Source organism: Maricaulis sp. W15 (assembly GCF_001924955.1).
GTDB classification, from domain to species: Bacteria; Pseudomonadota; Alphaproteobacteria; order Caulobacterales; family Maricaulaceae; genus Maricaulis; species Maricaulis maris.
In genome coordinates, this window is sequence record NZ_LQXG01000012.1 from 342,964 (window position 1) to 399,816 (window position 56,853).

General features: G+C 62.5%; 52 protein-coding genes (2 of these 52 cut by a window edge). 37 read left to right on the forward strand and 15 right to left on the reverse strand.

What is annotated here, in order from left to right:
* The 9 genes in view from AWH62_RS07055 to lpxB are tightly spaced (at most 37 nt apart) and all read left to right on the forward strand, a layout consistent with a single transcriptional unit that may run on beyond the window.
* Nucleotides 1-468: the final stretch of a 1-deoxy-D-xylulose-5-phosphate reductoisomerase gene (locus AWH62_RS07055; RefSeq protein ID WP_075189772.1), read on the forward strand. It extends 723 nt beyond the left edge of the window; only the last 468 of its 1,191 coding nucleotides appear in the window; its start codon lies beyond the left edge, outside the window; its stop codon occupies nt 466-468.
* A 17-nt stretch (nt 469-485) separates the two neighbouring features.
* Nucleotides 486-1,928: an RIP metalloprotease RseP gene (gene rseP / locus AWH62_RS07060; RefSeq protein ID WP_075189773.1), complete on the forward strand. Its 1,443-nt coding sequence runs from the start codon at nt 486-488 to the stop codon at nt 1,926-1,928.
* Between the two features lie 37 nt (nt 1,929-1,965).
* A complete protein-coding gene (gene bamA, locus AWH62_RS07065) occupies nt 1,966-4,353 on the forward strand; it encodes an outer membrane protein assembly factor BamA (RefSeq protein ID WP_075189774.1) in 2,388 nt (795 codons plus the stop codon).
* 4 nt (nt 4,354-4,357) lie between these two features.
* Nucleotides 4,358-4,948, forward strand: coding sequence for an OmpH family outer membrane protein (locus tag AWH62_RS07070; RefSeq protein ID WP_075189775.1), 591 nt, complete (start codon nt 4,358-4,360; stop codon nt 4,946-4,948).
* Between the two features lie 24 nt (nt 4,949-4,972).
* Complete coding sequence (gene lpxD, locus AWH62_RS07075; protein WP_075189776.1) at nt 4,973-6,007, forward strand: UDP-3-O-(3-hydroxymyristoyl)glucosamine N-acyltransferase; 1,035 nt, start codon at nt 4,973-4,975, stop codon at nt 6,005-6,007.
* Between the two features lie 5 nt (nt 6,008-6,012).
* Nucleotides 6,013-6,459, forward strand: coding sequence for a 3-hydroxyacyl-ACP dehydratase FabZ (gene fabZ / locus AWH62_RS07080; RefSeq protein WP_075189777.1), 447 nt, complete (start codon nt 6,013-6,015; stop codon nt 6,457-6,459).
* Nucleotides 6,456-7,253 (forward strand): acyl-ACP--UDP-N-acetylglucosamine O-acyltransferase, encoded by a 798-nt coding sequence (gene lpxA / locus AWH62_RS07085; RefSeq protein WP_075189778.1) that lies wholly within the window; start codon nt 6,456-6,458, stop codon nt 7,251-7,253. Before fabZ ends, lpxA begins: the two co-directional genes overlap by 4 nt.
* The gene (locus AWH62_RS07090) at nt 7,246-8,088 is read left to right on the forward strand and encodes an LpxI family protein (RefSeq protein ID WP_075189779.1); all 843 of its coding nucleotides are present in this window, start codon (nt 7,246-7,248) and stop codon (nt 8,086-8,088) included. Before lpxA ends, AWH62_RS07090 begins: the two co-directional genes overlap by 8 nt.
* Nucleotides 8,085-9,251, forward strand: coding sequence for a lipid-A-disaccharide synthase (gene lpxB, locus AWH62_RS07095; RefSeq protein ID WP_075189780.1), 1,167 nt, complete (start codon nt 8,085-8,087; stop codon nt 9,249-9,251). The genes AWH62_RS07090 and lpxB overlap by 4 nt, the downstream gene beginning before the upstream one ends.
* A 47-nt stretch (nt 9,252-9,298) precedes the next feature.
* Here lpxB and gltA read toward each other — a convergent pair whose 3' ends face one another.
* A complete protein-coding gene (gltA, locus tag AWH62_RS07100) occupies nt 9,299-10,603 on the reverse strand; it encodes a citrate synthase (RefSeq protein ID WP_075189781.1) in 1,305 nt (434 codons plus the stop codon).
* A 24-nt stretch (nt 10,604-10,627) separates the two neighbouring features.
* Nucleotides 10,628-12,067: a glutamate--tRNA ligase gene (gene gltX, locus AWH62_RS07105; protein WP_083635062.1), complete on the reverse strand. Its 1,440-nt coding sequence runs from the start codon at nt 12,065-12,067 to the stop codon at nt 10,628-10,630.
* Nucleotides 12,068-12,137: 70 nt separating this feature from the next.
* Here gltX and AWH62_RS07110 point away from each other — a divergent pair, with 70 nt between their 5' ends.
* Nucleotides 12,138-14,237 carry a ComEC/Rec2 family competence protein gene (locus AWH62_RS07110; RefSeq protein ID WP_075189782.1) on the forward strand — a complete coding sequence of 700 codons (2,100 nt, stop codon included), beginning with the start codon at nt 12,138-12,140 and terminating at the stop codon, nt 14,235-14,237.
* A gap of 227 nt (nt 14,238-14,464) precedes the next feature.
* Here the strand turns inward: AWH62_RS07110 and lexA are convergent, their stop codons facing one another.
* The 4 genes from lexA to AWH62_RS07130 form a co-directional block, all read right to left on the reverse strand.
* Entirely contained in the window at nt 14,465-15,163 is a 699-nt protein-coding gene (gene lexA / locus AWH62_RS07115; protein WP_075189783.1) for a transcriptional repressor LexA, read from the reverse strand.
* Nucleotides 15,164-15,259: 96 nt separating this feature from the next.
* Nucleotides 15,260-16,057 (reverse strand): indole-3-glycerol phosphate synthase TrpC, encoded by a 798-nt coding sequence (gene trpC, locus AWH62_RS07120; RefSeq protein ID WP_075189931.1) that lies wholly within the window; start codon nt 16,055-16,057, stop codon nt 15,260-15,262.
* Nucleotides 16,058-16,081: 24 nt separating this feature from the next.
* Nucleotides 16,082-17,101, reverse strand: coding sequence for an anthranilate phosphoribosyltransferase (trpD, locus tag AWH62_RS07125; RefSeq protein ID WP_075189784.1), 1,020 nt, complete (start codon nt 17,099-17,101; stop codon nt 16,082-16,084).
* A 322-nt stretch (nt 17,102-17,423) separates the two neighbouring features.
* On the reverse strand, nt 17,424-18,014 hold the full coding sequence (locus AWH62_RS07130; RefSeq protein WP_075189785.1) for an aminodeoxychorismate/anthranilate synthase component II: 591 nt from the start codon (nt 18,012-18,014) through the stop codon (nt 17,424-17,426).
* A 99-nt stretch (nt 18,015-18,113) separates the two neighbouring features.
* Here AWH62_RS07130 and AWH62_RS07135 point away from each other — a divergent pair, with 99 nt between their 5' ends.
* A complete protein-coding gene (locus AWH62_RS07135; protein WP_083635063.1) occupies nt 18,114-19,166 on the forward strand; it encodes a divergent polysaccharide deacetylase family protein in 1,053 nt (350 codons plus the stop codon).
* Here the strand turns inward: AWH62_RS07135 and trpE are convergent.
* Both trpE and AWH62_RS07145 read right to left on the reverse strand, forming a co-directional pair.
* Nucleotides 19,131-20,627 carry an anthranilate synthase component I gene (gene trpE / locus AWH62_RS07140; protein ID WP_075189787.1) on the reverse strand — a complete coding sequence of 499 codons (1,497 nt, stop codon included), beginning with the start codon at nt 20,625-20,627 and terminating at the stop codon, nt 19,131-19,133. The two genes, AWH62_RS07135 and trpE, sit on opposite strands and share 36 nt — an antisense overlap.
* Nucleotides 20,624-22,555: a peptidylprolyl isomerase gene (locus tag AWH62_RS07145; protein ID WP_075189788.1), complete on the reverse strand. Its 1,932-nt coding sequence runs from the start codon at nt 22,553-22,555 to the stop codon at nt 20,624-20,626. Before AWH62_RS07145 ends, trpE begins: the two co-directional genes overlap by 4 nt.
* A 175-nt stretch (nt 22,556-22,730) precedes the next feature.
* Between AWH62_RS07145 and tpiA the strand changes: the two genes are divergently transcribed.
* The 4 genes from tpiA (at nt 22,731) to AWH62_RS07165 (ending at nt 26,720) form a co-directional block, all read left to right on the forward strand.
* Nucleotides 22,731-23,471, forward strand: a complete 741-nt coding sequence (gene tpiA, locus AWH62_RS07150; RefSeq protein WP_075189789.1) for a triose-phosphate isomerase — start codon at nt 22,731-22,733, stop codon at nt 23,469-23,471.
* A gap of 81 nt (nt 23,472-23,552) precedes the next feature.
* Entirely contained in the window at nt 23,553-24,599 is a 1,047-nt protein-coding gene (locus tag AWH62_RS07155) for a hypothetical protein (protein ID WP_075189790.1), read from the forward strand.
* An 89-nt stretch (nt 24,600-24,688) separates the two neighbouring features.
* Nucleotides 24,689-25,015, forward strand: a complete 327-nt coding sequence (gene secG / locus AWH62_RS07160) for a preprotein translocase subunit SecG (RefSeq protein ID WP_075189932.1) — start codon at nt 24,689-24,691, stop codon at nt 25,013-25,015.
* 76 nt (nt 25,016-25,091) lie between these two features.
* Nucleotides 25,092-26,720 (forward strand): CTP synthase, encoded by a 1,629-nt coding sequence (locus AWH62_RS07165; RefSeq protein ID WP_075189791.1) that lies wholly within the window; start codon nt 25,092-25,094, stop codon nt 26,718-26,720.
* Between the two features lie 541 nt (nt 26,721-27,261).
* Here the strand turns inward: AWH62_RS07165 and AWH62_RS07175 are convergent.
* On the reverse strand, nt 27,262-28,650 hold the full coding sequence (locus AWH62_RS07175) for a pyridoxal-dependent decarboxylase (protein WP_075189793.1): 1,389 nt from the start codon (nt 28,648-28,650) through the stop codon (nt 27,262-27,264).
* A 137-nt stretch (nt 28,651-28,787) separates the two neighbouring features.
* On the opposite strand from AWH62_RS07175, the gene AWH62_RS07180 reads away from it, so the two are divergent.
* The 12 genes from AWH62_RS07180 (at nt 28,788) to AWH62_RS07235 (ending at nt 39,952) form a co-directional block, all read left to right on the forward strand.
* Nucleotides 28,788-29,441 carry a head GIN domain-containing protein gene (locus tag AWH62_RS07180; RefSeq protein WP_075189794.1) on the forward strand — a complete coding sequence of 218 codons (654 nt, stop codon included), beginning with the start codon at nt 28,788-28,790 and terminating at the stop codon, nt 29,439-29,441.
* 133 nt (nt 29,442-29,574) lie between these two features.
* A complete protein-coding gene (rpmF, locus tag AWH62_RS07185) occupies nt 29,575-29,757 on the forward strand; it encodes a 50S ribosomal protein L32 (protein ID WP_075189795.1) in 183 nt (60 codons plus the stop codon).
* A 186-nt stretch (nt 29,758-29,943) separates the two neighbouring features.
* A complete protein-coding gene (locus AWH62_RS07190) occupies nt 29,944-31,614 on the forward strand; it encodes a formate--tetrahydrofolate ligase (RefSeq protein ID WP_075189796.1) in 1,671 nt (556 codons plus the stop codon).
* 136 nt (nt 31,615-31,750) lie between these two features.
* Nucleotides 31,751-33,025 carry a phosphopyruvate hydratase gene (gene eno / locus AWH62_RS07195; protein ID WP_075189933.1) on the forward strand — a complete coding sequence of 425 codons (1,275 nt, stop codon included), beginning with the start codon at nt 31,751-31,753 and terminating at the stop codon, nt 33,023-33,025.
* 160 nt (nt 33,026-33,185) lie between these two features.
* Nucleotides 33,186-33,524 carry a septum formation initiator family protein gene (locus tag AWH62_RS07200; RefSeq protein WP_075189797.1) on the forward strand — a complete coding sequence of 113 codons (339 nt, stop codon included), beginning with the start codon at nt 33,186-33,188 and terminating at the stop codon, nt 33,522-33,524.
* A 137-nt stretch (nt 33,525-33,661) separates the two neighbouring features.
* Complete coding sequence (gene pdhA, locus AWH62_RS07205; protein ID WP_075189798.1) at nt 33,662-34,705, forward strand: pyruvate dehydrogenase (acetyl-transferring) E1 component subunit alpha; 1,044 nt, start codon at nt 33,662-33,664, stop codon at nt 34,703-34,705.
* Nucleotides 34,702-35,112, forward strand: coding sequence for a hypothetical protein (locus AWH62_RS07210; RefSeq protein WP_075189799.1), 411 nt, complete (start codon nt 34,702-34,704; stop codon nt 35,110-35,112). Before pdhA ends, AWH62_RS07210 begins: the two co-directional genes overlap by 4 nt.
* 53 nt (nt 35,113-35,165) lie before the next feature.
* A complete protein-coding gene (locus AWH62_RS07215) occupies nt 35,166-36,566 on the forward strand; it encodes a pyruvate dehydrogenase complex E1 component subunit beta (RefSeq protein WP_075189800.1) in 1,401 nt (466 codons plus the stop codon).
* Between the two features lie 5 nt (nt 36,567-36,571).
* The gene (locus AWH62_RS07220; protein ID WP_143742971.1) at nt 36,572-36,979 is read left to right on the forward strand and encodes a hypothetical protein; all 408 of its coding nucleotides are present in this window, start codon (nt 36,572-36,574) and stop codon (nt 36,977-36,979) included.
* Complete coding sequence (locus AWH62_RS07225) at nt 36,976-37,398, forward strand: GFA family protein (RefSeq protein WP_075189802.1); 423 nt, start codon at nt 36,976-36,978, stop codon at nt 37,396-37,398. Before AWH62_RS07220 ends, AWH62_RS07225 begins: the two co-directional genes overlap by 4 nt.
* A 16-nt stretch (nt 37,399-37,414) precedes the next feature.
* Entirely contained in the window at nt 37,415-38,737 is a 1,323-nt protein-coding gene (locus tag AWH62_RS07230; RefSeq protein ID WP_075189803.1) for a pyruvate dehydrogenase complex dihydrolipoamide acetyltransferase, read from the forward strand.
* A 432-nt stretch (nt 38,738-39,169) separates the two neighbouring features.
* On the forward strand, nt 39,170-39,952 hold the full coding sequence (locus AWH62_RS07235) for an acyl-CoA thioesterase (protein WP_075189804.1): 783 nt from the start codon (nt 39,170-39,172) through the stop codon (nt 39,950-39,952).
* Here AWH62_RS07235 and AWH62_RS07240 read toward each other — a convergent pair.
* Together AWH62_RS07240 and AWH62_RS07245 are read right to left on the reverse strand one after the other, a co-directional pair.
* Entirely contained in the window at nt 39,949-40,623 is a 675-nt protein-coding gene (locus AWH62_RS07240; protein ID WP_143742972.1) for a 2OG-Fe(II) oxygenase, read from the reverse strand. The two genes, AWH62_RS07235 and AWH62_RS07240, sit on opposite strands and share 4 nt — an antisense overlap.
* Before the next feature lie 55 nt (nt 40,624-40,678).
* The gene (locus tag AWH62_RS07245) at nt 40,679-41,095 is read right to left on the reverse strand and encodes an ACT domain-containing protein (RefSeq protein ID WP_075189805.1); all 417 of its coding nucleotides are present in this window, start codon (nt 41,093-41,095) and stop codon (nt 40,679-40,681) included.
* A 77-nt stretch (nt 41,096-41,172) separates the two neighbouring features.
* On the opposite strand from AWH62_RS07245, the gene AWH62_RS07250 reads away from it, so the two are divergent.
* From AWH62_RS07250 to AWH62_RS07260, 3 genes are all read left to right on the forward strand, one after another.
* Nucleotides 41,173-41,544: a cupin domain-containing protein gene (locus tag AWH62_RS07250; RefSeq protein WP_075189935.1), complete on the forward strand. Its 372-nt coding sequence runs from the start codon at nt 41,173-41,175 to the stop codon at nt 41,542-41,544.
* A 122-nt stretch (nt 41,545-41,666) separates the two neighbouring features.
* On the forward strand, nt 41,667-43,067 hold the full coding sequence (lpdA, locus tag AWH62_RS07255; RefSeq protein WP_075189806.1) for a dihydrolipoyl dehydrogenase: 1,401 nt from the start codon (nt 41,667-41,669) through the stop codon (nt 43,065-43,067).
* An 85-nt stretch (nt 43,068-43,152) separates the two neighbouring features.
* On the forward strand, nt 43,153-43,818 hold the full coding sequence (locus tag AWH62_RS07260; protein WP_075189807.1) for a hypothetical protein: 666 nt from the start codon (nt 43,153-43,155) through the stop codon (nt 43,816-43,818).
* A 167-nt stretch (nt 43,819-43,985) separates the two neighbouring features.
* Here AWH62_RS07260 and AWH62_RS07265 read toward each other — a convergent pair whose 3' ends face one another.
* The gene (locus tag AWH62_RS07265; protein ID WP_083635065.1) at nt 43,986-45,650 is read right to left on the reverse strand and encodes an AMP-binding protein; all 1,665 of its coding nucleotides are present in this window, start codon (nt 45,648-45,650) and stop codon (nt 43,986-43,988) included.
* Between the two features lie 252 nt (nt 45,651-45,902).
* Between AWH62_RS07265 and AWH62_RS07270 the strand changes: the two genes are divergently transcribed.
* The 4 genes from AWH62_RS07270 to AWH62_RS07285 all read left to right on the forward strand — a co-directional run bounded on the left by AWH62_RS07270 (nt 45,903) and on the right by AWH62_RS07285 (nt 51,113).
* Nucleotides 45,903-46,676 carry a hypothetical protein gene (locus AWH62_RS07270; protein WP_075189808.1) on the forward strand — a complete coding sequence of 258 codons (774 nt, stop codon included), beginning with the start codon at nt 45,903-45,905 and terminating at the stop codon, nt 46,674-46,676.
* A gap of 64 nt (nt 46,677-46,740) precedes the next feature.
* The gene (locus AWH62_RS07275; protein WP_075189809.1) at nt 46,741-48,030 is read left to right on the forward strand and encodes a hypothetical protein; all 1,290 of its coding nucleotides are present in this window, start codon (nt 46,741-46,743) and stop codon (nt 48,028-48,030) included.
* Nucleotides 48,031-48,142: 112 nt separating this feature from the next.
* Complete coding sequence (locus AWH62_RS07280) at nt 48,143-50,578, forward strand: M1 family metallopeptidase (protein ID WP_075189810.1); 2,436 nt, start codon at nt 48,143-48,145, stop codon at nt 50,576-50,578.
* Between the two features lie 22 nt (nt 50,579-50,600).
* Complete coding sequence (locus AWH62_RS07285; RefSeq protein WP_075189811.1) at nt 50,601-51,113, forward strand: DUF6702 family protein; 513 nt, start codon at nt 50,601-50,603, stop codon at nt 51,111-51,113.
* 23 nt (nt 51,114-51,136) lie between these two features.
* Here the strand turns inward: AWH62_RS07285 and AWH62_RS07290 are convergent, their stop codons facing one another.
* Nucleotides 51,137-51,856 (reverse strand): SET domain-containing protein-lysine N-methyltransferase, encoded by a 720-nt coding sequence (locus AWH62_RS07290; protein ID WP_083635066.1) that lies wholly within the window; start codon nt 51,854-51,856, stop codon nt 51,137-51,139.
* Nucleotides 51,857-52,009: 153 nt separating this feature from the next.
* Nucleotides 52,010-52,741, reverse strand: a complete 732-nt coding sequence (locus AWH62_RS07295) for a hypothetical protein (RefSeq protein ID WP_075189813.1) — start codon at nt 52,739-52,741, stop codon at nt 52,010-52,012.
* A 1,210-nt stretch (nt 52,742-53,951) separates the two neighbouring features.
* On the opposite strand from AWH62_RS07295, the gene AWH62_RS07300 reads away from it, so the two are divergent.
* The 3 genes from AWH62_RS07300 to AWH62_RS07310 all read left to right on the forward strand — a co-directional run bounded on the left by AWH62_RS07300 (nt 53,952) and on the right by AWH62_RS07310 (nt 56,684).
* Complete coding sequence (locus AWH62_RS07300; protein ID WP_075189814.1) at nt 53,952-54,899, forward strand: hypothetical protein; 948 nt, start codon at nt 53,952-53,954, stop codon at nt 54,897-54,899.
* Between the two features lie 285 nt (nt 54,900-55,184).
* A complete protein-coding gene (gene lipA / locus AWH62_RS07305) occupies nt 55,185-56,162 on the forward strand; it encodes a lipoyl synthase (protein WP_075189815.1) in 978 nt (325 codons plus the stop codon).
* Between the two features lie 21 nt (nt 56,163-56,183).
* A complete protein-coding gene (locus AWH62_RS07310) occupies nt 56,184-56,684 on the forward strand; it encodes a type II toxin-antitoxin system RatA family toxin (protein ID WP_075189816.1) in 501 nt (166 codons plus the stop codon).
* On the opposite strand, the gene AWH62_RS07315 is transcribed toward AWH62_RS07310, so the two are convergent.
* Nucleotides 56,655-56,853, reverse strand: the 3' end of a protein-coding gene (locus tag AWH62_RS07315) for a CinA family protein (RefSeq protein ID WP_075189817.1). The gene runs 302 nt beyond the window's last position; only the last 199 of its 501 coding nucleotides appear in the window; its start codon lies off the right edge, out of view; it ends in the stop codon at nt 56,655-56,657. The two genes, AWH62_RS07310 and AWH62_RS07315, sit on opposite strands and share 30 nt — an antisense overlap.

Consider the following 56,853-nt stretch of genomic DNA (forward strand, 5'->3'; position numbering starts at 1 on the left):
CATCCACAATCCATCGTGCATGGACTGGTGGAATATGCCGACGGATCGCTGCTGGCCCAGCTCGGCTCGCCGGACATGCGCACCCCGATCGCCAGCGCCCTGGCTTGGCCAAAGCGTATGTCGGCACCGGTTGAGCGCCTGCGCCTTGCGGAGATCGGCCGGCTCGATTTCCAGCCGCCGGACCTGACCCGTTTTCCGGCCATCCGGTTGGCTCGCGAGGCAATCGAGGCAGGGGGGATCGCCCCGGCCGTGCTCAACGCAGCCAATGAGATCGCCGTCGAGGCATTCCTGGCGGATCGCATCCGTTTCCTTGACATCGCTGCTAGCGTTGAAGAGGTTCTTGATCGCAGCTTGTCCGATGCAGACATGCCGCATGCGCTAACGGCTTTTGAAGATGTGTTCGCCATTGATGGTCGCGCGCGCCGGATGGCACGGGACTTGATGGCTGAGCGCTTGGCGAACCCATAACAACGGACATTTCATTCATGAGCCTGATTGGCAGCGGCTTTCTGACCATTTTCTCCTTTGTGTTCCTGATCTCGATTGTCGTCGTGATTCACGAGCTTGGGCATTATTGGGCAGGCCGCTTCTGCGGCGTTCATGCGGAAACATTCTCGATGGGATTCGGGCCGACCCTGGTCTCATGGCGGGACAAGCGCGGGACGGTATGGCGCGTTGCGGCACTGCCGCTGGGCGGCTATGTGAAATTCCTGGGTGATGCCGGCGCTGCCAGCGAGCCGGATGCCGACAAGCTGGCGCTGCTTCGCGAGCAGATGGGGGAGGCGGCGGACCGCTGCTATCATTTCAAGCCGATCTGGCAACGCGCCTTCATCACGGCAGCGGGACCGATTGCAAATTTCATCCTGGCGATTTTCATCTTTGCGAGCCATGCGCTGATTTTCGGCGATGAACAGGTTCAGCCCGTGATCGGTTTTGTCCAACCGGGATCGCCTAGCGAGGCGGCAGGTTTCGAGATCGGTGACCGTATTGTCCGGGTTGGGAACCGTGAGATCAGCGGCTTCATGGATATCAGCCAGGCGTTGTTCGACCGGGCCAATGATACCGTGTCCATCGACGTCGAGCGGGATGGCGCGTTGATCACGCTGGTCGCGACGCCGCAGCGTGTCGCCCAGGAAGACCGGTTCGGTGGGACCCGGAATGTCGGTCAGATTGGCATTGGCCCGTTCTACGAGCCGGTTATCGGCATGGTCGTCGAAGAGTCCCGCGGTGCAGCGGCCGGCTTTCGTGCGGGGGACCGCGTTGTCAGCGTCGATGGACAGACTGTCGAGACGTTTGGCCAGTTCAATACCCTGATCGGCGAACGCGACGGCGAACTCACAATTTTGGTTGAACGTGACGGATCGCAGCTTGAAATCATTGCCGACCCCGTCCCGCTCGCCGATATCGACCGCCGCAATCACGCTGCGCTGGAACGCCTGGGTCTCGGCAACGAGCTGGTGCTCCGCCAGCATCAAAGCTTCACCCTCCTGACCGCACCGGTTGAAGGCGCCCGGATGGTCTGGACAACGGTAACCAGCACCGCGAGCTATGTCGGGCGGATCGTGTCCGGCCGATCGTCGCCGGAATATCTGAACGGACCGATCGGAATTGCGACCGCCGCAGGCCAAGTGGCGCATGTCGCCGTTGATGACGCTGACAGCGTCGTGGAAGGTGCCGGTAATCTGCTGCGCAGGTTGATATTTGTCGCCGGTTTTCTCTCGGTCGGACTGGGATTGGTCAATCTTCTACCGATACCCATCCTCGACGGCGGGCATTTGGTGTATTACGCCTATGAAGCGGTGGCACGACGTCCGCTGAGCATGAAGGCACAGGCACTCGGTTTCCGGGTGGGGCTTGTTTTCGTGCTCGGTTTGATGCTTGTAGCGACCTGGAATGACCTGAATTATTTGCTCGGCCAGATTTTCTGATGAATGTCTGACCGGGCCCAGCAAGCGGCGATCTTCCATGGCGAGTGTTCTGCGTGTGCTCTTCGCAGCCCTGATGACTGTGACTGTGTCGGCTATAGCGTCGGCACAACAATCGGGTGCGGAAGTTCCCGCAACGACCCAGCCGGAGGTGCAGCAACCCGCGCCGGCGCCGGTAATCCGGCAAATCCTTGTCGAGGGAAATCAGCGGGTCGAGGCCGATACGGTCCTGTCCTACCTGCTCTTGCAGCCGGGACAACCGTTTGACACGCGCCTGGTCAACCTCTCGATCCAGACCCTGATGGCGACCGGCCTGTTCTCGGACGTGCAGTTCGAGGACCGCGGCCAGATCGTTCTGGTTCGTGTCCAGGAAAATCCGATCATCAACCGCGTGATCCTTGAGGGGAACAGTGCGATTGATGACGAGAAGATCACCGATGAAATCCAGGCTCAGCCGCGCGCCATCTTCACGCGGTCGCGTGTCCAGTCGGACGTTCAGCGCATCATCGAGGTCTATCGCCGCTCCGGTCGCTTCGCAGCGACGGTGACGCCGAAGATTGTCGAGCAACCGCAAAATCGTGTCGATCTCATCTTTGAAATCTCGGAAGGTCCGGTGACGGGCGTGCGCCGGATCAATTTCATCGGCAATGAGAGCTATTCCGACCGTCGTCTGCGGCGTGAATTGGTGACGCGCGAATCGCGTTGGTGGCGTTTCTTCTCATCGAACGACAATTATGACCCGGACCGTCTGGAATATGATCGTGAATTGCTGCGGCAATTCTATTCCAACCAGGGTTATGCCAATTTCCGCGTCCTTTCCGCCGTCGCAGAACTGACGCCGGACCAGCGCGATTTCTACATCACCATCACGATCGACGAAGGTGAGATCTATAATTTCGGTGAAGTCACGGTCTCAACGGAAATCCCTGATCTCAATCCGGAATTCCTGCAAGCCATCCTGCCTGTCCAGCAAGGCGACCTCTTCCAGGGCCAGTTGATTGAAGACAGTATCGATGCACTGACCTTCTCGGCCGGTGCGTCGGGCTATGCCTTCGTCAACATCCGCCCGCTGTCGCAGCGCAATCGTGAGGACCGTACCGTTGACGTCGAATTCGTCATCGATGAAGGCCCGCGTGTTTACATCGAACGCATCGATATCTCCGGCAATACGCGAACCCTGGACCAGGTGATCCGCCGCGAGCTCGATATTGTTGAGGGCGACGCCTTCAACCAGGTCCTGATTGATCGTTCGCGCAATAATATCCGCCGGCTGGGCTTCTTCGAGGAAGTTGAAGTCGAGGAAACCCCCGGATCCGCTCCTGACAGGGCCCGGGTCAATGTCGCCGTAACCGAGCAACCGACCGGTGAGTTGGCCTTTGGTGCCGGTTTCTCCTCGACGGATGCCTTCCTGATCGATCTGTCGATCTCGGAACGTAATCTGCGCGGCCGCGGCCAATTCCTGCGCTTCCGGATTTCGGCCTCGTCGAACCGGGAATCATTGGATATCCGCTTTACCGAGCCACGCTTCCTTGATCGCAATCTGGCCGCCGGTTTCGACCTGTTCCGGGTCAATTCGGATTTCCTGTCAGAAGCCTCGTTCCAGACCGAGTCGACCGGTGCCAGCCTGCGGCTTGGTTTCCCGGTGACGGCGTCGACCAATCTGCAGCTTGGCTATACCTACCGGACGGACAATGTCCTGGTTTATACCTCGGCGTCGTCAGCCCTGCTCAATCAGGCGGGGAGCCGTGCAACATCGGTGTTGACCTATACGTTGAACTGGTCGCGCCTGAATGACCCGATCGAGCCGAGCAATGGCTATCGTTTGCAGTTCACGCAGGGCTTTGCGGGGATTGGCGGCGATGTGCGTTATGTCCGGTCTGAGTTCAATGGTGCCATCTATCGGCCATTCTTCCCGGGTCTACTCGGCAATGATGTGGTCGCCAGCTTCACCATGAATGGCGGTTTTGTCCTGCCTTGGGGCGGTGACTCGGTTCGAATCAATGATCGCTTCTTCAAGGGCGGCAATTCGTTCCGCGGCTTCGAAGTCGCCGGTATTGGCCCGCGTGCGGTGTCGCGCGATGCCACGACCGGCGAGCTGATCCGGGGTGATGCCCTGGGTGGCAGGCTTTATGCAGTGGGCGCACTGGAAGTCTCATTCCCGCTCGGTTTGCCCGAGCAATATGGAGTGAGGGGCAGCCTGTTCACCGAGTTCGGCACGCTTGGCATGCTGGATTCGGCCGATCAGGTAGACGAAGCGACAAATGCGGTGTTCACGGTTGATGATTTGGCGCTTCGGGCGTCGGCCGGCCTGAGCATCTTCTGGGATTCACCATTCGGACCGGTCCGGTTCGACTTTGCACAGGCTTTCATTCGTGAAGACTATGACAGAGCCGAATTCTTCCGGTTCAGCACGCGAACAGGGTTCTAAAACCATGAAACTGCTTAAGACTCTTCTCCTTCTGCCGGTCCTGGTGGTCGGTATCGCCGCGCCGGCGATGGCACAGACAAATATTGCTGTGCTCAATGAGGAACGTGTCCTGCGTGAAAGCGCGGCTGGCCAGCATATCGCCGCCCGCATGCAGGAAATCGCACAGGAAATTGACTCCGAACTGCAGGCGATGAGCCAGCCGATCCAACAGGAAACCGAACGCCTCAATGCCGACACCGCGTCTATGACGCAGGCGGCGATCCAGGAGCGTCCGGACCTGATGAGCCGGATCACCACGCTTAACCAGCAAGCCCAGCAATTCGAAGTCACGCGCCGGGCCCGCCAACAGGAAATCGTCCAGACCGAGCGCCAGGCCATGCGTCCTGTCTATGAAGCGCTGGGTCCGATCCTCGAAGAAGTTGTCGCGGCCCAGGGGATCGACATCCTGGTTGATCGTTCCAACTTGGTCTTTGCCTCGCCGGACATCGATATTTCCGCGTCGGTGATCACCCTGCTGAACGAACGCCTGCCCACGGTTCCGGTGACCCGCGTGCGCCTGCCGCAGGACGGAGCCGGTCAGCAACGCCCGCAATAAGCGGACAGCGCAAAGGGGGAGAGTGTGGCAGACCCGCGTTTCTATGACCGGCTTGGCCCTCTGACCCTGCAAGAGATCGCCGCGCTTTCGGGTGCGGCGATTTCTGATTCTGCAGCCGTCGGGATATCGGTCGAGGGCGTCGCTCCACTTGGCGAGGGCGGTCCCGGTACGCTGGCTTATGCCGAAACCGGCAAGCATTTCGCGAACGCGCCGGCCGGCGCGCTGGACGGTGTCGTGGTGATTTGCCCGCTTGATGCCGCGAATGAAGCGGCGAACCTGGGTGCGACCACACTGACCCATGATGCGCCACGTACGGCCTTCGCCCATACCCTGCCTCATCTGTTCCGCCTGCGCGGCTTTGATGTGGATACCTTCATCCATCCAACGGCCCGGATCGACGAGACCGCTTCGCTCGCAGCCGGCGTGGTGGTCGGTGCCGGTGCCGAGATCGGCGCCGACTGCGCGGTTGGTCCCCACAGCGTGATCGGACCGGGTTGCCGACTCGGAGCCGGGACCCGGCTGGCGGCCCGGGTCAGCCTCCTGTGCTGCGAAATTGGCGAAAACTGCAACATTCTTGCGGGAGCCGTGATTGGCGAGGACGGCTTCGGCGTTGCAATATCCAACGGAATTAACACCGATATTTTGCACTTGGGGAGCGTTGTTATCGGCCGTGACGTCACCATTGGGGCCAATACCGCGATTGATCGTGGCGTGTTCGGCGCGACGCGCATCGGCGATGGCACCAAGATCGATAATCTCTGCCATATTGCCCATAATGCCCGGATCGGTCGGCAGGTGGTGATGGCGGGTTATACCGGTCTCGCCGGCAGTGCCGTGATTGGAGATCGCGCCGTCCTGGCTGGGCGTGTCGGTGTCTATGATCATGTCCGCATCGGTGAGGGGGCCCAGGTCGGTGCCAATTCGGCGGCATCCAGGGATGTCCCGGCTGGCGAATTCTGGGTCGGCAATCCCGCCCAGCCCCTGCGGCAGCATTTGCGTGAACTCGCCGAACTCCGCCGCCTGGCGAAAACCGGCAAAAAGACCTCGAAGAAAGGCTGAACGGCGTGTCCGATCGCATTGAAAACGCGGAAATCCAGACCCTGCTCCCGCATCGCTACCCCTTCTTGCTCATTGACGCCGCAGAAGACTATGTCGCCGGCACTTCGATCGTCGGCATCAAGGGCGTGACCGCCAATGAACCCTTCTTTCCCGGGCATTTTCCCGGCAATCCCGTGATGCCGGGCGTGTTGATGATCGAGGCCATGGCCCAGGCTGGCGCGGTTTTGATGTACAAGACGCTCGGCGCCTCACCCGATTCCGCGACCGTTTTCTTCATGGGCGCCGACAAGGTACGGTTTCGCGCCCCCGTGCGTCCCGGCATGATGTTGCGCATGCCCGTTGCGGTGACCGCAGCGCGCCATGGCGTGTTCAAGTTCAAGGGCGAGGTCTGGGCCGACGGCAAGCGCGCCGTCCAGGCTGAATTCTCTGCCAAGGCCATTGAGAACAAATGACCCAGTCCAGTCAGATCCATCCCACCGCCATTGTCGATCCGGGCGCCCAGATTGGCGAGGGGGTTGAGATCGGCCCCTTCTGCATCGTCGGACCGAAAGTCGTGCTGAAGGATCGTGTGCGCGTCATCTCGCATGTCACGATCGCCGGCAATACGACGCTGGGCGAGGATTGCGTGCTCTATCCGGGCGCCCAGATCGGCCATCCGCCACAGGATTTCAAATACCAGGGCGAAGATACCGAGCTGATCATCGGCCAGCGCAATATTCTGCGTGAGAATGTCACCATGCACCCCGGGACGACATTTGCGCGCGGGCGGACCGTGGTCGGCAATGACGGCTACTTCATGGTTGGCGCCCATGTCGCGCATGACTGTATCGTCGGTGACCGGGTTGTATTCGCCAATTGCGCCGCGATCGGCGGCGAGACCGTAATTGCCGATCACGCGATTCTCGGTGGTTATGCCGGCATCCACCAGAAAAGCCGGATCGGTCGCCACGCCTTTGTCGGTGCGATGGCGATGGTGACGGCGGATGTCATCCCCTATGGCTCGGTGATCGGCAATCACGCTCATCTCGCCGGCCTTAATGTCGTCGGCCTCAAACGTCGTGGCATGCCGCGCGAGACACTGCGCGAGCTGCGCGCCGCCTACCGCCTGTTGTTCGCTCAGGAAGGCACATTCGACGAGCGTGTGGATGATGTCGCCCAGCTCTATTCCGGGAACGCCCCGATTGCGGAAATCATCGACTTCATCCGCGCCGATGCCAAGCGTTCCATCTGCATGCCGGATGACTGAGGCGGGCTGGACAAAGCTGGGTCTGCTCGCCGGCGGTGGAGACCTGCCGCTGGAAATCCTCAAGGCCCAGGCCGGCAAACCGGTCTTTGTCATCGCGCTGCGCGGCTTTGCCGACCGGGATTACAGCCATGCCGACACGGTGTCCAAATCGGTCGGAGAGATCGGTGGCATGATCAAGGCGCTGCGGGCGGCCGGCTGTGACGCCGTGTGTTTTGCCGGCTATGTAACGCGGCCGGATATCAAATCGCTCAAGATGGATGCGCGCGGTCTGATCATGGTGCCGCGGGCGCTCGCAGCCGGTCGCAAGGGCGATGATGCGGTAATCCGTGTCGTGGTTGATGAGTTCGAGCGGGCCGGTTTCGCCGTGGTCGGTGCTGACAGCCTGATCGGGCAGGGCGGCTTGCCGGCCGGCGTGATCGGCGATCCGGGCCTGGTTGAGGCTCACCGTGACGATGTCACCAAGGCGATGTCTGTCGCGGCGGAAATCGGGCGGCTGGATATCGGTCAGGGCGCTGTGGTCGCCGGTGGCATCGTGTTGGCGGTCGAGGCGCAAGAGGGCACGAATGGCATGCTCGAACGCGTCGCCGGCCTGCCTGACGTGCTGCGCGGCCGGCCCGGTGACCGTATGGGCGTGCTCGCCAAGCGCCCCAAACCAATTCAGGAGCGCCGCGTCGATCTGCCAACCATTGGCGTTGATACGGTGGAACGCTGTGCGCGTGCCGGCCTGGCCGGTATTGTGCTGGAAGTCGATGGCGCGCTGATCGTGGATCGTGATGGTGTCGAGGCGGCGCTGGCCGAGCACGACCTGTTCGTCTTGGTCGAGGCGGTCCGATGAGCCAGCCGCACGTCTTTCTTGTTGCGGCAGAGCGCTCCGGGGATCTGCTCGGCGCCGGCTTGGCCCGCGAGCTGCGCAGTCTGACCTCCGGCGCCGTCACCCTGTCCGGGATTGGCGGCAGTGCCATGGCCGAGCAGGGCGTCGTCTCGGCGATGTCGATCGACGGCCTCAACATTCTCGGTTGGATCGACGGGTTGCGGGCGTACAAGCGGGTCAAGGCCGCCGTCGCCGAGGCTGTCAACGCGATCATCGCGGCCAAGCCGGACACCGTTGTTCTAATCGATTCCTGGGGCTTCACCTTGCGGGTGGCGCGCGGTGTGCGGGCGATCAATCCGGCCATCCGCCTGGTCAAATATGTGGGTCCGCAGGTGTTTGCGACCCGGCCAGGACGGGCGGCCGTTCTGGCGGCGACCGTCGATGAACTGCTGACGATCCTGAATTTCGACGGTCCCTATTACGAACCGCACGGCCTGCCGGTGACCTTTGTCGGTAATCCGACGCTGGAACGCCTGCCGACCGGTGATGGCCCCGCTTTCCGTCAGCGCCATGGCGTCACCGGTGAGGAATTGGTGCTGGTGGTCTTGCTGGGAAGTCGTCCGTCGGAAATCCGGCGCATGACCAAGCCTTTCGTGAAGGCACTCGAGCGTCTGACCCGGCGTCATCCCGGGCTGCGCCTGGTCTTGCCGGTCGCGGATCCCGTTGCGACGCAGGTCGATGCCGTGATGGCCCGTCATCCGGTACTGGCCTCCGCGATCCGGGTTGGCGAGGACGAGAAGGCTGACGCTTTTGCCGCAGCCGACGTGGCGCTGGCCTGTTCGGGCACGGTGGTGACCGAGCTGGCGACGGCGGGTGTGCCCACGGTCGCCAGTTACAAGCTTGGCTGGATCACCTGGGGTTTGGTGCGGGCCTTCAACCTGCTCAAGACGCCGCACATCTCACTGGTCAATATCGCCGCTGATGAGCGCATCGTCCCGGAAGTCATCCAGCTGGCCTGTACCGGCGCCAATCTGAGCGCCGCTGTCGAACCTCTGCTGGGCAGCGCCGGAAAGCGGGCCGAGATATCCGCCAAGCTCAAGGCCGTGACCGCCGAGCTGCGCGGCAGCGGCCAAGCCAGCCGCCGCGCTGCCGAAGCTGTGCTGGCAGATCTGCCTGCCCCGCAATAAAAAAGGCCGCCCGGAGGCGGCCTTTTCTGTGATCATCATGCGAACTGTCAACGCTTGCCGAGATCGATGTAGTCGCGCGGCGTCGCGCCGGTGAAGAGCTGGCGCGGACGGCCGATCTTCTGGGACGGATCCTCGATCATTTCCGACCATTGCGCGATCCAGCCGACGGTGCGGGCCAGGGCGAAGAGCACGGTGAACATCTCGGTCGGGAAGCCCATCGCCTTGAGCGTGATGCCCGAATAGAAGTCGATATTCGGGTAGAGCTTCTTTTCGACGAAATACGGGTCTTCCAGCGCGATGCGCTCAAGCTCCATGGCGACCTGCAGGGTCGGGTCATTGCGCACGCCCAGCACGTCGAGAACTTCGTGGCAGGTGTCGCGCATGACCTTGGCGCGCGGATCATAATTTTTGTAGACGCGGTGACCGAAGCCCATCAGGCGGAACGGGTCCGACTTGTCCTTGGCCTTGCGGACATATTCCGGAATCTTGTCGACCGAGCCGATCTCGTTGAGCATGTTGAGGGCGGCTTCATTGGCGCCGCCGTGGGCCGGGCCCCACAGCGAGGCAATGCCGGCCGCGATACAGGCAAACGGGTTGGCCCCCGAAGATCCGGCCAGGCGCACGGTCGAGGTCGAGGCGTTCTGTTCGTGATCGGCGTGCAGGATGAAGATCTTGTCCATCGCCTTGGCGAGCACGGCATTGCTCTCATAGTCCTCGGCCGGAACGGCAAAGCACATGCGCAGGAAATTGGCGGCGTAGTCGAGCTCGTTGCGTGGGCTGATGAATGGCTGGCCGATGGCATATTTATAGGCCCGGGCCGCGATCGTCGGCATTTTGGCGATCATGCGGTGGCTGGCAATGGTGCGCGCCTCCGGATCATTGATGTCGGTTGAGTCGTGGTAGAAGGCGGACAGCGCGCCAACCGTGCCAACCATGATCGCCATCGGGTGGGCGTCGCGGCGGAAGCCGCGGAAGAACTGGTCGAACTGGTCGTGCAGCATGGAGTGACGACGGATCGTCCAGTCAAAGGTTTCCAGCTCACCGGAGGACGGCAGATTGCCATTCATCAACAGGTAGCAGACTTCGATGAAATTTGAATTGTCTGCCAACTGGTCGATCGGATAGCCGCGATAGAGCAGCGTGCCCTTGTCACCATCGATATAGGTGATCTGGCTCTCGCAGCTCGCGGTCGAGGTGAAGCCGGGATCATAGGTGAACATGCCGGTTTCAGCGTACAGCTTGCGGATGTCGATCACATCCGGGCCGATCTCGCCGCTGAACACGGGCAGTTCCAGCGATTTGCCATTGTAGTTGAGCGTGGCCGATCCGTTCGGCTTGGCTTTGTTTTCCATCACGTCATCCCCATGGTTACCAGGTTACGCGGGCGCAACCGGCGTCATCTGATCCTTGATACGGTCCAGCGTCTCGTCACGACCGATGAAGGTCATGACCAGGGCCAGATCGGGAGCGGGTGCTCCGCCGGTCAGCGCTGCACGCAGCGGCTGACCGATTTTGCCGAAACCGACATCTTCGGCTTCAGCGAATTCCTTGAGCGCGTCGGACAACGCAGCCTCCGTCCAGGCCTCCACATCGCCGAGATGCGTGAACAGGCGGTAAAGCCGGTCGCGGGCCTCGTCATCCTTGAGCGGTTTGGCCGCCTTGCCTTCAAGTTGGAAGGGGCGCGGTCGCAGCAGAAAATAGCTCTGAGCTGCCAGCTCTTCCAGTGTCGATGCCCGGGTCTTGAGAACCGGCATCGCCGCGGTCAGGCGTTCGCGCGTAATATCGGCATCCTCAATCCGCGCTTCAAGGGTCGCGAGGAAGGGCGTCACCAGTTCAATCAGGCGGGTATTCTCAGCCTGGCCGATATGGTGGGCGTTGATGTGGTTGAGCTTGTCGATATCCATCCGCGCCGGCGCCTTGTTGAGGCCGTCCAGAGCGAAGGCGGCGACCGCCTCGGCATCGCTAAAGAGTTCCTGGTCGCCATGTGACCAGCCAAGCCGCAGCAGATAATTGCGCAGACCTTCGGGCAGATAGCCCATGTCGCGATAGGCTTCCGCGCCCAGCGCACCATGGCGTTTGGAAAGTTTTTTGCCGTCCTGGCCGTGGATCAGCGGGACATGGGCAAAGACCGGGCGGTCCCAACCCATGGCGTCATAAATCTGGCTTTGGCGGGCGCCGTTCACAAGGTGATCATCGCCGCGCACGATATGGGTGATCTCCATGTCGTGATCATCGACCACGACGGCGAGATTATAGGTCGGATTGCCGTCGGAACGCAGCAGGATCACGTCGTCGAATTCCTTGGCCGCCCAGCGCACGGTGCCCTGGACTGCATCCTCGAGCACGACATCGCTGTCCGGCGCCCGGAAGCGAACGGTGAAGGGCTGGTCGGCAGGCCCGTCGGCCGGGTCGCGATCGCGCCAGGGCGAACGCAGGGCGCGCCCTTCGGCGAAGGCTGCATCCCGCAGGGCCTGGACTTCGTCCGGCGTGCACCAGCATTTGAAGGCATGACCGTTTTCCAGCAGCGCATAGGCGATCTCGGCATGGCGATCGGCGCGCTCGAATTGCGAGATGGCATCGCCATCCCAGTCGAGGCCAAGCCAGCCAAGCCCGTCGAGGATCGCGTCAATCGCGGCCTGGGTCGAGCGGGCGCGATCCGTGTCCTCGATGCGCAGCAGGAATTGGCCGCCATGACGACGGGCGAACAACCAATTGAACAACGCCGTCCGGGCTCCGCCAATATGGAGGAAGCCGGTGGGCGAGGGCGCAAAGCGCGTGCGGATCATCTTGTCGTTGTTTTGCAATTGCGAATTCATGCTGCACTGCGAGAAGGGAAAGCCGTGTTAGCATGAATATCAGCTTTTGCGATAGACCGTAGGCTGCTTGATGCTTCAACCTGACGCAATCCTGCCGCAACGCGCGGCAAATAGCCGGAACTCACCGGGCAATCGCGTTGATCCGCTTGCGGATTTCAGCCCGACCATTGTTGGCAGCCTGGGCGCAATGACCGGGTGTGCGAGTTATTTTTCCGCCCCGGTCGAGCCGGGATGGGGGCTGATTGCCTTGCCGGTCGCGGTCGCGGGCGTGCTCCTGGCCACGGTTCGCATTTCCCCCGCCAGCCGAATTGGGGCGGATCGGCTAGCCGGACTTCTGGCGATTTTCCTGGTCGCAACCGCGCTCTTTGGCTGGCACGCAACCCGCTACACAGCGGCCCATCATGACCGCGAACCATTTGTGACCGGGGATCGCGCGGTCGAGCTGACCGGTTGGCTGGAAGCGATCGATCGCAGCGGCGGTGGCCGACAACGCCTGTTGCTGCGTCTCGTCGCCGCCGATGATGGGGCTAGGCCGCAAAGGGTAAGAGTTCTTGGTGATCCGGCCGGTATCCGGCCCGGCGACGCGATCCGGCTTCGCGCTGTGCTGGCACCGCCGCGACCGGCCGCGGTGCCGGGCGGCTATGATTTTGCCTTTCACGCAGCCTTTCGTGACATCGTCGCGACAGGATACGGCATTGCCCCGGCCGAGGCCGGCCCTCCCGTGCACCAGGACCGGGCAGCCCGCGCGGTGGCCCGATTGCGGGCCGACATGTCCCGGCATATCCGCTCGCGCATGCAGGCCCGCCCCGGTGCGCTGGCAGCGGCCCTCCTGACCGGTGACCGGGCCCATATCGATCCGGGTGATGTCGAAGCGCTGCGAAGGGCCGGGCTTGGACATGTCCTGGCGATCTCCGGCATGCATATGGCTTTGCTGGCCGGCGGGGTCTTTTTCGCCGTCCGTCTCGGTCTGGCCACCATCTTTCCTTGGGCGCGGCGCTATGATGCCGCTGTGCCGGCGGCTTGGGTGGCATTGGTGTTCGCAGTGGGATATCTGGTCCTGTCCGGCGGTACGATCCCGACCCAGCGCGCCTTCATCATGACGGTTTCGGTGCTCGGTGCAGTCATTCTCGGACGCCGCGCCCTGTCGCTGCACACGCTGAGCCTTGCCGTCATTGCCGTCCTTGCCTTGCAGCCCCAAGCCGTGATCACGCCGGGCTTTCAGATGTCGTTTTCCGCGGCGGCAGCGCTGATCACGGTGGCGCGGCTGTGGCAGGACCGGTCCCGCCGTGGCTCGCAGGCTGGCGCCTTGTCGCAGATACGGTTGTTCTTCGGTGGTTTGGGCACGACCAGCCTGGTTGCCGGCACGGCAACGGCCGGGTTTGCCGCCTTCCATTTTCACCGCGTCGCCAGCTTCGGCCTGGCCGGCAATCTGCTGGTGATGCCGATTTTCTCCTTGCTGGTCATGCCGGCTGGCGTGCTCGGCCTGGTGCTGATACCCGTCGGTCTGGATGGTCCGGCCTTCGCCGTCATGGAGTGGGGGTTATCGATCATGCTGGCACTGGCCCACATGGTCGCCGACTGGCCGGGCGCGCAGCGTTATCTGCCGGCAACGCCGGGCTTGGTTCTGGCCTTGTTTGCGGCCGGCTTTGTCGCCAGCCTTCTGGTTCGTGGACTGTGGCGCTGGAGCGGGGCCGCCGTGATGGCAGCGGCGCTGGGTTTGTGGGCCGTGCTGCCGCAGCCGGATCTCTTCATCTCCGAGACCGGATTGATCCTCGCCCGAGATGACGCCACCGGCTGGGTGGTCAGCGACCGGCGCCGCTCACGCTTTGCAGCGCGGGTGTTCCTCGAGGCGCGCGGGGTGGCGGATCCGGCGCCGGCAGTCTGGGATGCCAATTGTGACAGCCATGGCTGCAATGCCCGGCTCCAGGGCGTGCGGGTGACCCGCTTGTCGTCGCTGCAGGATTGGCCGACCGATTGTTCCCGCGCCGACCTCATTGTGGCTGATCTTGCGGTGCCGCCGGCAATTGCCCGCCAATGCCAAGCCCGGATCATCGATGCCGATGAGTTGGCGAGAACCGGTGGCCAGTCACTGCATCTGCGTGATGGTCAACTGGTCGCGATCCAGCGTGCACGGCCATTGGTCGGTGCACGCCCCTGGCACGGGCGTTGATGGCGGTGGCGATTTGCGACGGTCCCTTGCCCGCCTGATCCCGGACCATCGTCGCGGCGCGGCAGGAGCTGAATCTGGAACAAGAGCCGGCGTCCACCGGTGCGTTCCAAACGGCACACAGGCGGCGCCTGTAGAGCGCACCTGCGACCTGCGCCTATGGCTGTGACAGCGTCCAAGGACGATTCAAACCGTGCGCATCGAAGTTGCCAAGCAAAGCAATCACGTCGTCAGTGATAACGCCGGATCAGTCCCACAAGACGTCCTTGCACCTTGACCCGATCGGGGCCGAAAATGCGGGTCTCGTATTCGGGATTGGCCGCTTCCAGGGCGATTGAGCCGCCTTTTTTGCGCAGGCGTTTGAGCGTGGCTTCCTCGTCATCAACCAAGGCGACCACGATATCACCGGACTCGGCAGACTGGCAGCGCCGGATGAGGACAGTGTCGCCATCCATGATACCGGCCTCGATCATCGAATCGCCCTTCACCTCAAGCGCGAAATGCTCGCCGCCGGTGACCATGTCCGCAGGGACGGGCAGGCGGTCGGTTTCATGCTGGATGGCCGAGATGGGCACGCCGGCGGCGATCCGGCCGAGCACGGGTATGTCGACCGTCGATTCGCGCGGGCTTTCCTCGGGCTTGGCGAAATTGCCGCGCACGACATTGGGGCCGAGATTGCCGCGTGGCAGGCTCGGCGTTTCAGCCGCCGCCGCTGATTCGGGCAATTTGAGCACTTCCAGTGCCCGGGCGCGATGGGCGAGGCGACGGATGAAGCCGCGCTCCTCCAGTGCCGTGATCAGGCGGTGAACACCGGATTTGGAGGCCAGTTGCAGCGCGCCCTTCATCTCGTCGAAGGAGGGCGAGACGCCGGTTTCCTTGATGCGTTGATGGATGAAGAGCAAGAGCTCGTTCTGTTTCCGCGTCAGCAAGGCAACCCCCTTGTTCGCATTCCCGGAATCAGGCGCAGGCCTGCGGGAACAAATCAGGAATAGGAGTGTTTGTTCTACAAGTGTTCTGAAATGTCGTCAAGCGGTCGCCGGACGGCCCAACAGGGTCGCCGTTGCTGTCCGGACATCGTCCTGACGCATCAGGCTTTCGCCGACCAACAGGGCGCGGGCACCGGCCTGTTTCAGGCGCAAGGCGTCATCACGGCCGAAAATCCCGCTCTCGGCGACCAGCAGCCGGTCATCAGCCACCATCGGCGCCAGCGCGTCGAATGTGTCGAGGGATGTCTCGAAGGTCCGCAGATTGCGGTTGTTGACACCGAGCAGGGGCGCGTCGAGCGCCAGCGCCCGTTCCATCTCGGCGGCGTCATGGACTTCCACCAGCACGTCGAGCGACCAGGCATTGGCTTCCTCGATCAGCTGGCGGGCGGTGTCATCATCAACCGCCGCCATGATCACCAGGATCGCATCGGCCCCGAGTAGGCGGGCCTCGGCAACCTGGTAACGATCATACATGAAATCCTTGCGCAGGGCCGGCAGGGCGACGGCATTGCGGGCCTCGGTGAGGAAGGTATCGGCGCCCTGAAAACTGGGCGTATCGGTCAGCACGGACAGGCAGCTCGCCCCGCCGGCCTCATAGGCGCGGGCGAGGGCGGGCGGATCGAAATCGGCGCGGATCAGGCCTTTCGACGGGCTGGCCTTCTTGATCTCGGCGATCAGGCCGAGGCCGTCCGGTGCGACAGCGAGGGCCTTGGCAAAGCCGCGTACCGGCGCCACATCGCGCGCCGCGGCGGCGATCTCGGCATAAGGGCGCGCCTGTTTGCAGGCCGCGATATGCTCGCGCTTGTAGGCGCCGATGCGGGCCAGCGTGTCAGGCATGGTCTCGGGGCGGGTGCTCATGGCTCACGCCTCCCCGTGTGAAATGGCGACCATACGGGCGAGGGCGGTCTTGGCACGCCCGTCATCAACGGCCGCTTCTGCCAGGCGGGTGCCATCGGCAATGCTGTCGGCCAGTCCGGCCAGGAGCAGGGCGGCGCCGGCATTGAGCACGGCAATGTCGCGGAAGGCGCCGGTCTCACCGTCGAGCAAGGCGCGGATGGCGTCGGCATTCATCTGCGGCGAGCCGCCCTGCAGTGCCTCGGCGCTGGCCAGAGGCAGGCTGGCCTCTTCGGGATGGAAGCTGTATTCCCGGATCACCCCGTCGCGCAGTTCGGCAATGTTCGAGCGACCGGTCGTGGTCAACTCGTCCATCCCGTCCTCGCCGCACATCAAGAGTGCATGCTCACAGCCCAGATTGCGCAGCGCTTCGGCCATCGGCACCAGCCAGCGCTTGTCATAGACGCCGAGCAGCTGACGCTTGACGCCGGCCGGGTTGGACAGCGGACCAAGCAGGTTGAACACGGTACGCACGCCGAGATTTTGACGGGCCGGACCGACATGACGCACGGCAGCATGGTGTGCCGGGGCGTAGAGGAAGCCGACGCGGGCTTCGAGCAAGGCCCGTTCGACCACTTGTGGCGGACAGTCGAGCTTGACGCCGAGCTGGGCCAGGACGTCGGAGGAGCCGGACTTGGAGGAGGCGGCCCGGTTGCCATGCTTGGCGACAATGGCGCCGGCGCCAGCCGCGATGATCGCGGCGGCGGTCGATATATTCCAGGCGCCCTTGCCGTCACCTCCCGTGCCGCACGTGTCGATGGCGCCTTCGGGAGCGGTGATACGGGTCATCCGGCTGCGCATGGCGCGGGCGCCGGCGGCAATGTCGACAGGGCGCTCGCCGATTGCGGCGAGACCGATCAGGAAGCCGCCGATGGCGGCATCCGCAACATCGCCGGACATGAGTTCGTCAAAGGCGCCGGCAATGGCGGCGTCCTCGGGATAGGTGCCGCGTGAAAAGGCATTCAGGCACAGGGAAATATTTTGCATTGTCAGTCGTTTCGCCAGCTATTTTCAAATCCGGCTTGAGGCCGGACGCCATCACCCCGCAGGGTCGTCAGGAGGCGGTCTTGCGCCATCGATGGGGGCTGCGCCATCGCGTGGCCGGCTGAGCGTATCGAACGCGCGTCGACGCCGCCATGCCGACCGGACCGGCCAAGGCGGCCGGGTGGGCGAGACATGAAAGGGCGCAAAACGGCATACCTGTCACCGGGTTGAACAAAGCGAACCGGAAGGACCTAGCGCGGGGCCGCTGGCATTTCAACGCCCGCTGGCCGTTGCCATGTGCGTGCGGCCTGGTCGTGCCGCCCGATCACGCCGCCTGGGCGCGGGGCAGGCCGGTCAGGTCGAGGAAGTTGCGCAGCAGGGCGTGGCCGTGTTCCGAGGCGATGGATTCGGGATGGAATTGCACGCCATGCACCGGACGCGTGCGGTGGGCCAGCCCCATGATCTCGCCGTCGGCAGTGTGGGCGGTCGCGACCAGCATGTCCGGCAGGCTCTCCGGCCGTACCGCGAGGGAATGATAGCGGGTCGCGGTGAACGGGCTTGGCAGTCCGGTAAAGATACCACTGCCATCATGCACCACCGGGCTGGTCTTGCCGTGCATGATGGTCTTGGCCGAGATCACCTCGCCGCCGAAAACCTGACCGATTGACTGATGACCGAGGCAGACGCCCAGGATCGGCATCGTATTAGGCGCAGCAGCAATCAGATCGAGACAGATCCCGGCCTGGTCCGGTGCACACGGGCCCGGTGACAGCACGATCCCGCTCGGCTGCAAGGCCAATGCCTCGTCGACGGTCAGCGCATCATTGCGCACGACCTTGGTCTGCGCCCCCAGCTCCTGGAAATAATGCACCAGGTTGAAGGTGAAGCTGTCGTAATTGTCGATGATCAGCAGCATGCGGCTCTCCTTGGCATGAAAGCTAGTCGCCGGGCCGGGCTTCGCCAATCCTGCAAGTGCATTAACGCCTGATTAACCAGGCTGGCGCGTGCTGGGGTCATGACCCGCTCTGCTCCGACATTGATCAAGGCCCGCCATTCAGCCATCCCGGCTTTCGCCGGGGCCTTGGCAGCTGCGGCCTATCTGCTTGGTGCAATTGTGTTTTCTGTCGCCAGCAACGGCGGTTTCCCGATGCCGGCCATGGCCTCGGCGGAGGAGACGTCCCAACATCAGGGGATACGCGTCAGCCGCGTCCGCAATTTTGATTCGCTGGATTCGGTCGCAATCGCCTCACAAACCGATGACTTGGACGCGCCGATCGACATAGCTGCATCAAATATGATCCCGGTCATCACCGACCTCACAGTGGCCACGCCGGTCACAGCGCGGCGACCGCAAATCGTGCTGGTGATCGATGATGCCGGACTGGACGTCGCCGCTGCCGAGCGCGTCATTGCGCTGCCCGTGCCATTGACCCTCGCAATCCTGCCCTACGCCGAGGCGTCCGCGAGCCTGGCCGCGCTGGCGCAAGCCAATGGGCATGATGTGTTGCTGCACATGCCGATGGAGCCGGTCGGACTGGCCGATCCGGGACCGAACGCGCTGCGGCTCGGCCTCAGCGATGCCGATCTACAGGCGCGGGTGCGTTGGGCGATGGCCCGGGTGCCGGGCGCGATCGGTCTCAACAATCATATGGGCAGCCGCTTTACCGCTGATCCGCGCGCTCTCCGTGTCGCGCTGGCCGCTATCAGCCATGAAAGCCCGCTATTTCTCGACAGCCTGACGACCGCGCAGAGCCGTGGCCGCGCCGTCGCGTCGGGACTCGGCCTGCGGTCGCTGGAGCGTGACATCTTCCTCGATCATGACCTCGATGCCGGCTCGATCCGGGCCCGCCTGGACGAGGCCGCGGCCTTGGCGCGCGCCGACGGGCATGCCGTCGTGATCGGCCATCCGCACGCGCTGACGCTGGAAACGCTTGAAGCCTGGCTGGACAGTCCGGAGGCGGCTGAGGTCGAGTTCGTGACCGTCAGCGACCTCGCCGACCAACTCTTCGTCGCCGAGCCCGGCCTGCAGGCCTCAATTGTCGAGGGAATCAATCGCGGCGCGGAATAGGGCTTCCGCCTTGTTGACGGTTTCGACCCGTTCCGACTCGGGATCGCTGTCGAGCACAACGCCGGCGCCGGCCTGGACATACATCCGGCCATCCTTGAACACCGCCGTGCGCAGGGCGATGGCCGTGTCCATGCCGCCATCGGCGCTGAAATAGCCGACGGCACCCGCATAGACGCCGCGACGATGCGGCTCCAGCTCGTCAATGATTTCCATCGCCCGAACTTTCGGTGCGCCCGACACGGTTCCGGCCGGGAAGCCGGCGAACAGGGCCGAGACAACATCCTCCCCGGCGGCCAGGTCACCTTCGACGTTTGAGACGATGTGCATGACGTGGCTGTAGCGCTCGACGATCTCTCGGGCCGTGATCCGCACCGAGCCGGGCTTGGCGATCCGACCGACATCATTGCGCCCGAGATCGAGCAGCATGAGATGTTCCGAGCGCTCCTTCGGGTCGGCCAGCAGGTCCGCCTCGTGGGCGTCATCCTCGGCCGGGGTTCTGCCGCGTGGACGGGTGCCGGCGATCGGCCGGATAGTCACCACATCATCACGCAAGCGGACCAGGATTTCCGGACTGGAGCCGACTACTTCAAACCCGTCAAAGCGGAAGAAAAAGAGGAAGGGCGACGGATTGAGGCGGCGCAGCGAGCGGTAGAGCCAGAACGGGTCAGCCGGATAGTCAGCGGAAAAACGCTGGCTGGGCACGACCTGGAACGCGTCGCCGGCGCGGATATAGGCCCGGGCTGCATCGACGGCCTGGCGGTAGCTGTCCTCACTCTGATTGGACTGACGCGCGCCGAGCTGGCCGGCCGGGCGAGCCGGTTCCGGCGTGCCGCCAGCCAATTTCTGCAAGGTGGTTTGCAGGCGTTCGACCGCGGCGTCATAGGCTTCCCGGGCCGAAAATTCGCCGGGGCGGACCGGACAATAGACCTGGATTTCCTGTTTCAAGGCATCGAAGACGACCATGGTCTGTGGTCGCAGCAGGATCGATTCGGGCAGGCCGAGCGGGTCCGGCGCGGCTCCGGTGGGCAGGCGTTCCAGATAGCGGACCATGTCATAGCCGACATAGCCGAACAGACCGGACGCCAAGGGCGGTGCGTCGTCGGGCAGGGGGCAGTGGGCGGCTTCAATGACGTCGCGAAGGGCGGCCATCGGTTCGGTGTCAATCGGGGTGAAGCGCCGCGCCGCGACATCCATGCCGCGGGCTTCGCTGGCGACGCCATCGCGGCACTGCCACAGAAGGTCCGGATCGAGCCCGATCGCCGAATAGCGACCGCGCCAGGCGCCGCCCTCAACCGATTCCAGAAGGAACGTGTTGGCTTGATCCGCCGCCAGCCGCAGATAGGCCGCAACCGGGGTCAGCAGGTCATCGACACGCCGGGCCTGGATGACGCAGGTCTCGCCGCGTTCGAGACGTTCGGCGACGGTGGTGAAATCCGGCGTGATCGGCGCGTGCGGCGTCATTGCGGTGTGCTGGGATCGGTCTCGCCGATGGCCAGGGAGTAGAGGCGGTTGTCGATAGATGCGTCGGTGATCTCGTATTCACGCAGCAGGAAGTCGCGGGTTGCGAAGACCACGTCATTGCCGAACTCGCTGACGAGATCGCCTTCGATACCGGCCAGATCCGCTGCCGGTGCGGCGGCAATGTCGGCAGGAATGACTTCATCGACCGTCAGGACGAGATAACGGCCTTCGGCGACCTGTTGCATCCGGTATTCGCCGGGCGTCATGGAAAAGGCCGTTGAGACCGCGCCGCGGGTGAATCCGCCAGCAGTCTGGTCGCGTCGCAGCGTCGAGCTTTCGGTGCGGCCGCCTGCGGTCAGTGAGACGAGCTCGAGATCGTCTCCGGCCTCGAGTTGGGCGAGTGCGTCCTCGGCCCGGGCCTGCAACTGGGTGTCGACTTGAATCGAGCGCCAGCGGCTTTCCGCCTGCTCGCGGACTTCTTCCAACTCAAACGGACGGCTGGGGACAATCGAATCGACCCGCAGGGTGAAGAAATCCGTGTCGTTGTAGGTCTGCAGGTCGATTGCGAAACCCTCTACCTGTGCGAAGGCGACCGGCAGGATTTCTGCAGCCAGCGCTTGATAGCGCTCCGGATCGAAGTCGAGATTTTCGTCGAAGGAGTTTTGGGCCAGCGGCTGGTAAATCTCCAGTGGTGTGCCGCTCGATTCAGCGGCGACCTCAAGCGAGGCACCGTCTTCGCGTGCGGCTTCGAAGGCCGAGATGGCACCATACATGTCGTCAGTCGCCTGGGCGCGAGCGGCGTCGGCCTGGAGGCGTTCGCGCTCATCCTCAAAGCTGGGCAGATTGGCCTCTTCGGCCAGCGTCACCTGGACGGCGCTCCAGCCGAAACGGCCTTCCACTGCCCGGGCTTCGTCCTGTGACATGGCGAAAACGGCGTCGGCCAACTGGGTGTCAGGCACTTCGTAGCGCTGGGCATTGTCCAGGGTGAGCGGCGCATCAAGGCCGAGCTCGCTCGCGATCAGGGCGGCGCTTTCGCCATTGGCGAGACGCTCGGCGGCGGCTTCGGCCGTGGCTTGGTCGGGCGCCGTCAGCTGCGTGAAGCTGCGCAGCGCCGGGGTGCCGATCTGGTTGGTTTCCACGAGATAGTCATAGGTCTCACGCAATACCGTCTCGTCGACAGCAACATCGCGGATGAAATCGTCGAGCTGGAAACGGACCAGCGTGATGGCCCGGAATTCCGGACGGGTGAATAGAGGCTGGCCGTTCTGGCCGGGGGTCTCGGTGATAAAAGCCTGCAATTGTTCGTCGGTCGGATCGGCGATCTCGTCAGCGGTCGAGGCGTCAAGCACGAGCGCGGACATGCGGCGCTGTTCTTCAGCCACGAGATAACGCGTCGCGGCGATCTGGTCCGGCAGGTCGGCAAGGCGGGTCAATGCGCCCATCAGCTGCGAGCGCAGCATGTCGCCTTCGACATCATTGGCGAATTGATCTTCGGTCATCCCGACGCGCTGCAGCGCCGAGCGCATCGTGTCCGGATCAAAGCGTTCGGTGACCGGATTGCGGAAAGCCGGGATCGCGGCGGCCTCGCGCACGACGGCGGCATCAGAGATGGCGAGGCCAAGCTCATGGGCGCGGGCAGCCAGGGTGGCGAAGGTGATCTGCTGTTGCAGGACCTGGTTGGCGATGCCTTCCTCGCGCGCCATTTCGCGGGTGATTTCGGGGTTTTGCTGTTGCAGGCGCTGCACTTCGCGGTCGAAGGCATAGGCCAGTTCGCGTTGGCTGACTTGCTCATTGCCAACCACGACGACAGCGGTGCCGCTGCCGGTGAAAATCCCGCCGGCGCCGGTCATGGCGAAGGCGAGAACCAGGAGGACAATGATGATCAGCGCCAGAGGCGACTGGGCGAAGGACCGGAAATTGGACAGCATGGTACCGAAATGCCTTTTGGAAACGTCGCGCGGAAGGTAGCGGCGAGGTATGGGCCTCGCAAGCGCGAGGGGCGGTTGTCCTGCGATTGTCGGCTTGCACCGTTGCCGACGCCGGAATTGATGATTACTCCTGCCGCCGGATCAGGGGTATGGATCGGCCGGTCGGGGAGGCAAGATGACGCGTCAGACACTCATCGCGGGAAATTGGAAAATGCATGGGCTGACAGAAGCGCTCGGCTTCTTCGGCGCGATTGCACCCATCGCCGCCAAAAGTCCGGCGACGGTGCTGGTTTGTCCGCCCGCGACCTTGCTGCAACAGGCCGCCCGGGCTTGTGACGGTACGGTGGTCCGGGTTGGCGGCCAGGATTGTCATGCCGCACCGAGCGGCGCTCATACCGGGGATATCTCCGCAGCGATGCTGCGTGATGCCGGCGCCACACATGTCATTCTGGGCCATTCCGAGCGCCGCGCCGATCATGGCGAGCGCGATGCCGATATCCGCGCCAAGGTCGAGGCGGCCCTGGCTGCTGGCCTGGTCCCGGTGATCTGTGTCGGCGAGACACTGTCCGAGCGAGAAGCGGGCCGCGAAGTCGAGATTGTCGCGGGTCAGCTCGCCGGTTCGCTGCCTGAAAATGCCGCCAGCGTGGATTTGGTCATAGCATATGAGCCGGTCTGGGCGATCGGGACCGGGTTGACCGCGTCCGTCGCCGATGTCGCGAGCATGCATGCCGCCATTCGCGAGCGTCTGCCAAACCCCGCAACCTCTTGTATTCTCTATGGAGGTTCAGTGAAGCCTGACAATGCTGCCGAATTGTTGGGCCTGGCCGATGTCGACGGTGCGCTGGTCGGGGGCGCGAGCCTGAATGCGTCTGATTTTACGGCAATAATCGAAGCGGCAAGTCGCAAGCGCGAATAAGTACGGTAAGTGGATTGAAACTTATTTGCCGGACAGTCCAAGGCTGAGTTTTCATTCGCCGCCTTTGGAGCTGAGCCGAGTATGGCCGAAATCGACTACGCCCGGGCCTCCGTGCTGCTTTTCGATCCTGTGCACGTGAACCAGCGAACAACGCGTTATGCCTTGTTCGAAATCGGGTTCCGCCAGATCGAATGCGTCTCATCCTTGTCGGACTTCAAGTCGGCCATCGCCGACAGCGCACCGACGTTGATCGTTGCCGAGTCCAGCGCCACCGATGCCGACATCTTCAATCTCGTCCGTTCGGTGCGCCGCGGTGAATTGGGCGGCAACCCGTTTGTGGTCATGCTGCTGACGACCTGGAGCCGCGATACAGGCCATATCCGCAAGGCGATCGAATGCGGGGCCGATGATGTCATCGTTCGGCCCTTTTCGACCATGTTTGCCGAGGAGCGCGTCAAGACCCTGATCAAGGGGCGCAAGGATTTCATCGTCACCTCCGACTATATCGGTCCGGACCGCCGCAAAGATACGGAGCGCTCGACCGATGCGCCGCCGATTGCGGTCCCGAATTTTCTCAAGGCGACGGTCGAAAATGATGAGCAGGCGCTCAACAATGGCAAGCAATGGGTCAGAGAGGCGCGTGACGCCGTAACCAGCGAGCGGGTCCGCCGTGTCGCCATGCGGATTGTCATTTCCGTCGAGCTGGAGGCCTCCAAGACGGATGAGGGCAAGGTGCCGGTGGCGCTCGATGTCAACGACCTGCAACGCGGTGCCCGCGAGCTGCGGGCCCATGTGCTGCGGGCGGGCCGACGCGAGGCAGCCGAGGTTGCTGAAGCCCTGATTGAGCAGATTGGCGCGCTGGGCGATGGCCGCAACGCCCCTCCGGCAGGGCTGAAACTGGTCAAGGAATTGGCGATGGGCAGCTATGCCGCTTTCGCCAATGGTGACACGATCGAGCGTTCGAAGAATGAGATCGGACGCACCGTGTCCAATCTGCGCAAGCGTCTGCAGGCACGGGCTGAAGCCAATCAGCGCAAGGCAGAGCTCGCGGCCCAGGCGGCCGCAGCCCAAACCGCAGACGATGCTGGCCAAGACGGTTCGCCTGATATAAAACGCGCCGCCATGTGACCGGGCGGTGCTGGCATCGCACCGGGAACTCCTTATATCACTGGACGGGCTGCCAACTGGGCGGCGCGTTCTGGCTTATGGCGGTATTCATGACCACAGTCCTTTTGATCATCCAGCTCCTGGTCGCCCTTGGTCTCATTGGCGTCATCCTGCTGCAGCGATCGGAAGGTGGGGCACTGGGTATCGGTGGTGGCGGTGGCGGCGGCGGCATGATGTCGGGCCGCGGCGCAGCCAATATCCTGACGCGCACGACCATGATCCTCGGCGCCGTTTTCATCGGTAATTCGATCCTGCTCGCCATCGTGACCGGCGTCACGGCCGAGGGCACGAGCGTGTTTGATACCGAGATCGACAATCCGGCCACCGGCGTTGTCGAGCAAGAGGAAACGGGCGCTCCGGTGCCCACCGACGGCTAGTCGGTCCCGCTTTAATCATCACATATTTCAACTCGCGTCTTCCGACGCGTCCGAATCTGGGATAATCAGACGGCCCATGCCGCGATATATCTTTATTACGGGCGGCGTGGTCTCCTCTTTGGGAAAAGGCCTCGCTTCAGCCGCTATCGGAGCCCTGCTTCAAGCGCGTGGATATAAAGTCCGCCTGCGCAAGCTGGACCCCTATCTCAACGTTGATCCGGGCACGATGTCGCCCTATCAGCATGGCGAGTGCTATGTGACCGATGACGGCGCCGAAGCCGATCTCGATCTGGGTCATTACGAGCGCTTCACGGGTGTTGCTGCCAGCCAGGCCGACAATATCACCACGGGACGCATTTATTCGCGCATCATCGAGCGCGAGCGCCGCGGCGATTATCTCGGCGCGACGGTGCAGGTGATTCCCCACGTCACCGACCAGATCAAGCAATTCGTTCTCTCCGATGCCGGCGATGTCGATTTTGTGCTGTGCGAGATTGGCGGCACGGTCGGTGATATCGAAGGCCTGCCCTTCTTCGAGGCGATCCGCCAGCTTGGCCAGGAGCTGGGCGATGGCAATGCCGTCTTCCTGCACGTCACACTGCTGCCCTTCATCAAGGTCGCTGGCGAGATGAAGACCAAGCCGACCCAGCACTCGGTCAAGGAGCTGCGCTCGATCGGTATCCAGCCGGATATACTTCTGTGCCGCTGCGAGATCCCGATCCCGCCCGGCGACAAGCGCAAGATCGGCCTGTTCTGCAACGTCAAGGAAAGCGCCGTCATCGAGGGCCGCGACGCCGCCTCGCTGTATGACGTGCCGCTGGAATATCACCGCCAGGGCCTCGACACGGAAATCCTGCGCTGTTTCGGCATTGCCGACGCGCCGGACCCTGACCTGTCGCGCTGGGAAGGCATTTCCGAGACCATCGCCAATCCGGATGGTGAAGTGACGATCGGCGTGGTCGGCAAATATGTCGGCCTGCTCGACGCCTATAAATCCCTCATCGAAGCGCTCGCCCATGGCGGTATCGCCAACGGGGTGAAGGTCAAGCTGAAATGGCTCGACAGCGAGCAGTTCGAGAAGGATGACGCCTTCGAGCCGCTGGAGGACGTGCACGGCGTGCTCGTGCCGGGAGGCTTCGGCGAGCGCGGTGTTGAAGGCAAGATCGCGGCAGCGCGCTTTGCCCGCGAGCGCAAGGTGCCTTTCTTCGGGATCTGCTACGGCATGCAAATGGCGGTGCTGGAAGCGGCCCGCAATCTGGCCGGCGTGCCGACCGCCGTCTCCTCGGAATTTTCCGAGCGCGGTGAGCCGGTGATCGGTCTTCTGACCGAGTGGACCCGCGGCAATGAAGTCGAGACCCGCAAGGTCGGCGACGATATGGGCGGCACGATGCGCCTGGGCGCCTATCCGGCCGTGCTCAAGGACGGCTCCAAGGTCCGCGAGATCTACGGCCAGGCCCATATCGAAGAGCGTCACCGCCACCGTTATGAGGTCAATGTCGGCTACAAGGACCAGCTGGAAGCGAGCGGCCTGACCTTCTCTGGCCTGTCACCGGATGGCGTGCTGCCGGAAATCGTCGAGATCGAGGACCATCCCTGGTTCATCGGCGTGCAATTCCACCCGGAACTCAAATCAAGGCCGTTCGAGCCGCACCCGCTGTTTGCGAGCTTTATCGCGGCGGCGCTGGAACAGAGCCGGATGGTTTAGGGGAGTGTCGGGCTTAGGTCCGTGTTTTTAACCATTTAGAACACCCGAAACCACCGTCATCCCCCGGCTTGTCCGGGGGACCTCGACTCACGCGTGTGGAAGATGGCTGAGGTCCCCCGGATCGTCGCTTCGCGTCGACCGGGGGATGACGACCAGAATTGGAGTCTCACTTTTGCTCCAAGGCAATGGTGAGCGGAACGCTTGCGGGATCTCCAATATTTCCCGAGTCCACGTGAGCATGTACCCAATCGTTTTTGGATTCGGCTACCCGAAGGCACTCTTTAGCCAAGTACAGCAAACCGTCTCTTGAACCGGTCAATCTTACTTCTAACGGGCCGTCATTTCTGGCGCATTCAACCTTGATAAACGGATCGTAGGCCGTCCCGGCCATTCTCGATTCAAGCGCCTTTCTCGCAAGGTCCGCCAATGTGTCCGCCATAATCGGTCTGTTCCTTTTTTAAATCAGCGACAACTTCTTCATTTCGCCGAAGCAAGTTTCGCGCGCTATGCGCTCCTCGAGCGCAACGGTATTGCTGCCGCTTCAAACACCCCCCAGCTCGCCGATCACACGCACAGCCTCCATCACATCCTCCCGCGTGCAATCAAATTGCCCGACCTGGAAGCGGATTACATAGCGGCCCTCATGGCGGGTCTGGGTGAGATAGGTGCGGCCATCGGTGTTGATGCGTTCCAGCAGGTCCGCGGTGGCCTCATCGCCGGCCTTGCAGGCGAAGCTGAACAGGCTGAAGCGCGGCTCTGTCACGATTTCGAGGCTGGGCAGGGCGCGGATCGCCTCGCATGCTTCGTTTGACCAGGCGATATGGTTGCGGATGCGGGTGCGCAGGCCGTCCAGCCCGTCGGCGCGGATCAGGAACCAGAGTTTGAGCGCCCGGAAGCGGCGGCCGAGCGGGATGGTCCATTCGGAGTAATTGGTGGCGTCGTCCATGCCCGGTGTTTCGAGGTAATCCGGCCGCAGGGTCAGGGATTTGAGCTGGTCGGTCGGGTCCTTCAGGAACTGCACCGAGCAATCGAACTGGGCACCAAGCCATTTATGCGGGTTGAAGACGATACTGTCGGCGCCCTCGACGCCGTTCCAATTCGTGCGCAGCTCGGGGCAGATCATCGCCGAGCCGGCCCAGGCGGCATCGACATGGGTGTAGAGATTTTCTTCGCGGGCGACCTCAATGATCTTCGCGACCGGATCGATGGCGCCGATACCGGTACCGCCGACGCAGATCACAATGCCGGCCGGCAAATGACCGGCGGCGCGGTCAGCGGTGATCGCAGCGCGCAGGGCGTCCGGATCCATGCCGTAATCGTCGGTGGTGGCGATCTTGACCAGATTGTCCTGACCGATCCCCGCCACCCAGCACGCCTTGTCGACGGAAGAATGGGTCTGGGCTGACGCGTAGACGCGCGGCGCCGCTTCACCGCTGAGTCCGGAGCGGATGCCGCGCCAGTCGAGTGCTCGTTCACGCATGGTCATGACAGCGGAGAGGGTGGCCGAGGAGGCGCTGTCCTGGATCACGCCGCGCCAGCCTGTCGGCAGGCCGAGCGCCTGACGCAGCCAGTCGACCATGCGGGTTTCCATTTCAGTGGCGGCTGGCGAGGTCTGCCACAGCATGCATTGCGCTGACATCGTGTTGACGAGCTGTTCGGCGAGCATGGAGGCGGGCGCCGCGTTGGCCGGGAAATAGGCGAAAAAGCGCGGATGCTGCCAATGGGTCATGGCGTCGGGGACGAGGCGTTCGAAATCGGCGAAAATCTCGTCCATGCCGGTCGCGCCGTCGGGCGGCGAAACGGGCAGGGCGTTGAGGACATTCCCGGGCCGCGTCGCCGGACGGACCGGGCGGTCGCGCAGGGTTTCCAGATAGGTTTTCGACCAGTCGGCAATGCGCCGCGACCAGGTGCCAAATTCCTCGAGCTTCATCCTCATCCCCTCTACCGGTCGCCCACGAGCGACCGGCGGCTGAATTTTTTTTCAGGTCTTGCGCATCTAAACCCATTGTCGCGGGCATCCAACGGGCAAAGCCGTTATTATGCGGCCACGGGATCAAGGAGACTGCCATGCATCATTATCGTTTCACCGCCCTCGCTGGCGCCGCTCTGGCGGCTGCTGCACTCACCGCGCCGGGCTTCGCCCAGGACAGCGAGCGCCGCGATCTCACCGGGTTCGATTCCATCGATGCCAATGGCGGGTTCGAGCTGGTTGTCGTGCAGGGCGAGGGGTTTTCGGTTGAGCTGATTGGCGATGCCGATGATTTCGACCGGATCGACACCGAGGTCGATGGCCACCGTCTTGAGATCGATCAGCACAGCGGCTTGTTCTCGCGGCGCCACAGCCTCGATGTGGTGGTACAGGTCACCCTGCCTGCGATCAGCGAACTGGCCTTCGGCCGCGGCATCAGTGCCGAGGTGACCGGGATCGACAGTGCGGACCTTGAAGTCGATGTCGCCACCGGCTCGTCCGTCCGCCTGTCAGGTAGGTGCGGATCGCTCGAGATCGATGCCTCGACCGGCACCTCCCTGCGCGCCAGCGATCTGGTTTGCGCCCGGGTGGAGGTTGATGCCTCGACAGGAGCCTCGGTCTCTGCGCATGCCACCGAGGCCGCTGACGCCTCGGCCAGCATGGGCGCTTCGGTGCGTATTCACGGCAATCCGCCGGCGCGTCATTCCAGGAGCACGATGGGCGGATCGGTCAGCCTGTCCAGTGGCGGTTAGGCAAAGCAGCAGCGCGGCCTGCAACAGGCCGCGCGCCATGCTTGCACCGGGTCGATTAAGCCTGTATACGGCGCGGCTCGAACGGATGGTGAAAGCTGTCCCGACCACTGATTCATAGCGCTGGAGAGGCTCAATGGCCGTCCCTAAAAGAAAAACGACGCCGAGCAAACGCGGCATGCGCCGGGCCCACGACAAGCTGGCTGCCCCGGTCTACATCGAAGACAAGGACAGCGGCGAGCTGCGCCGTCCGCACCATGTCGACCTGAAGTCGGGCATGTATCGCGGTCGCCAGATCCTCGAGCCGAAGGACGACTGAGTCGTTTCCGGCTGACCGGCAGCGCTGGTCGATCACGCTGACAAGAAAGCGCGCCAGGTCATCACCTGGCGCGCTTTTCTTTGTCTTGGTGGACGTTTCGGCGCCTGGATGAGGCGAAATCTTCGACAGCTTGCAAGCTTCTGCAACTTGCCCACACTGGCGCAAAACCACACCACAGGGAATGACATGACCAGTGACATCGAAATCGCCCGTGCGGCGACGCTCAAGCCCATGGTCGAAATCGCAGCTGGTCTCGACGTCCCGGCAGACGCGATCATTCCCTTTGGCCGCTCCAAGGCCAAGCTTTCCGGCGAATATATTGCGACCCTGAAGGACCGCCCGCGCGGCAAGCTGATCCTGGTGACGGCGATTTCCCCGACGCCGGCGGGTGAGGGCAAGACCACGACCACGGTCGGGTTGGGCGATGGTCTCGCCCGGATCGGCAAGAAGGTCGCCATCTGCCTGCGCGAGCCCTCCCTGGGTCCGTGTTTTGGCATGAAGGGCGGGGCGGCCGGTGGTGGCATGGCACAGGTGGTGCCGATGGAGGATATCAATCTCCATTTCACCGGCGATTTCCACGCCATCACCTCGGCCCATAACCTGCTCGCCGCGCTGGTCGACAATCATGTCCATTGGGGCAATGAGCAACAGCTCGACACCCGCCGCATCGCCTTTCGCCGGGTGATGGACATGAATGACCGCTCCCTGCGCAATCTGGTCACCGGGCTGGGCGGCGCGGCCCATGGCACGCCGCGCGAGGCCGGGTTCGACATCACGGTGGCCTCTGAAGTCATGGCAATCCTGTGCCTGGCCCGCGATCTGGCGGATCTTGAGGACCGGCTCGGCAAGATCGTGGTCGGTGAGCGGGCTGACCGCTCGCGCGTCACGGCCGCTGATATCGGGGCGGCCGGCGCGATGACGGTGCTCTTGAAGGACGCTTTCCAACCCAATCTCGTGCAGACGCTGGAACACACGCCGACCTTCATCCATGGCGGCCCCTTCGCCAATATCGCCCATGGCTGCAATACGCTGGTCGCCACTGACACGGCGCTCCGCCTGGCCGATTATGTCGTCACCGAGGCCGGCTTCGGGGCCGATCTGGGGGCCGAGAAATTCTTCGACATCAAATGCCGCAAGGGTGGCCTCGAGCCGTCTGCCGCCGTCCTGGTCGCCACGATCCGGGCGCTGAAGATGAATGGCGGGACTCCGAAGGATCAACTGGGCGGAGAGAATGTCGCCGCCGTCGAGGCCGGCTGCGCCAATCTCGGCCGTCATATCGAAAACATGGCCAAGTTCGGCGTACCGGTCGTCGTCGCCATCAATCATTTCATCGCCGACAGCGAAGCCGAAATCGCCGCGGTCCAGTCCTATTGCGAAGCGCGGGGCGTCAAGGCCGTACTGGCGACTCACTGGGCCGAGGGCGGGCAGGGCGCGGAAAAACTGGCCGAGGCCGTCAGCGCCCTTGTGGAGGGCGGCACGAGCCGTTTTGCGCCACTTTATGGTGATGACCTCAGCCTGGCCGACAAGATCGAGATAATCGCCACCTCGATCTACTGCGCCGGCTCGGTGGTCTATGAACGCTCGGCACGCCAGCAATTGCAGCGCTGGCAGGAGGCGGGCTACGGGCGATTGCCGGTCTGCATGGCCAAGACGCAATACTCGTTTTCCGCTGATCCGAGCCTGATCGGCGCGCCGGAGGGCCATGAACTCCATGTCCGCGAAGTCCGCCTGTCGGCCGGGGCCGGTTTCGTGGTCGCTGTCTGCGGCGCGATCATGACCATGCCCGGCCTGCCGCGGAAACCGGCGGCGCTGGATATCCATCTCAATGGGGCAGGTGAGGTGGAGGGGCTGTTCTAGCCAACAAACCCGCCATTCACCGCACTTATTTCATCTGTTCGCGGTAACACGGCGCATTGCCGGCATGCTCGGGCTTGCGTCCCGGCCAGCCTTGGTTATGAAGCGCCCAACGCGCCTTTATCCCGAAGAGAGTCTCATGACCGCCATCACCGACATTATTGCCCGCGAAATCCTCGACAGCCGGGGCAATCCGACCGTGGAGGTCGACGTGCTGTTGGAAGACGGCTCCTTCGGCCGCGCCGCGGTGCCGTCGGGGGCCTCGACCGGCGCCCACGAAGCGGTCGAGATGCGTGATGGCGGTGAACGCTATGGCGGCAAGGGTGTCCTGAAAGCCTGCGACCTGGTCGAGGGCGAGATTTTCGAGGCCATTGCCGGCATGGATGCCGAAGACCAGCGCCGTATCGATGAGGCGATGATCGAACTTGATGGCACCGCCAACAAGGCCCGTCTCGGCGCCAATGCGATGCTGGGCGTGTCGCTGGCGACCGCGCACGCCGCTGCCGACGTCCAAGGCTTGCCGCTATACCGCTATATCGGCGGCATGAATGCCCGGGTCCTGCCGACCCCGATGATGAATATCATCAATGGTGGCGCCCATGCCGACAATCCGATCGACTTCCAGGAATTCATGATCATGCCGGTCGGCCTGCCCAGCTTCTCCGAAGCCTTGCGTTGCGGTGCTGAAGTCTTCCATGCCCTCAAATCACGCCTGAAGGCCGATGGTCTCAACACCAATGTCGGCGATGAGGGCGGTTTCGCGCCGCACCTGACCTCCGCCGAACAGGCGCTCGACGTGATCATGGATGCCATCGAGGCGGCCGGCTACAAGCCGGGCGAGGATGTCGCCCTGGCCCTCGATGTCGCCTCAACTGAATTCTACAAGAATGGCCAATACGTGCTGGAAGGCGCCGACGAGAGCCATGACGCCGCCGGCTTTGCGAAATATCTGGAGAAACTGGTCAATAAATACCCGATCGTCTCGATCGAGGATGGCATGGCCGAGGATGACTGGGACGGCTGGCGTGCTCTGACCGAGCGTCTCGATGGCAAGTGCCAGCTGGTCGGCGATGATCTCTTCGTCACCAATCCGGAACGCCTGGCCCAGGGCATCGAGACCGGGGCCGCCAACGCGATCCTCGTCAAGGTCAACCAGATCGGCACGCTGTCGGAAACCCTCGACGCCGTCGACATGGCGCTGCGCTCGGGCTATGGCGCGGTGATGAGCCACCGCTCCGGCGAAACCGAGGACGCGACGATTGCCGATCTTGCTGTCGCCACCAATTGCGGACAGATCAAGACCGGCTCGCTGGCCCGCTCTGACCGCACCGCCAAGTACAACCAGCTTCTGCGGATTGAAAGCATGCTGGGCGAGACCGGGATGTATGCCGGCGCGTCGGGCCTGGCGAGCTAGTCACCCACATTTTGTCATCCCCGCCGGACATCCTGCGGGGATGACAAAACGGGGTCATCCAGCCCCATTCCAGCCCAATCCCTTACCCAGTCCTGAATCCGTGATTCACGACTCCTAAAGTGTGATCGTGTTGAATCACTCTTGCAGAAGAACACGGTGTATGAGCGCCGGTCTCAACAAGGGTGTACGGGTTTTGGACGCGATCAAGCGCTTTTCCACGACAGCATTGCTCACCGTCGCGATTGCCTATTTCGGCTATCACGCGCTGACGGGCGAGCAGGGCGTGCTGAACTGGATTGTCGTGAAAAGCGAGATCAGCGAAGCCGAAACCGAGCTTGCCCTGGCCCAGGCCGAACGCCAGGCGCTGGAAGTCACAGCGGCGCGTCTGCGCTCTGACAGCCTTGATCTCGACTATGTCGAAGAGCGGGCCCGCGACATTCTCAATGTCGCCCATCCGCGTGAATTCATCGTGGAAATTGAGACGGAAGACCGCCGCTAGTCTGCGATCCGGGACGCTTTTGAAAAACACCATCTGATTGAATTTGCGCTTCACCGCTTGCGGGTGCGGTGCGGCATCTGCTATGCGGCGATAGACGTCAGATGGGAGCGCGAACAACATACTTCGCGTGCGAATTAATGACCAGCAAGCGTACCAGCAAGACCGCCGCATCCAAGCCGGCCGCCAAAACGACCAAGACAGTCGCGCCGGGAAAGGCCGGAAAAGACGAGCTGCTTCAGTATTATCGCGAGATGCTGATGATGCGCCGTTTCGAGGAAAAGGCCGGCCAGCTTTACGGCATGGGCCTGATCGCCGGATTCTGTCACCTCTATATCGGCCAGGAAGCGGTCGTTACCGGCATCCAGGCGGCGCTCGAAGAGGGCGACCAGGTGATTACCGGCTATCGTGACCACGCCCACATGCTGGCCTGTGGCATGGACCCCAAGGGTGTCATGGCCGAGCTGACCGGCCGCGAGGGCGGCTATTCGCGCGGCAAGGGCGGCTCGATGCACATGTTCTCGCGCGAGAAGCAATTCTATGGCGGGCACGGCATTGTCGGCGCCCAGGTGGCACTCGGCACCGGTCTGGGCTTTGCTGACTGGTACAAGGGCAATGGCAAGCTCTCGGTCGCCTATTTCGGCGATGGCGCGGCCAATCAGGGCCAGGTCTATGAGAGCTTCAACATGGCCAAGCTGTGGAATTTACCGGTCATCTATGTGATCGAGAACAACCAGTATGCCATGGGTACCTCGGTCAAGCGCGCCTCCTCGGAAACGGCGCTGCACAAGCGTGGGATCTCCTTCGGCATACCCGGTGAGGAAGTCGACGGCATGGATGTCGAAGCGGTCAAACGCGCTGCTGAGAAAGCCGTCAAGCACGCTCGCGACGGCAATGGCCCCTACATTCTCGAGATGAAGACCTATCGCTATCGCGGCCACTCCATGTCCGATCCGGCCAAATACCGTACCCGCGAGGAAGTCGACGATATCCGCTCGCATCACGACCCGATCGATCTGATCAAGAAACGCCTGATCGAAGGCAAACACGCGACCGAAGACGAGCTCAAGGCGCTCGACAAGGACGTGAAAGCCATCGTCAACGAGGCCGCCCAATTCGCCAAGGACAGCCCGGAGCCGGATCCGTCGGAGCTCTATACCGACGTGTTGGTGGAGGTTTCATGACACCGCAAGTGAAACACTTCCTCGATAATTGGCACCAGGCCGTGCGCGAGCGCGATGCCAATCGCCTGTCCTCGATCATCGCGGAAGGCTGCGAGCTGCATTCGCCGGTCGTGTGGAAACCCTCGGCTGACAAGCATTACCTGCTGCACATACTGATGGGTGTGATCACGGTGGTTGAAGGCTTCGACTATCGCCAGGAATGGGTGAACGGCAATGAGCTCCTGCTCGAATTCACCGGCACGGTGGAGGGCAAGGGTCTGGTCGGGATCGACAAGATTACCCTCAATGATGAAGGCCGGATGGTCCTCATCGAAGTGCTGATCCGCCCGATGAACACGCTGATGGAGTTCGCTGGCAAGATGCGGGAGCACGCCCTGCGTTACAAACCCGAAGCCGCCAACGGTTGATGCCGTGCCGGTCTCCGGCGCACGACAAGATTTGACACAGGACAGGTAGAGCCATGTCGATTGAAATCCTTATGCCGGCCCTTTCCCCGACGATGGAAGAGGGCACGCTCGCCAAGTGGAACATCAAGGAAGGCGACACCGTCGAGAGCGGTGACGTGATTGCCGAGATCGAGACCGACAAGGCGACGATGGAAGTCGAGGCGGTCGAGGAGGGTGTTGTCGCCAAGCTCCTGGTCGCCGCAGGCACCGAGAATGTGAAGGTCAATGCGCCGATTGCGATCCTGGCTGAGGATGGTGAGGATGCGAGCGCGGTTGAGACGCCTAAGGCGAAGTCCGAAGCCAAGGATGAGGCGCCGGCCGATAATGGCTCCAATGACGCCGAAAACGACGACGAGGCCGACGCCAAGCCGGAGGTCATTGACTATAGCCGCCCGGAGGCCTCTGATCCTGAAGTGCCAGAAGGCACGAAAATGATCTCCACCACGGTCCGCGACGCGCTGCGTGATGCGATGGCCGAGGAGATGCGCCGCGACGACACCGTCTTCGTGATGGGTGAGGAAGTCGCCGAATACCAAGGTGCTTACAAGGTCACGCGCGGCCTGCTGGACGAGTTCGGTCCCAAGCGCGTCGTTGATACGCCGATCACCGAGCACGGCTTTGCCGGCCTGGGTGTCGGCGCGGCCTTCAACGGGCTCAAGCCGGTCGTCGAGTTCATGACCTTCAACTTCGCCATGCAGGCCATCGACCACATCATCAATTCGGCCGCCAAGACGCTCTACATGTCCGGCGGCCAGATGGGTTGTCCGATCGTCTTCCGCGGCCCCAATGGCGCCGCCAGCCGCGTCGGCGCCCAGCACTCACACGACTATTCCTCCTGGTACGCCAATGTGCCCGGCCTGAAAGTCGTCGCGCCCTATGACGCCGCCGATGCCAAGGGCCTGATGAAGGCCGCCATCCGCGACCCGAACCCGGTCGTCTTCCTCGAGCACGAGCTGATCTATGGCGAGAGCTTTGACGTGCCGGACGTGGAAGACTGGGTCCTGCCGATCGGCAAGGCCAAAATCCGCCGCACGGGTTCTGACGTCACGATTACCGCGCATTCCCGCATGGTCGGCTACGCGCTTGAGGCTGCCGAGATCCTGGCCGGCGAGGGCATCGACGCCGAGGTGATCGATCTGCGCACCTTGCGTCCGCTGGACACGGATACCGTGGTGGAATCGGTCAAGAAAACCAATCGCATCGTCTGTGCCGAAGAGGGCTGGGGCCGCATGGGTGTCGGTGCCGAGATCGCTGCCGTCGTCACTGCCGAGGCCTTCGACTATCTCGACGCCCCGCCCGCCCGCGTCCACCAGGAAGACGTCCCGCTGCCCTATGCCGGCAATCTGGAAAAGCTGTCTCTGCCGGGCGTGGACGATATTGTGAAGGCGGCGAAGGCTGTCTGCTACGCGGAGTAGGAGTTGTGTTCGATTTTTCGAAATCAGAATTCAGGGAGTGGAAGCCAGCCATTCCGCCCGGGACGTACGACTTCATCTCCTGTCACGCGGAACTCGGGGAGCTTTCGCTGAAACTGATGTCGCGCGAAAATGATCGCCAAGACTCTTTTGCCTGTGAGTTCGTCTCCACGCCGCTCTGGCACTGCATAGTTGAGGATGAGAGGCACCAAGACCAGCTCTTGCGTCTGACGTCGGTCAACATGTTTGAAGTGCTCAATTCCCCTGTCATCTCCGGTTTTGTCGAGAATGAGATTGTTTTTGACAAGCCTGACGCGAAGGCTCGGCATTGGGTTATTCTGACCATACAGGAATGCATTCACATTCTCGCGCTGGATGAACCAAAGGTGCGAACGATTTTCGGCGAGGATACATGACCAACTCCCCCACCAAATCCTGGCGCCATGGTGAGTGTCATTGCGGTGAGGTCGGCTTTGCCGTGAACCTGCCGGACAGTGTTGTCGCCCTGTCGTGCAATTGCTCGATCTGCGCCAAGACCGGCTTTATTCATCTCATTGTCGAAAAAGACGATTTCAAGATCGAACGCGGCGCGGAGAGCCTGACGACCTATACGTTCGGCACGCATCAGGCCAAGCACATGTTCTGTGCCAAGTGCGGTGTGAAGAGCTTCTATGTGCCGCGCTCGCATCCCGATGGCTGGAGCGTCAATCTGCGCGCGCTCGACGCCGATGCCGACCTCCAGCTGCGCTTCGAGGAATTTGACGGCGCGAACTGGGAAAAGAACGCTTCCAAGATCAACCCCGAACTGGCCCAACCGGGCGCCAATGACGCCTGAGGCGAGGACTGAAACCATGTCGATTGAAATCCTGATGCCCGCCCTGTCACCCACCATGGAAGAGGGCACGCTCGCCAAATGGCACGTCAAGGAAGGCGATGTCGTGGAAAGCGGCATGGTCCTGGCCGAGATCGAGACCGACAAGGCGACGATGGAAGTCGAGGCCGTCGATGAAGGCACGGTCGGCAAGATCCTGGTTGAGGACGGCACTGAGGGCGTCAAGGTCAATGCCGTGATCGCCATCCTTCTCGAAGAGGGTGAAACCGAGGTTTCTGCCCCGGCGCCTGCGGCGCCGGCCCCCTCCGTCAGCTCCGCTGACACCTCCCCCGCAAGCGGTGGAGGAAAATCCGAGTCTGTTTCTGCCCCCGCGAGCGGGGGAAGTGGCTCCGCCAAAGGCGGAGACGAAGGGGGCGCCGCCGAGGGCGGCGAGAACCGCATCAAGGCCAGCCCGCTCGCCAAACGGATCGCCGCCGACAAGGGTCTGGACCTCACAACCATTGACGGATCAGGCCCTTATGGCCGGATCGTCAAGCGCGATGTCGAGAATGCCCAACCGTCCAAGGCTGGCGCGTCCAATGTGGCGGACGCCCCCGCTGCCACGCCCGTCGATATGGACGACCCGCTCAAGGCCTATGGCATCGCCCGCGACCGCTATGACGTCGAGAAAGCCGACGGGATCACCAAAATCTCCGCCAAGCGCCTGTCTGAGAGCTTCCGCGACATCCCGCATTTCCCGCTCACCGTGGATTGCCGCATCGATGCGCTGATGGATTTCCGCAAACGCATCAATGCCGCCGCCGAGAAGGATGGCGACAAGGTCTCGGTCAATGACATCCTGATCAAGGCCGCCGGCCTGGCGCTGAAGAAGGTCCCGGCCGCCAACTCGTCCTGGATCGAGGGCGGGATGATTGCCCGCCACAAGCATGCCGACGTCTCCATGGCTGTGGCCATTGAGGGCGGTCTGATCACGCCGATCATCGCCGATGCCGATCAAAAGGGCCTGGTGCAAATCTCGCGCGAGTCCAAAGACCTCGCCACACGCGCCCGCGACCGCAAGCTGAAGCCGGAAGAATTCCAGGGCGGCACTTTCTCCCTGTCCAATCTGGGCATGTTCGGCATCGACAGCTTCGCCTCGATCATCAATCCGCCCCAGGGCATGATCCTGTCGGTCGGGGCGGGCGAGCAACGCCCGGTCGTCAAGGACGGCGCGTTGGCGATTGCCATGGTAATGACGGTCACGCTGACTTGCGACCACCGCGTCGTCGACGGCGCCACCGGCGCGAAATGGCTGCAGGCCTTCAAGACCTATGTCGAAGACCCGATGACGATGCTGATGTAGGTAGGGGAGGTCGAACTTCGTGACCGCCCCGCGCCTCGCGCGGATTGAGCCATAATTCTCTTGGCAGCCAGCTGGCCTCAGAGGTCTTGACCCGTCAAGGGCGCCGAAGGCGCCGCGCTGCGGGCATGCCCCTTGACGGGTCAAGACCTCTGAGGCGTCATCCCGGCAAGAGAAGAATGGGTTCAGCTGGCGCGGTGGCGCCGCTTCGAAAGGGAAGCTGTCATGAAGGTCGGGCCGGGCGATACAAATCAAAACAATCAGTTGGTGATTAGAGCGACCGGATTGGCGAGCACGTCACATCCCAACCAAACAGTCTATGAAGTTGCCTGCGACGAGTGCGGTCACCGATATGGCGCCAACGGCTGCGATCTTTGGCTGCGACGCTGCCCTGCGTGCGGTGGGGGCGAAGCCGGTGAGCCGCTCGAATCCTCCATGGCCCAGCCCCGCCATCTCGCCGAAATCCGCCACACCGATCTCGTCTTCCCGCACCAGACCAATCACCAGGGTACGTATTTCGGCGGTGCGGCGATGGCGGAGATGGACAAGCTCGCCTTCCTGGTCGCGGCGCGTCATGCCCGTCGCCCCTTCGTGACGGCCTCCTGTGACAAGCTGGATTTCGTGGCGCCGGCGCTGCTGGGTGATCTGATCGAGCTGACCGGACAGGTCCGCATGGTCGGGCGCACGTCATTGATCGTCGATGTCGAGCTGGCGGCGGAAAACCTGATCACCGGTGCCCGTCATGTCTGCACACGCGGGGCCTTCACCATGGTCGCTGCCGACCGCAAGACCAATCCGGACCGACTGCCGCCATCGCCCGACGCCAAGCCGGAATTCGCGCCCAGCCCGCCGGGCTATGCCCGCACGCTGCAACTGGTTTTCCCCGGTGACACCAATCACTTGGGCCAATTATTTGGCGGCAATGCCATGTCGCTGATGGGCAAGGCGGCCTATATCGCCGCTTCGCGGCACACCCGCAGCGATGTCGGCATGGCGGCGTCGGACAAGATCGATTTCATTGCGCCGACGCGTGAAGGCGAATTGCTCGACGTGATCGCCACCATCGCCTCGGTCGGACGGACTTCGATAACGGTCGCGGTGCTGGCCGAAGCCGAGGATTTGATGACCGGTGACCGCCGCAAGGTCGGCGAAGCGGACTATGTCATGGTCGCGCTGGATGCCAACGGCAAGCCAACGCCGGCCAAGCCGCTCAGCTAGGGCGCGATCGGCAGGGCTTTCACCTGCAGTGCTGGCGCCAGCCCACGATCATTGCAGCGATGCCAGCCGGCAATCGAAAAGCGCTCGCGGTGCGAGACCGTCACTTCGTGGGGAATTTCCTCGGACAGGAAGACTGCCAGCGTGCCGAATTCCGGGCGCAGCTCGGTCAGCACCTGATCATCCTCGCCATATATGCGCAAATGCCCGCCATCGCCCTCGCGCCAGTCCGGATTGAGATAGAGCACGGTCGAGAGGACGCGGTTGCGGGCGCCGCGGAAACTGTCGACATGGCGTTTGTAGAAGGCACCGGCCTCGTAAACGGCGAAATGTGCCTCGAAGGCAAACAGGCCGAGCATGAGCCGGGCATTGACCTCGCGGCGAAGCGCTTCGGCGAACGCCAGATAGGCGATCTGTCCGGGCGTCGACCCGTCGAGCCATTTCGTCTTGTCGCGGCGGATGCCGGCGATCAGCTCATGATCCTCGGCGCGGCCGATGCCGGCCGGAGTGAGCGCGTCTTCCTGCCACAGGGCTTCGGCCTCCTGGCGCAGCGCCGACAGCATTGCTGTGTCGGTCAGGCGGACAGCCGCAAAGCCGGGTCCGGCGAGGGCGTCGCACAGCATGTCGATGTCGAAGGCAGGCAGGCCGGTCAGACCGGCAGGCAGCAGGCTCAAATCCGCGCATCCATCCACAAGAGGAGGGCGCTCTTAGGCTTGGCCTGTCAAGGCGTCAATCAAATTCGCGACCATTGGCCCGCGCCAACGCCTTGAGGGCGGCCAACGCATCGCCGAGGCGGTCCTCGGGCACAAAGACATGGTCGTGGAAATAGCCGGCAACCGGATTGCAGCCGATGCTTTCGGCGGCGAGGGCGGCGGCGACATGGGCCATGAAGCCGACCGCCTCGAGCGAGGAGTGGATGGCCAGGGTGATGCGGCGGCAGGGGAAGACAGGGTCGAGGTCCGCCGCCACGGCCTCTTGCCAGGGCAGGATCAGCGTCGTGCCTTCGCGCTCGTGGAATATCATCAGGGCCGTGTCGGCATACGGCGCAAGTAGCGCTCGTTCAGCGGTGACGAAGCCATAGCGGGTTGGATCAGGTTCCGGACGCAGACCGGCCAACAGGGTTCCCAGATCGCTGATACCGGTCATTTGGCTTGTTCCTCCCAACGGGTAATGTCGTTGCACAGCGACAGTGATACGTGAGTCGCGATGCGCGGGAGGATGTCATGACGGTCGAAACGATCTCGCTGGTTCAAAAACACAGCCTGTTCGAAGAGGTCTGGTCGCCCAAGCGGATTGCCACCCTCGACAATTACGAGCTGAAACTGGCCAAGGGCGCCGGTTCCTTCGATTGGCATTCGCACACGGATGAAGACGAGCTTTTCCTTGTGACCCAGGGTGTTCTGCGGATCGAGATCGAGGGGCAGGATGCCGTCATCCTCGGGCCCGGCGAGCTGTGCGTGATTCCAAAGGGCGTGCGCCATCGTCCCGTCACCCAGACCGAGACTGTGCATATCCTGCTGATCGAGAAGGCCGGCGTCACCAATACCGGCGATAATCCGGACAGTGACCTGACCCAGACCGTGGTCGATATCTGAGCGCACGGATGACGAGTCTTGTTGTGGTGATCGACGTCGCGGATTGATCCGGGGGGCGCTGGCTGGTATCTCGCTGATAACGGAACCATAATTGGTTCGCTAGCGAAATAAAGAGGCAAGCCATGAGCTCAGGCGCTTTCGACGTGATCGTGATTGGTGGTGGACCGGGCGGCTATGTGGCCGCGATCCGAGCCGCCCAGCTGGGCTTCAAGACGGCTGTGGTCGAACGCGACGAACTCGGCGGTATCTGTCTGAACTGGGGCTGTATCCCGACCAAGGCGCTGCTGCGCTCGGCGGAAGTCTATCATCTCATGCAGCATGCCGCGGATTTCGGCCTGTCGGCGGACAAGGTGGGCTTTGACATCCAGGCCATCGTTCAGCGCTCGCGCAAGGTCTCCTCACGCCTGACCGGCGGCATTGGCGGGCTGATGAAGAAGCACAAGATCACGGTGATCAAGGGCACAGCCACGCTCAAAAAGGGTGGCGAAGCGCCGACCGTCATCGTCGACAAGGACACATACACTGCCAAACACGTCATCCTCGCGACCGGTGCCCGTGCCCGCACCATCCCGCAGGCCGGGCTGGTCCCGGATGGTGACAAGATCTGGAGCTATCGCGAAGCCATGGTGCCGGACACCATGCCGAAATCCCTGCTGGTCATCGGCTCGGGTGCGATCGGGATCGAATTTGCCAGCTTCTACAACACGATGGGCGCCGATGTGACCGTCGTCGAGATGATGGACCGGGTCCTGCCGGTCGAGGACGAGGAGATCTCTGCCTTCGCCGCCAAGAGCTTCAAGAAGCAGGGTCTCAAGCTGATGGTTTCGGCCCAGGTCGAAAAGCTGGAGAAGACCGCCAAGACCGTGAAGGTCCACGTCAAGGACGCCAAGGGCAAGGTCGAGATCGTCGAGGTCGAGAAAGTCATCATGGCCGTCGGCATTGCGGCCAATATCGAGAATTTGGGCCTGGAGGCCCTGGGCGTGAAAATCGATCGCGGCCATGTCGTCAATGACGGTTTCGGACGCACCAATGTGAAGGGGCTCTACGCCGTCGGTGACGTCGCGGGCCCGCCCTGGCTCGCGCACAAGGCCAGCCATGAGGCAGTTGTTTGTGTCGAAAAGATCGCTGGCGAGAAAGTGCATCCCTTTGAGACGTCCAATATTCCGGGCTGCACCTATTGCCACCCCCAGATTGCCTCGGTCGGTCTGACTGAAGCCAAGGCCAAGGAGGCCGGGCATGAGGTCAAGGTCGGCCGCTTCCCCTTTGTCGGCAATGGCAAGGCAATCGCGCTCGGTGATGATCAGGGCCTGGTGAAAACCGTGTTTGACGCCAAGACGGGCGAGCTCTTGGGTGCCCACATGGTTGGATCGGAAGTCACGGAATTGATCCAGGGCTATGTGATCGGGCGCCAGCTCGAGACCACGGAAGCGGAACTCATGCACACGGTTTTCCCGCACCCGACCCTGTCGGAAATGATGCATGAGAGCGTGCTCGACGCCTATGGCCGGGCCTTGCACTTCTAGGATCTGACAAAATTCACCAAGGTCGTGCATCCATTGCGGACGCGTCGTGCATCCAAGGGGCAAACCAGAGCCTTGCGAGGATGTCATGCTGACCCGAATTCTGCTTTCTGCGACCACCGCCATCGTCCTGTCGGCCTGCACTTATTCAGTGTCCGGCCACGGCGACAACCAGTCCGTTGAATCGGCCGGACTGGTCGCCTCACGCAATGTCGACGTGCCCGGCGACGCCGAATTTTCCGGCATGTTTGTCGGCGCCGACGGCGATGTTGGCGGCGATCTCGACCTGTCCGGGGCCACGGTGCGCTCGGACGCCCGGGTCGGCGGCAATCTGATCGCTGCCGGCGGCCGGGTGCGTTTCACGGGCACTGTGGCGGGTGATGCCGAGATTGATGCCGGGACCGGTTATGTCGACGCCATCATCAACGGCAATCTCGTCATCGCCGCCGGCCGCATGGAACTGGCGGGCCGCATTGATGGCGGTCTGGAGATGGATGGCGGACGCATGATCCTGCGCGCCGACATTGCCGGCCCGGTGGCGGTCCGCGGTCACGGGCGCGACAATGATCGTGGCAATGGCCGGGTCGAACTCGCCGGACGCCTGCAACAAGGTGGCATGATCTGCGCGGCGGAAGTCGAGATCCGCAGCGATGCCCGGATTGAGGGTGACCTCCTGGTCATTTCGAACCAGCGCCCGAGCGGTGACGGTTTCCGCTTTGAAGCCCTTGGTGATCGCAGCTGCAAATATATCTGATCGCCTGCACGCTCCATCCCGGCGCAATAAGCGCGCCGGGACAAAGAATCCGGGGTCCGGCGGCCACGGTTGTCCATCAGGACGATCCGCCGGTTCCAGCTCCCTCTTGTTTCGGCAAGGCGGTCGGGCTCCGGACCCATCCAGGACATCCAGTCGCGCGGTGACGCCTACTCCGCTGGTTCTGCGACCGGTACCGCGTCTTCCGCCATCAGCGCCTCAACCGTCTTCTGGACGGAGCCGTAATCGGTCTTGCCGGTGCCCAGCACCGGGATCGAGTTGACCTTGATGATCTTGCGCGGAATGGCGAGATCGGAAATGCCGTGATTGCGGGCAAAGGCCACCAGATCGGCGCGGTCGGCCTTGTCGTAATCGGTCAGCAGGATGATCTGCTCGCCCTTGCGCTTGTCGGGAATGGCGGCAGCGGCGTGCATATTGTCGGGCCACAGCGAGGTGGCGCAATTTTCGACAACGGCCAGCGAGACCATTTCCCCGCCCAGCTTGGCAAAGCGCTTCACGCGACCGCGGATCGAGATGAAGCCGTCCTCGTCGATGGAGACGATATCGCCCGTGTCGTGCCAGCCATCCAGCGGTGCGTCTAGCACCAGCGGCGCGTCCGGACGGATATAGCCCTTCATGATGTTCGGCCCCTTGATGTGCAGCTGGCCGCCATCATTGATGCCGGGAACCGGGATCAACCGGGCTTCACACCCCGGCATGATCTGGCCGACCGTTCCGGGCCGGTTATTGTCCGGCTGGTTGACCGAGAAGACGGGGGCCGCCTCGGTCAGGCCATAGCCTTCGACGATTTCCAGATTGAAGCGTCGGCGCAACGACGAGCGTGTCTCATCCTTGACCCGTTCGGCACCGCACACGGCCATACGCAGCGTCGACAGATCGTTCTCGTCAGCGGCGCGGGCATATTGGTTCATGAAAGTATCGGTGGCGAACAATATGGTCGCCTTGGTCTCGGCGATGCGCTTGACGATGGTCTTGGCTTGGAGCGGGGTCGGGTGGCAGATCGCCGGTACGCCGAGGCCGAGCGGCACCAGCACGCCGCCGGTCAGTCCGAAACAATGGAAGGTCGGCAGCGGATTGAACAACACATCAGTCGGCAGGATGCGGATATGGTCGCGGACCTGTTCGACATTGGCGAGCAGGTTGGCATGGCTGAGCACCACGCCCTTGGGATCGCCCTCAGTGCCGGAGGTGAAGAGATAGACGGCCGGGCTGTCCGGATCGGGATGGGCGCGCACCAGGAAGGGCGCCACCATGCCGATGGCGGCGGCCAGCTTGTCCATGGTGGAGAGGTTTTCGCGGACATCTTCCAGATAGATCAGCTCATGATCTTCCTTCAGGGCCTCTTCCAGCTCCTGCAGCTCACCCAGTTCGATAAAGCGCCGCGCGGTGACAATGCGCTTGGCCTTGCAGGCGCGGCAGGCCGCCTTGAGGGCGCGTTCACCGGCTGTGAAATTGAGCATGGCGGGGACACGGCCATAGGCCGAGACCGCGTAAAAGGAGATGATCGCGCCGACGCCGGTCGGCAGCAAGACGCCGACCGCTTCGCCCGGCTCGGTTCCGCCCTTGAGCGCGTGGCCGAGCGCGAAGACGGCCTTGGTCAGGTCGCCGAAGCTCAGCTCGCGGCCGTCGGCATCGACAGCTGCCAGCTTTTTGCTGCCATACCGGCGTTTGGAATCCAGCAGGGCGGCAAAGACGGATTTGCGGATCCGGTTGAGGTTGAAGTCGGGTCCCTTGAAGGTTTCCCCGACCGGCGCGCCCTGGTCCGGCGTGCCGGCGTCAGCCGGAATGTTTCCGGCGGCTGTGGTGTCAGCCATGTAATCCTCCCATCGGCGCCCCTTGTCGCGGACGCTCGTTTGACCGGAGATATTACGCTTGGCTGACGCAGAGGGAAGGGGGAGGAATGATTCACATTCATCGCCGTCATGAATATCGCGATTTACGGAAATAATTTATCGAAAAACGAAAAAACTGGTTGATATCGTTTTTCGATAATGTAAGCTTCGACTCGACGCTGGGGAGCGTATGAATGGGGCTTCGAAGAGTCCTGACACGAACGGGAGACTTGCATGCAAAAGGTCCTGCTGGCCGCTTCGGCCCTGACCACTGCGCTGATGACATCGGGCTGCGTGATCGTTGTTGCTGACGACGATGACAGCAAGATGCTGCGTGGCCACAGCACCCGCACTGCCGACGGCTATACCGTGCTCGACCGTGACGGGGATTACAGCCGCCTGGCCGGTGATATGAATCTGCGTGGCCGGATCGGTGGCGATCTCAGCCTGGTCGCAGGCGATGTCGATATCGACGACATGGATATTGGCGGTGAAGCCTCGATCGCCGGCGGCGATATTGATTTTTCCGGCCGCGTCCGTGGCGAGGTTTCGATCGCCGGTGGTGACATCAATTTTTCCGCTGAGGTTGACGATGACCTCAATCTCGCCGGTGGCGAAATCGACTTTACCGGCCGCGTCCATGGCGAGGCCGCTCTGGCGGCCGGCGAAATGCGTGTGGCCGGCTGGTTCGGCGACACGCTGCATGCCCAGGCCGACGAGATCTGGTTCACCGGTGAAGCCGTCGGACCGGCCAAGCTCGTCGCCGCTGATGAACTGCGCAATAACCGTCGCCGAAACCAGCGCGGAATGATCGAAGTTGGTGGCACGCTGTCGGGCGGCGCCGAGATTTGTGCCATTTCCGTTGTCTTTACCGACACAAGCCGCGTCGGTCCCGGCGTGACGGTGTGGGCGGAAGAGCCGCCGGTCACGCAGAGCGGCGCCCGGGTTTCCGGCCTGGACTATCAGCCGCGCGACGGACGCGACTGCGATGACCTGATCGACGACTGAGCCTGTCACTCAATCGCGTTTGAAACCTTCACCTGACCGCCGGGGGGCGCAGGGAGATTTTACAATGAACAACATCACGATGAAAACGTGGGTCATGGTCGGGGGGCTGGCCATTTCCCTTTTTGCCGGGGCTGCATCGGCCCAGGTCATCGGTGGCGATGTCGAAATCGATGGCAGTAATCACGATGTCATTTTCCTGGGCGGCGAGATGAATGTCCGCGGCCAGGTCAATGGCGACATAAAGGGCGTGGCCGGCAGTGTCCGGGTCAACGCCGATGTCACCGGTTCGGTCCAGCTGGTGGGTGGAGAGATCGACGTCGCCGGATCGGTCGGCGGGGACATCGACCTGGCCGGCGGCGAGGTCGTCTCGCGCGCCAATGTCACGGGAGACGCCAATTTTGCCGGCGGGGAGTCGCGTATTTCCGGCACCATCGGTGGCATGCTCAACGCGGCCTCCGGTCATGTCGAGATCGACAGCCAGGTTGGCGGTGATGCCAAAATGGCCGGTGGTTTTGTCGAGACCAGTTCGGCCAGCCGCTTTGCCGGCGCCGCCGAGATCGTGGGCGGCGAGGTCCACCTGTCCGGCGAGTTCACCGGCCCGGTTGATATCGAAGGCGGTGAAATCCACCTCGCCGGCATCTTTCTCGACGATGTCGAGATCATGGCCGAGGAAGTCTATATCCTGGACGGGACGCAAGTCGCCGGTGAACTCCGCATCCGCTCGCCGCACGAGCCGGTGGTGGCCGATGGCACCCGTTTTGGCAGCTATGACTATGAGTACCGCCAGTTCAATTTCGGCGCCAAGGACTGGGATCATATCGATTTCGACTTCGATGCCCCGACCGGTGTGTTCGGCCTGTTCATTCCTGGTGCTGTCTTCCTGCTGGCCGTGATGGCCCTGCTGGTGGCACCCAATGGCGTGGCCTCCGTCGCGGCCCGTTTCCGGGACCGCCCGGTGGTCGGTGGCTTTTTCGGATTTATCGGCTTTGCCCTGTCGCCAGTCTTCCTGATCATCATGACCATTCTGCTGGCGATTACCGTGGTCGGCATCCTGCTGATCCCGATCATGTGGCTGATCTTCTGGCCCTTCATGCTGCTTTGCATGGGCTTTGGTGCGGTCGCGGTCGGCGACATGATCTTCAACCGCAAGCCGGACGAGAAGACTATGGGGCTGGGCATGCGCCTTCTGTCCACCTTCTGTGTCGTGGCTGTCTTTGCCGCCTTTGGTGCGATCGGCGGGCTCGGCTTCCTGGCCGGTTTCCTGCTGCTCTTCATCGGACTGGGCTCGTGGATGATGTCGCTGGGCAAGCGCCGTGAGCCGGCTCCGGCGATGACGGCACAGGGAACCAGCTGAGCAATTGGTCGCACGACGCATCATGACAATGCGGAAAGGCAGGGGTGACCTCGCCGGGTGAGCGCGCTAAATCTGCCTCCGAACAATCCCACAAAAGGGGTATCGGGGAATAATGCGCACACTCAACATCATCGCTCTTGCAGCGGCGGCTGCGACGTTCAACGTCGCGGTCGCCCAGCCTGTCCAGCAGACCGTCAATGACTGGCGCGATGCCTTCCGCCAGCTCGAGGACGAAGACTGGCCCTCGCCGAACCGGGAACGCCGCGCGACCGGTGCACCGGGTCCGGATTACTGGCAGCAGCAGGTCGATTACGACATTGATATCCGGCTCGATGAAGAGGCCCGGCATCTGTTCGGCACCGAGACCGTTACCTACACCAATAACGCACCCGATACGCTCGACTTCCTGTGGTTCCTGCTCGACCAGAACCGTTTCCGTCCCGATTCCATCGCGGTGATGACCGAGACTGTTGGCGGCGGTGGCCGTTCGGCCGGCCGTGTCGGTGGTGATTTCCCGGACGGGATGTCGGCCAGCTCCCTGCGCCGTCGCCAGATGCTCAATGAGGACGGTTACGGCTTCAATATCACTGGCGTCACCGATGCGAATGGCGAACCGATGGACTTCACCATTGTCGACACGTTGCTGCGCCTTGATCTCGATGATGTGCTGGAAACCGGCGACAGCGTCACCTTCACGATCGAGTGGGATTACCGCCTGGTCGAGACCCAGGTCATCGGCGGCCGCGCCGGTTGGGAATGCTTCGAGGAGACCGAGGATACCGGCGGCGATTGCATCTATCAGATCGCCCAATGGTTCCCGCGCGCCGCCGTCTTCTCCGACTATGAAGGCTGGCACAACAAGGCCTTCCTCGGTCGTGGTGAATTCGCGCTCGAATTCGGTGACTACGACGTATCCATCCGCGTGCCGCAGGATTTCATCGTCTCGGCGACCGGTGTTCTGCAAAACCCGGAAGAGGTCCTGACCGAACCGCAGCGTGCCCGCCTGGACGAGGCCCGCACCGCGGACGGGCCGGTCTTCATCGTCACCCCGGCCGAAGCCCGCGCCAATGAGCGTCGCGGCACCCGCTCCATGGCGACCTGGGAGTTCCGGGCCGAGAATGTCCGCGATTTCGCCTGGGCCGGTTCGCGCAAATTCATCTGGGATGCGGTTGGCGTCGAGCAGGACGGGATGGGGCAGGCGCCCGACCTCGTCATGGCGATGTCGTTTTATCCCAATGAAAGCGAGCCCTTGTGGTCGACCTTCTCGACCCGCGCCGTCGAGCACACGCTCGATGTCTATAATGATTTTGCCTTCCCTTACCCCTATCCGGTCGCGCAATCGATTGCCGGCCCGCAGGGCGGGATGGAATACCCGATGATCACCTTCAATGGCGGCAGTTATGGCCGTCCGATGGTCGATGATGACGGGAATCTGAGCTATTCGCTGGGCGCCAAGCGCGGCCTGATCGGCGTGATCATTCACGAGATCGGCCACATCTATTTCCCGATGGTCGTCAATACGGACGAGCGCCAGTGGACCTGGATGGATGAAGGCATCAACACCTTCCTGCAATTCCAGGCCGAACAGCAGTGGGAAGAAGGCTTCCGCTCGCGCCGCGGCGACCCCGACCTGATTGCCGGCTACATGGCATCCAGCAATCAGATGCCGATCATGACGCAGTCGGATTCGATTGTTCAGTTCGGCAGCAATGCCTATGGCAAGCCGGCCACGGCGCTGGTCGTGCTGCGCGAGACAGTGCTGGGACGTGAACTGTTCGACGACGCCTTCCGCGCTTATTCCGAGCGTTGGCGGTTCCGGCGGCCGACGCCCTATGACTTCTTCCGCACCATGGAAGAGGTCTCCGGTGTCGATCTCGACTGGTTCTGGCGTGGCTGGTTCTACTCCACCGACCATGTCGACATCTCGCTCGACCGGGTGATCGAGGGCACGTTCGACACCGAGGACCCGGCCATCGAAAATCTGCTGGAGCGAGCTGACGACACCGAATTCCGCGAAAACCTCACCCCGCAGCGCAATGCGGCGGAGGGCATCGTGACCTATGCCGAGCGCAATCCGGAAGTGCAGGACTTCTATTCGCGCAATGACCCGTTCACGGTCACCGAGCGCGAGCGGGAAGCCTATGAAACCGCGCGTGAGCGGATGGAAGACTGGGAAGCGGAGATCCTCGACAGCGATACCCGCGTCTACTATCTCGACTTCACCAATCAGGGCGGCGTGGTGATGCCGATCATCCTGGAGTTCACCTTCGCGGATGGCAGCACTGATCTGGTGCGGATTCCGGCCGAGGTGTGGCGTTATGATCCGCAAAACGTGACCTGGACCTATGTCACCGACCGTCAGGTCGTCTCGGTCGAGCTCGACCCGCTGCGCGAAACTGCCGATGCCGATCGCACGGATAATTACTATCCGCCGCGCATCGAACCGACGCGTCTCGAGCTCTATCGCTCAAGCTCGAACCCGTCGAGCATGATGGACGATATGGACCAGCGCGTGACGCGCGACAGTGTCCGCACGCGTCCGGAATAGGCAAACGGGAGGGACGCCACGCATGCGCGCGCCGCTGACCCTCCTGACCCTTCTGGCGGGGCTGTCCCTGGTGACAGCCCCGTCGCACGCCCATCGCATGCATGCCGGCGTCACCGAGATCGCCGTCAATGCGCGCACTGCCGAGCTGGAAATTATCCACCGGATCTACGCCCACGACCTGATGGAAGCCCTCGACCGCACCGGCCTCGACGCCGTCGATTTCCTGGCGACGCCGGACGGCATGGCGGCGGTCGGCGCCTATGCGGCCGGCGCTTTTCGCATGGCAGACACGGACGGCGAGCTGCTGGAGCCTGCTTTTGTCGGCGCCGAGATCGATGGCGAGTTTGCCTGGATCTATTTCGCAGCACCGGTTCCGGCCGAGCAGGCCAGCTTCATCGTCGACAATGACCTCCTCGCCGAAACCTTCGACGACCAGGTGATGATGACCAATCTGCGCTTCAATTCACTGGTCCGCACGGCCATGCAGGGACCGGGGCGTCGCACCCCGGTCCGCGTCCGCTTCAGCAACGACTGAAACGCCTCAGACCTTGGGGATGCCTAGACCTTGTGAACCAGGGCCGGGCAGCGGCACTGGAAACTGCCGGCCAGCTGCCCTTCAGTACGGGTATAGTCGAACGTCACCTCGTCCCCGGCCGCCAGATCACGCAGCGCCACCAGGGTCGGCAGGGCGGTTTCGAGATCATAGACGATCTCGCAGCTTGGCTCACAGGCATGATTGACGAAATGGCCGTATCCGGCCGGTTCGACATGGCGATTGTCATCAGTGCGGAAGGAATAGGGCGTCTGCTCGGCGCCGACCGGACCATCAATCCCGACCACCGTCTCACCGGCCGCCACCGGTGTCACCAGCACCGTGCCCCAGCCATGTGTGGGTGAACGGTCGAGCCGCGCGGCGGGCGCATGCGCCATGACATAGGGCAGGGCCGCTTCGCCATCACCGCCGGCAATGCGCCCGCTCATGGCGGCACCATGGACGCAGACTTCAGGCACCAGGTCCAGCATCACCCCGCTTGGCGAGACGCCGTCAAATTCCAGCATCAGGGCGAGACGCTCGCCAACCAGAAGCCCGCGCAGTTCGGCCCGGTGCGGCACCCCGTCACGCTCGGCGATCCGGTCCAGCGTGCCGCCGACCCGGCCATCTTCATCGATCGTCAGGGCCACCCGGTCATAAAGCCGCGTCCCGTCGAGCGCGACATGAAAGCCGATCAAATGCACCGGCACAGACGCCGCTCTGGTTGCTCCAAGAAACTGCGTCATATCCGAATCCCCAACACAAACAATAAGGTGAGGTGAGGTTAGGGGATTTGTGTTGTGGTGCAAGCTTGCGCGGGCGCATTCTGACCATTCAGGAGCGCCATCCTGGCAGCGCCTGCAGAGGGTGGCGACATGGCCACTTGTCCCGGTTTCGCACTAGGGACCCGGCTCTCCGCGCTCCTCGGCCAGAAGGTCGAGAATTCGCTCGATCCGCGCCCGCAGGGCGATCAGGATGAGATGTGTGTTGTCCTGGGTGATATAAGCGCTCTGCAGCGCATCCATGATCTCTCGATCTTCCAGCAGAACCGTGTGATCGATCGCCTCAACCCGGCCGAGCTGTTCGAACCTCGTCGACGGTTGCCCGGTCAGTTCCAGTGTTTTCGCGCGGATGATGACCCGGCTCAGTTCGGCCACCGGCTCGGCGACTTGCGAGAACTGGAGATACAGGAAGCCGGTATAGCTGTCATATCTGTAGAGTTCGTCGCGCAAGGCCGCGTTTCTGATCAGGCGCATCCGGCCCGTTGAGACCAATTCCTCGAAGGCGGCGGACGGTGCCGGCATGCTGCCGATGGAATCCACCAGGGCGAGGTCAGAGGCGAGGAAGTCCTCATCAAGCTGGCCGGCACGAATACCGGTGATCAAGCGGTCCGTGACCTCCAGATACAGTAATTGCCGCGCGATCCCGCTATCGGTCAGCGCCAATTGCTGCTCGAAATCACGCTCCAGCCGCTCCAGCAGGCTGTGCGTCTCGATCCGCTCCTGCCGCGCCTCATTCCAGTTATTGACCTGCAGACCGATAAACACGCCAAACACCACGATCAGCGTTTCGATCACCACAGTGACCCAGTCCTGCTTGCGCAGGCCAATGGCAAGACGCCGCAAGATCATGCTTTCCCCCCCGAGGCCGGATCGGCCGGTCTCTACAGAGCGCGTTGCGCCCGCCAAGGCAAGGCTGGTTTGGTTTCCCTCTCCCCCGGGAGAGGGTGGCCGAAGGCCGGGTGAGGGGGAAATCCCGGTGCCGGGGCGCTGATCCCCCTCATCCGTCGCTCCGCGACACCTTCTCCCCAGGGAGAAGGAAGGCAGCACCGCGGATCGGAGAGTGCGGCGCCCATTCCCCACCCATTTCTCCCGGGCGAAGACCCGGGACCCACCGAGCGCCCCTTCAGGCAAAGCGTTTCCGGTAGATCCCGGATCGCGCCGAAGCGCGTCAGGGAAAAGTGGCGCGCCAAGACTGGCGATCACACAGCCCGTCAATCAAACGCGTCGAGCGCACACTTTCCAGACATCAAACAAGCGCGCCGAGCGCGCTCTGGGCCATAAACCCATTGCCGGGAGAGTGGTGTGTGTTCCCACTGTTCGGGAGGACTATGATTGGGCGTGGGGCGCCTATTTGAGTCCAGTTTGGCGCAGGAGCGCCCATGGTGGGGAGCACCGTTCAGCCTTACGGCGACTAGGTAAGCGCGACCGTGATCACGGTGCTCTGTAGACAAGCCACACCTGGACCAGGTGGGTTGGCGCCACGGATTGAGAGCGCCAACTTCTCGATCATCTTGAGTAATGCGTTCATGGTCACGAACCCCCAACTGGAACGCGATAGTCAATGTGAGCTGCTGCCGGTCTGGTGGACACCCCTTCGCCAACCCGGCCCAATAACTAATCAGATTCAGTTGAATACCGGCCTAAGACACGACTACGCCATCGCCCCAATCATCGGATCAAGTATTTTTGCGAAACTCGATATATCTTGACATTGATGCGTCTAGTTATACAACTTTAGAGTATGGCCGGTTGGAGGGGACGCAAAGTGTTACGACTATTTCTTATTGTTAGTCTGCTGCTAGCGCTACAAACCCTTTCGTCCTGTGCTTCAAGCCAGCCACGCGGGGCACTCTGCGTACGCGGCGACGGGTGCATTCTTGATGAGCGCGAACGACGAGGTCCAAGGGGTAGCGATCAGTTAGAAGTTACTCCGTTCCGAACTTCGCAGCCGAATTTATCTCTCGACCTCAACATTGATGGCTATTTTGATCATGTTGGAGAGTTGCTCTTGCCCGGGCAGATCTCCGGCGCGACATGCGGCGGAGGCACGGCGACTCAGATGTTCGACGTGTCCTCCCTCGATGCCCGGCCAGGTACGGAAACACCCGGGTTTTTGACGGTCGCGGAAATGACCGAAAACTACTCAACCACCGAAAGTGGAGCGGTCAGTACGCGTGCCAATGTTGGCCCTGTCCTTGCCAATCTTCTGTCTAGCCGCGGCATTTCCCAAGAAACGGCCGCTGGTGTGGGCGCAGCCTTCGCAAGCGGTCAGACGTCTATAGTCGCCGCGCGAGGGAAGTACATTGAAGTGCGGCTGTCTGACGGGGTCATCCGGCAATTGCGCGATAGGACCGTGATGGATGGAGATGCCACTCAACGAGCGCATTTGTACAATTGTATACTGGAGCTTGCCCTATCGCGGCATGACTACCGACTGCTGACCGGGCTAAGTGGCTTCTATATGGAATCGTTGGAAATTAACTCGAATTTCAATCGCGACTTCGAATTAGCGGTAGAGGCGGCAGTCTCCAATCCAGACGAGGAGGTAGCTGTCCTCGAGTTGAGAGGCGAGGTGGCAAGTTCTCTTAACGGTGAGTTCAGATCTTTGGTCACGAGTGAGTTTCGCCAGTTTTCACAGGAGACGTTTCGCTATGGTGCAATCGCCTACACATCGCCGTATACGTTTTTCGTGTTCGCTGGTCAGGGCAACGTTCGTATTCCCGCGTTGGGCGGGCGAAGACGGGTAGAAATTTGCAATGGAGGAGAGCACCGCCAGACTGGGACGTCGAATAATTACCTCCAAGTGGTGATAGCAGACCAGCCTGGGCGCGTACCGGCAGTTGATGTTGCTGGCGTGGATTTGCCCCTTCAGACTCACGGCCACAGGCATATGCGGTGTCGTACGTATCGACTCGAAAGCCCGCTCGATATTGCATTTTATGACATGGATCCGAGCAATCAGGCCGAGGTCGCGTCTATAGAAGGCACCGTGGCTTTTTTTCGGTAACGCACTGAAAGCAAAAACTGCCGGCGCACCGTGGAGGGCGTTGGCATCTTGTTTTACACGACCTTTGCAAAGCAGCGGCCTGAGGGCCGCTGCGCGATCCCATATCCAACAAGCGGCGACGGCGCGGACCGCGGAGTTGCGCGGGTGCCGTGGTGCGATAGGGCGCAGGAGTAGGCGTAGCGTGAGCCTCGGTACAGGCCCGCTTTCGGGATCAAGCCCGCATCCCCCCCACCACCACAGCCCCCCGACCTTGCCACATCGCGCCTGTCATCATACATCGCCCCCATGGCCAATCTGATCGACAATACCACCCGTTCTGCTGCCTCCGACGCGCGTGCGGCTCGGCATCCGGAGAAGCAGAAGCGGGCGGATACGCCGGTGCTTCGCAAGCCGGACTGGATCCGGGTCAAGGCGCCGTTGGGCAAGACGTTTTCCGAGACCCAGAAAATCGTCAAGGATGGCGGTCTGGTGACGGTGTGCGAGGAGGCGGGCTGTCCCAATATCGGTGAGTGCTGGGAGCAAAAGCACGCCACGTTCATGATCCTGGGCGATACCTGCACCCGCGCCTGTTCCTTCTGCAACGTCAAGACCGGCCTGCCGGCCGCCGTCGACACCGACGAGCCGCGCCGTGTGGCCGAGGCCGTGGCGCAGATGGGGCTCAATCATGTCGTCATCACGTCTGTGGACCGCGATGATCTCGATGATGGCGGGGCGCAGCATTTCGTTGATGTGATCGAGGCGATCCGCGCCGCGACGCCCTCGACGACGATCGAGATCCTGACGCCGGACTTCCTGCGCAAGCCGGGTGCCGCCGAAGCGGTGATCGATGCCAGGCCGGACGTGTTCAACCATAATCTCGAGACGGTGCCGCGGCTGTATTTGTCGATCCGTCCGGGCGCGCGTTATTTCCATTCGCTGCGGCTGTTGGAACGCGTGAAGGATCGCGATCCGGCGCAGTTCACCAAGTCGGGCATCATGGTCGGGCTGGGCGAGAGCAAGGAAGAAGTGATGCAGGTGATGGACGATATGCGTTCCGCCGGCATCGATTTTCTCACCATCGGCCAGTATCTCCAGCCGACCCGCAAACATGCCGCCGTTGACCGCTTCGTCCACCCGGACGAGTTCAAGGCCTATGAGACGATCGCCCGCGCCAAGGGCTTCCTGATGGTCTCGGCGACGCCGCTGACCCGCTCAAGCCATCATGCCGGCGATGATTTCGCCAAGCTGCGCGCCGCGCGCGAGCAGATGATGGCGCGCGGTTAGATCGGCATAGCGGGGGCGAAGATGGTCGTAGAAGTTCGCGAACGCCTGCGCCTCTTTCACAGCGCCGATGATGTGTTCGAGCTGGTCAGCGATGTCCGCCGCTATCCGCACTTCATCCCGCAGATCACCGCCATGCGGGTGCTCGATGAGCGCCGGGACGGGCCGCGTCTGGAGCTGACGGCGGAAGCGCGCGTGCGCTATAAATTCGTCAGCGAGCGTTTCACATCCAGGGTCGAGGCCGACAGCGCGGCGCGGCGGATTGATGTCAGCTTTGTCGCCGGGCCTTTCCGGGTGCTGGAAAACCGCTGGCATTTCCATGCCTTGTCCGACGGCTCCTGCCTGGTCGATTTCTCGATCCGGGCGGCGTTCAAGAACCCGATCCTGCAAGTCCTGCTCGAGAGCAATCAGGAACGGGCGGGCCGGGTGCTGATCAGCAAGTTTTCCGCCGAGGCGGAACGGCGCCATGAACGCGCGGGTGATCCTGCCCTCGACCTAGCCGAAGAGATCAACGCCATCGGCTAGCAGGTCGAGCGCCGTGGCCACACTGGCCAGACGCACCGCGTCACGGCCGCGATCGCCGAAACGGCAGACTTCGGTGCGGGTCGGCTTGTCGCGGCAAGCGAGGCCGAAATGCACCAGGCCGGCCGGTTTGTGGTCCGAGCCACCCGGTCCGGCAATGCCGGTGATCGAG

Excerpts from the sequence above, each read along its gene's own strand:
- AWH62_RS07270 (WP_075189808.1), top strand. The coding sequence starts at position 45,903 with ATGCAAAAGGTCCTGCTGGCCGCTTCGGCCCTGACCACTGCGCTGATG.
- trpE (WP_075189787.1), bottom strand. The coding sequence starts at position 20,627 with ATGACGCCGCACGCGCCGATCACGCCGGATTTCACCACCGTCGCCGAA.
- AWH62_RS07300 (WP_075189814.1), top strand. The coding sequence starts at position 53,952 with ATGTTCGACGTGTCCTCCCTCGATGCCCGGCCAGGTACGGAAACACCC.
- eno (WP_075189933.1), top strand. The coding sequence starts at position 31,751 with ATGACCGCCATCACCGACATTATTGCCCGCGAAATCCTCGACAGCCGG.
- AWH62_RS07290 (WP_083635066.1), bottom strand. The coding sequence starts at position 51,856 with ATGACGCAGTTTCTTGGAGCAACCAGAGCGGCGTCTGTGCCGGTGCAT.
- AWH62_RS07235 (WP_075189804.1), top strand. The coding sequence starts at position 39,170 with ATGGCCCAGCCCCGCCATCTCGCCGAAATCCGCCACACCGATCTCGTC.
- AWH62_RS07295 (WP_075189813.1), bottom strand. The coding sequence starts at position 52,741 with ATGATCTTGCGGCGTCTTGCCATTGGCCTGCGCAAGCAGGACTGGGTC.
- pdhA (WP_075189798.1), top strand. The coding sequence starts at position 33,662 with ATGACCAGCAAGCGTACCAGCAAGACCGCCGCATCCAAGCCGGCCGCC.
- AWH62_RS07090 (WP_075189779.1), top strand. The coding sequence starts at position 7,246 with ATGACTGAGGCGGGCTGGACAAAGCTGGGTCTGCTCGCCGGCGGTGGA.
- AWH62_RS07175 (WP_075189793.1), bottom strand. The coding sequence starts at position 28,650 with ATGAAGCTCGAGGAATTTGGCACCTGGTCGCGGCGCATTGCCGACTGG.
- AWH62_RS07190 (WP_075189796.1), top strand. The coding sequence starts at position 29,944 with ATGACCAGTGACATCGAAATCGCCCGTGCGGCGACGCTCAAGCCCATG.
- AWH62_RS07245 (WP_075189805.1), bottom strand. The coding sequence starts at position 41,095 with ATGACCGGTATCAGCGATCTGGGAACCCTGTTGGCCGGTCTGCGTCCG.
- AWH62_RS07165 (WP_075189791.1), top strand. The coding sequence starts at position 25,092 with ATGCCGCGATATATCTTTATTACGGGCGGCGTGGTCTCCTCTTTGGGA.
- bamA (WP_075189774.1), top strand. The coding sequence starts at position 1,966 with ATGGCGAGTGTTCTGCGTGTGCTCTTCGCAGCCCTGATGACTGTGACT.
- AWH62_RS07070 (WP_075189775.1), top strand. The coding sequence starts at position 4,358 with ATGAAACTGCTTAAGACTCTTCTCCTTCTGCCGGTCCTGGTGGTCGGT.
- rpmF (WP_075189795.1), top strand. The coding sequence starts at position 29,575 with ATGGCCGTCCCTAAAAGAAAAACGACGCCGAGCAAACGCGGCATGCGC.
- gltA (WP_075189781.1), bottom strand. The coding sequence starts at position 10,603 with ATGGAAAACAAAGCCAAGCCGAACGGATCGGCCACGCTCAACTACAAT.
- rseP (WP_075189773.1), top strand. The coding sequence starts at position 486 with ATGAGCCTGATTGGCAGCGGCTTTCTGACCATTTTCTCCTTTGTGTTC.
- lipA (WP_075189815.1), top strand. The coding sequence starts at position 55,185 with ATGGCCAATCTGATCGACAATACCACCCGTTCTGCTGCCTCCGACGCG.
- lpxA (WP_075189778.1), top strand. The coding sequence starts at position 6,456 with ATGACCCAGTCCAGTCAGATCCATCCCACCGCCATTGTCGATCCGGGC.
- AWH62_RS07225 (WP_075189802.1), top strand. The coding sequence starts at position 36,976 with ATGACCAACTCCCCCACCAAATCCTGGCGCCATGGTGAGTGTCATTGC.
- AWH62_RS07210 (WP_075189799.1), top strand. The coding sequence starts at position 34,702 with ATGACACCGCAAGTGAAACACTTCCTCGATAATTGGCACCAGGCCGTG.
- lpdA (WP_075189806.1), top strand. The coding sequence starts at position 41,667 with ATGAGCTCAGGCGCTTTCGACGTGATCGTGATTGGTGGTGGACCGGGC.
- AWH62_RS07280 (WP_075189810.1), top strand. The coding sequence starts at position 48,143 with ATGCGCACACTCAACATCATCGCTCTTGCAGCGGCGGCTGCGACGTTC.
- AWH62_RS07285 (WP_075189811.1), top strand. The coding sequence starts at position 50,601 with ATGCGCGCGCCGCTGACCCTCCTGACCCTTCTGGCGGGGCTGTCCCTG.
- AWH62_RS07265 (WP_083635065.1), bottom strand. The coding sequence starts at position 45,650 with ATGGCTGACACCACAGCCGCCGGAAACATTCCGGCTGACGCCGGCACG.
- secG (WP_075189932.1), top strand. The coding sequence starts at position 24,689 with ATGACCACAGTCCTTTTGATCATCCAGCTCCTGGTCGCCCTTGGTCTC.
- AWH62_RS07310 (WP_075189816.1), top strand. The coding sequence starts at position 56,184 with ATGGTCGTAGAAGTTCGCGAACGCCTGCGCCTCTTTCACAGCGCCGAT.
- AWH62_RS07260 (WP_075189807.1), top strand. The coding sequence starts at position 43,153 with ATGCTGACCCGAATTCTGCTTTCTGCGACCACCGCCATCGTCCTGTCG.
- lpxB (WP_075189780.1), top strand. The coding sequence starts at position 8,085 with ATGAGCCAGCCGCACGTCTTTCTTGTTGCGGCAGAGCGCTCCGGGGAT.
- tpiA (WP_075189789.1), top strand. The coding sequence starts at position 22,731 with ATGACGCGTCAGACACTCATCGCGGGAAATTGGAAAATGCATGGGCTG.
- AWH62_RS07250 (WP_075189935.1), top strand. The coding sequence starts at position 41,173 with ATGACGGTCGAAACGATCTCGCTGGTTCAAAAACACAGCCTGTTCGAA.
- gltX (WP_083635062.1), bottom strand. The coding sequence starts at position 12,067 with ATGAATTCGCAATTGCAAAACAACGACAAGATGATCCGCACGCGCTTT.
- AWH62_RS07200 (WP_075189797.1), top strand. The coding sequence starts at position 33,186 with ATGAGCGCCGGTCTCAACAAGGGTGTACGGGTTTTGGACGCGATCAAG.
- AWH62_RS07130 (WP_075189785.1), bottom strand. The coding sequence starts at position 18,014 with ATGCTGCTGATCATCGACAATTACGACAGCTTCACCTTCAACCTGGTG.
- AWH62_RS07155 (WP_075189790.1), top strand. The coding sequence starts at position 23,553 with ATGGCCGAAATCGACTACGCCCGGGCCTCCGTGCTGCTTTTCGATCCT.
- AWH62_RS07215 (WP_075189800.1), top strand. The coding sequence starts at position 35,166 with ATGTCGATTGAAATCCTTATGCCGGCCCTTTCCCCGACGATGGAAGAG.
- AWH62_RS07180 (WP_075189794.1), top strand. The coding sequence starts at position 28,788 with ATGCATCATTATCGTTTCACCGCCCTCGCTGGCGCCGCTCTGGCGGCT.
- AWH62_RS07110 (WP_075189782.1), top strand. The coding sequence starts at position 12,138 with ATGCTTCAACCTGACGCAATCCTGCCGCAACGCGCGGCAAATAGCCGG.
- AWH62_RS07135 (WP_083635063.1), top strand. The coding sequence starts at position 18,114 with ATGACCCGCTCTGCTCCGACATTGATCAAGGCCCGCCATTCAGCCATC.
- AWH62_RS07275 (WP_075189809.1), top strand. The coding sequence starts at position 46,741 with ATGAACAACATCACGATGAAAACGTGGGTCATGGTCGGGGGGCTGGCC.
- AWH62_RS07145 (WP_075189788.1), bottom strand. The coding sequence starts at position 22,555 with ATGCTGTCCAATTTCCGGTCCTTCGCCCAGTCGCCTCTGGCGCTGATC.
- trpD (WP_075189784.1), bottom strand. The coding sequence starts at position 17,101 with ATGCAAAATATTTCCCTGTGCCTGAATGCCTTTTCACGCGGCACCTAT.
- AWH62_RS07230 (WP_075189803.1), top strand. The coding sequence starts at position 37,415 with ATGTCGATTGAAATCCTGATGCCCGCCCTGTCACCCACCATGGAAGAG.
- trpC (WP_075189931.1), bottom strand. The coding sequence starts at position 16,057 with ATGCCTGACACGCTGGCCCGCATCGGCGCCTACAAGCGCGAGCATATC.